47 protein-coding genes, 2 tRNA genes and 1 pseudogene (1 of these 50 running past the window's edge) are annotated in these 57,671 nt (G+C 69.8%); 32 read left to right on the forward strand and 18 right to left on the reverse strand.

The window, feature by feature from the left end; translation table 11 throughout:
- From sigM to AB0C12_RS11470, 5 genes are all read left to right on the forward strand, one after another.
- Positions 1-59 carry the 3' portion of an RNA polymerase sigma factor SigM gene (gene sigM / locus AB0C12_RS11450; RefSeq protein WP_360546653.1) on the forward strand. The gene continues 733 nt to the left of window position 1, outside the view, so only the last 59 of its 792 coding nucleotides appear in the window; its start codon lies off the left edge, out of view; the stop codon is at positions 57-59.
- Positions 56-1,036 carry a hypothetical protein gene (locus tag AB0C12_RS11455; protein ID WP_360546655.1) on the forward strand — a complete coding sequence of 327 codons (981 nt, stop codon included), beginning with the start codon at positions 56-58 and terminating at the stop codon, positions 1,034-1,036. The genes sigM and AB0C12_RS11455 overlap by 4 nt, the downstream gene beginning before the upstream one ends.
- Before the next feature lie 145 nt (positions 1,037-1,181).
- The gene (gene trxB, locus AB0C12_RS11460) at positions 1,182-2,141 is read left to right on the forward strand and encodes a thioredoxin-disulfide reductase (protein ID WP_360546657.1); all 960 of its coding nucleotides are present in this window, start codon (positions 1,182-1,184) and stop codon (positions 2,139-2,141) included.
- Positions 2,142-2,157: 16 nt separating this feature from the next.
- Complete coding sequence (trxA, locus tag AB0C12_RS11465) at positions 2,158-2,481, forward strand: thioredoxin (protein ID WP_212987036.1); 324 nt, start codon at positions 2,158-2,160, stop codon at positions 2,479-2,481.
- A 134-nt stretch (positions 2,482-2,615) separates the two neighbouring features.
- The gene (locus tag AB0C12_RS11470; RefSeq protein WP_360546660.1) at positions 2,616-3,767 is read left to right on the forward strand and encodes an N-acetylmuramoyl-L-alanine amidase; all 1,152 of its coding nucleotides are present in this window, start codon (positions 2,616-2,618) and stop codon (positions 3,765-3,767) included.
- A gap of 4 nt (positions 3,768-3,771) precedes the next feature.
- Here the strand turns inward: AB0C12_RS11470 and AB0C12_RS11475 are convergent, their stop codons facing one another.
- Positions 3,772-4,437: a GNAT family N-acetyltransferase gene (locus AB0C12_RS11475; protein ID WP_360546662.1), complete on the reverse strand. Its 666-nt coding sequence runs from the start codon at positions 4,435-4,437 to the stop codon at positions 3,772-3,774.
- A 197-nt stretch (positions 4,438-4,634) separates the two neighbouring features.
- Here AB0C12_RS11475 and AB0C12_RS11480 point away from each other — a divergent pair, with 197 nt between their 5' ends.
- Positions 4,635-5,936, forward strand: a complete 1,302-nt coding sequence (locus AB0C12_RS11480; protein WP_360546664.1) for a PLP-dependent aminotransferase family protein — start codon at positions 4,635-4,637, stop codon at positions 5,934-5,936.
- Positions 5,933-6,907: a D-alanine--D-alanine ligase gene (locus AB0C12_RS11485; protein WP_360546666.1), complete on the forward strand. Its 975-nt coding sequence runs from the start codon at positions 5,933-5,935 to the stop codon at positions 6,905-6,907. Before AB0C12_RS11480 ends, AB0C12_RS11485 begins: the two co-directional genes overlap by 4 nt.
- Positions 6,908-9,847: 2,940 nt before the next feature.
- On the opposite strand, the pseudogene AB0C12_RS11490 reads toward AB0C12_RS11485, so the two are convergent.
- From AB0C12_RS11490 to rpmH, 9 genes and pseudogenes are all read right to left on the reverse strand, one after another.
- Positions 9,848-10,444, reverse strand: a pseudogene (locus tag AB0C12_RS11490) (hypothetical protein); the annotation flags it as partial.
- Between the two features lie 4,210 nt (positions 10,445-14,654).
- Positions 14,655-15,743, reverse strand: coding sequence for a ParB/RepB/Spo0J family partition protein (locus AB0C12_RS11495; RefSeq protein ID WP_360546668.1), 1,089 nt, complete (start codon positions 15,741-15,743; stop codon positions 14,655-14,657).
- Positions 15,740-17,005, reverse strand: a complete 1,266-nt coding sequence (locus tag AB0C12_RS11500) for a ParA family protein (protein WP_360546670.1) — start codon at positions 17,003-17,005, stop codon at positions 15,740-15,742. Before AB0C12_RS11500 ends, AB0C12_RS11495 begins: the two co-directional genes overlap by 4 nt.
- Positions 17,006-18,100: 1,095 nt before the next feature.
- Complete coding sequence (rsmG, locus tag AB0C12_RS11505; RefSeq protein WP_360546672.1) at positions 18,101-18,925, reverse strand: 16S rRNA (guanine(527)-N(7))-methyltransferase RsmG; 825 nt, start codon at positions 18,923-18,925, stop codon at positions 18,101-18,103.
- A 6-nt stretch (positions 18,926-18,931) separates the two neighbouring features.
- A complete protein-coding gene (locus tag AB0C12_RS11510) occupies positions 18,932-19,507 on the reverse strand; it encodes a R3H domain-containing nucleic acid-binding protein (protein ID WP_360546674.1) in 576 nt (191 codons plus the stop codon).
- A 163-nt stretch (positions 19,508-19,670) separates the two neighbouring features.
- Positions 19,671-20,714, reverse strand: coding sequence for a membrane protein insertase YidC (gene yidC, locus AB0C12_RS11515; RefSeq protein WP_360546676.1), 1,044 nt, complete (start codon positions 20,712-20,714; stop codon positions 19,671-19,673).
- A gap of 1 nt (position 20,715) precedes the next feature.
- A complete protein-coding gene (gene yidD, locus AB0C12_RS11520) occupies positions 20,716-20,985 on the reverse strand; it encodes a membrane protein insertion efficiency factor YidD (RefSeq protein ID WP_360546678.1) in 270 nt (89 codons plus the stop codon).
- Positions 20,982-21,338, reverse strand: a complete 357-nt coding sequence (gene rnpA, locus AB0C12_RS11525; RefSeq protein ID WP_360546680.1) for a ribonuclease P protein component — start codon at positions 21,336-21,338, stop codon at positions 20,982-20,984. The genes yidD and rnpA overlap by 4 nt, the downstream gene beginning before the upstream one ends.
- A 34-nt stretch (positions 21,339-21,372) precedes the next feature.
- Entirely contained in the window at positions 21,373-21,510 is a 138-nt protein-coding gene (gene rpmH, locus AB0C12_RS11530; protein WP_125812322.1) for a 50S ribosomal protein L34, read from the reverse strand.
- Positions 21,511-22,121: 611 nt separating this feature from the next.
- On the opposite strand from rpmH, the gene dnaA reads away from it, so the two are divergent.
- The 5 genes from dnaA (at position 22,122) to AB0C12_RS11555 (ending at position 30,653) form a co-directional block, all read left to right on the forward strand.
- Complete coding sequence (gene dnaA, locus AB0C12_RS11535) at positions 22,122-24,092, forward strand: chromosomal replication initiator protein DnaA (protein WP_360546683.1); 1,971 nt, start codon at positions 22,122-22,124, stop codon at positions 24,090-24,092.
- Between the two features lie 2,550 nt (positions 24,093-26,642).
- Entirely contained in the window at positions 26,643-27,776 is a 1,134-nt protein-coding gene (gene dnaN, locus AB0C12_RS11540) for a DNA polymerase III subunit beta (RefSeq protein WP_360546685.1), read from the forward strand.
- Between the two features lie 37 nt (positions 27,777-27,813).
- Positions 27,814-28,686, forward strand: a complete 873-nt coding sequence (gene gnd / locus AB0C12_RS11545; protein ID WP_360546687.1) for a phosphogluconate dehydrogenase (NAD(+)-dependent, decarboxylating) — start codon at positions 27,814-27,816, stop codon at positions 28,684-28,686.
- 82 nt (positions 28,687-28,768) lie between these two features.
- Positions 28,769-29,896 (forward strand): DNA replication/repair protein RecF, encoded by a 1,128-nt coding sequence (gene recF, locus AB0C12_RS11550; protein ID WP_360546689.1) that lies wholly within the window; start codon positions 28,769-28,771, stop codon positions 29,894-29,896.
- Positions 29,897-30,092: 196 nt separating this feature from the next.
- Positions 30,093-30,653, forward strand: a complete 561-nt coding sequence (locus AB0C12_RS11555; protein WP_360546691.1) for a DciA family protein — start codon at positions 30,093-30,095, stop codon at positions 30,651-30,653.
- A 13-nt stretch (positions 30,654-30,666) separates the two neighbouring features.
- Here the strand turns inward: AB0C12_RS11555 and AB0C12_RS11560 are convergent, their stop codons facing one another.
- A complete protein-coding gene (locus tag AB0C12_RS11560) occupies positions 30,667-31,233 on the reverse strand; it encodes a hypothetical protein (protein WP_360546693.1) in 567 nt (188 codons plus the stop codon).
- A 532-nt stretch (positions 31,234-31,765) separates the two neighbouring features.
- Between AB0C12_RS11560 and gyrB the strand changes: the two genes are divergently transcribed.
- From gyrB to AB0C12_RS11590, 6 genes are all read left to right on the forward strand, one after another.
- A complete protein-coding gene (gene gyrB / locus AB0C12_RS11565) occupies positions 31,766-33,718 on the forward strand; it encodes a DNA topoisomerase (ATP-hydrolyzing) subunit B (RefSeq protein ID WP_360546695.1) in 1,953 nt (650 codons plus the stop codon).
- 138 nt (positions 33,719-33,856) lie between these two features.
- On the forward strand, positions 33,857-36,367 hold the full coding sequence (gyrA, locus tag AB0C12_RS11570; RefSeq protein ID WP_360546697.1) for a DNA gyrase subunit A: 2,511 nt from the start codon (positions 33,857-33,859) through the stop codon (positions 36,365-36,367).
- A gap of 3 nt (positions 36,368-36,370) precedes the next feature.
- On the forward strand, positions 36,371-37,264 hold the full coding sequence (locus tag AB0C12_RS11575; RefSeq protein WP_360546699.1) for a DUF3566 domain-containing protein: 894 nt from the start codon (positions 36,371-36,373) through the stop codon (positions 37,262-37,264).
- 99 nt (positions 37,265-37,363) lie between these two features.
- A tRNA-Ile gene (locus AB0C12_RS11580) sits at positions 37,364-37,440 on the forward strand.
- A 38-nt stretch (positions 37,441-37,478) separates the two neighbouring features.
- On the forward strand, positions 37,479-37,607 hold the full coding sequence (locus tag AB0C12_RS11585) for a DLW-39 family protein (RefSeq protein ID WP_360546700.1): 129 nt from the start codon (positions 37,479-37,481) through the stop codon (positions 37,605-37,607).
- Between the two features lie 14 nt (positions 37,608-37,621).
- Positions 37,622-37,694: transfer RNA gene (locus AB0C12_RS11590), tRNA-Ala, on the forward strand.
- A gap of 187 nt (positions 37,695-37,881) precedes the next feature.
- Here the strand turns inward: AB0C12_RS11590 and AB0C12_RS11595 are convergent.
- Positions 37,882-38,199 carry a hypothetical protein gene (locus tag AB0C12_RS11595; RefSeq protein ID WP_360546702.1) on the reverse strand — a complete coding sequence of 106 codons (318 nt, stop codon included), beginning with the start codon at positions 38,197-38,199 and terminating at the stop codon, positions 37,882-37,884.
- 7 nt (positions 38,200-38,206) lie between these two features.
- A complete protein-coding gene (locus tag AB0C12_RS11600) occupies positions 38,207-38,704 on the reverse strand; it encodes a GNAT family N-acetyltransferase (RefSeq protein ID WP_360546704.1) in 498 nt (165 codons plus the stop codon).
- Between the two features lie 158 nt (positions 38,705-38,862).
- On the opposite strand from AB0C12_RS11600, the gene AB0C12_RS11605 reads away from it, so the two are divergent.
- From AB0C12_RS11605 to AB0C12_RS11615, 3 genes are all read left to right on the forward strand, one after another.
- Positions 38,863-39,399 carry a helix-turn-helix domain-containing protein gene (locus AB0C12_RS11605; protein ID WP_360547128.1) on the forward strand — a complete coding sequence of 179 codons (537 nt, stop codon included), beginning with the start codon at positions 38,863-38,865 and terminating at the stop codon, positions 39,397-39,399.
- Positions 39,400-39,488: 89 nt separating this feature from the next.
- Complete coding sequence (locus AB0C12_RS11610; protein WP_360546706.1) at positions 39,489-40,775, forward strand: cyclopropane-fatty-acyl-phospholipid synthase family protein; 1,287 nt, start codon at positions 39,489-39,491, stop codon at positions 40,773-40,775.
- Between the two features lie 140 nt (positions 40,776-40,915).
- Positions 40,916-41,311 (forward strand): NUDIX hydrolase, encoded by a 396-nt coding sequence (locus AB0C12_RS11615; protein ID WP_360546709.1) that lies wholly within the window; start codon positions 40,916-40,918, stop codon positions 41,309-41,311.
- 5 nt (positions 41,312-41,316) lie between these two features.
- Here AB0C12_RS11615 and AB0C12_RS11620 read toward each other — a convergent pair whose 3' ends face one another.
- The gene (locus AB0C12_RS11620; protein WP_360546711.1) at positions 41,317-41,733 is read right to left on the reverse strand and encodes a hypothetical protein; all 417 of its coding nucleotides are present in this window, start codon (positions 41,731-41,733) and stop codon (positions 41,317-41,319) included.
- An 81-nt stretch (positions 41,734-41,814) separates the two neighbouring features.
- Between AB0C12_RS11620 and AB0C12_RS11625 the strand changes: the two genes are divergently transcribed.
- Both AB0C12_RS11625 and AB0C12_RS11630 read left to right on the forward strand, forming a co-directional pair.
- The gene (locus AB0C12_RS11625; protein WP_360546714.1) at positions 41,815-42,375 is read left to right on the forward strand and encodes a YbaK/EbsC family protein; all 561 of its coding nucleotides are present in this window, start codon (positions 41,815-41,817) and stop codon (positions 42,373-42,375) included.
- Between the two features lie 98 nt (positions 42,376-42,473).
- Entirely contained in the window at positions 42,474-42,992 is a 519-nt protein-coding gene (locus AB0C12_RS11630) for a GNAT family N-acetyltransferase (protein ID WP_360547130.1), read from the forward strand.
- Positions 42,993-43,031: 39 nt separating this feature from the next.
- On the opposite strand, the gene AB0C12_RS11635 is transcribed toward AB0C12_RS11630, so the two are convergent.
- Genes AB0C12_RS11635 through AB0C12_RS11650 form a run of 4 tightly spaced genes read right to left on the reverse strand, consistent with a single transcriptional unit; the run spans position 43,032 to position 46,327 of the window.
- Positions 43,032-43,673: a DsbA family oxidoreductase gene (locus AB0C12_RS11635; protein ID WP_360546715.1), complete on the reverse strand. Its 642-nt coding sequence runs from the start codon at positions 43,671-43,673 to the stop codon at positions 43,032-43,034.
- A complete protein-coding gene (locus AB0C12_RS11640; protein ID WP_360546717.1) occupies positions 43,670-44,134 on the reverse strand; it encodes a SufE family protein in 465 nt (154 codons plus the stop codon). The genes AB0C12_RS11635 and AB0C12_RS11640 overlap by 4 nt, the downstream gene beginning before the upstream one ends.
- A 24-nt stretch (positions 44,135-44,158) precedes the next feature.
- Entirely contained in the window at positions 44,159-44,551 is a 393-nt protein-coding gene (locus AB0C12_RS11645; protein ID WP_360546719.1) for a CBS domain-containing protein, read from the reverse strand.
- Positions 44,552-44,602: 51 nt separating this feature from the next.
- Positions 44,603-46,327: a proline--tRNA ligase gene (locus AB0C12_RS11650; protein ID WP_360546721.1), complete on the reverse strand. Its 1,725-nt coding sequence runs from the start codon at positions 46,325-46,327 to the stop codon at positions 44,603-44,605.
- A gap of 130 nt (positions 46,328-46,457) precedes the next feature.
- Here AB0C12_RS11650 and AB0C12_RS11655 point away from each other — a divergent pair, with 130 nt between their 5' ends.
- The 9 genes from AB0C12_RS11655 to AB0C12_RS11695 all read left to right on the forward strand — a co-directional run bounded on the left by AB0C12_RS11655 (position 46,458) and on the right by AB0C12_RS11695 (position 57,617).
- Positions 46,458-47,231 (forward strand): SGNH/GDSL hydrolase family protein, encoded by a 774-nt coding sequence (locus tag AB0C12_RS11655; RefSeq protein WP_360546723.1) that lies wholly within the window; start codon positions 46,458-46,460, stop codon positions 47,229-47,231.
- Positions 47,232-47,236: 5 nt separating this feature from the next.
- Positions 47,237-48,136 carry a sulfurtransferase gene (locus AB0C12_RS11660; protein ID WP_360546725.1) on the forward strand — a complete coding sequence of 300 codons (900 nt, stop codon included), beginning with the start codon at positions 47,237-47,239 and terminating at the stop codon, positions 48,134-48,136.
- 36 nt (positions 48,137-48,172) lie between these two features.
- Positions 48,173-48,709 (forward strand): VanZ family protein, encoded by a 537-nt coding sequence (locus tag AB0C12_RS11665; RefSeq protein WP_360546727.1) that lies wholly within the window; start codon positions 48,173-48,175, stop codon positions 48,707-48,709.
- A 36-nt stretch (positions 48,710-48,745) separates the two neighbouring features.
- Positions 48,746-50,506 (forward strand): HSP90 family protein, encoded by a 1,761-nt coding sequence (locus AB0C12_RS11670; protein WP_360546729.1) that lies wholly within the window; start codon positions 48,746-48,748, stop codon positions 50,504-50,506.
- On the forward strand, positions 50,503-53,361 hold the full coding sequence (locus tag AB0C12_RS11675; RefSeq protein WP_360546731.1) for a tetratricopeptide repeat protein: 2,859 nt from the start codon (positions 50,503-50,505) through the stop codon (positions 53,359-53,361). The genes AB0C12_RS11670 and AB0C12_RS11675 overlap by 4 nt, the downstream gene beginning before the upstream one ends.
- Before the next feature lie 52 nt (positions 53,362-53,413).
- A complete protein-coding gene (locus tag AB0C12_RS11680; protein WP_360546734.1) occupies positions 53,414-54,016 on the forward strand; it encodes a helix-turn-helix domain-containing protein in 603 nt (200 codons plus the stop codon).
- A gap of 78 nt (positions 54,017-54,094) precedes the next feature.
- Positions 54,095-55,456 carry a biotin carboxylase N-terminal domain-containing protein gene (locus tag AB0C12_RS11685; RefSeq protein ID WP_360546736.1) on the forward strand — a complete coding sequence of 454 codons (1,362 nt, stop codon included), beginning with the start codon at positions 54,095-54,097 and terminating at the stop codon, positions 55,454-55,456.
- Between the two features lie 5 nt (positions 55,457-55,461).
- Entirely contained in the window at positions 55,462-56,340 is an 879-nt protein-coding gene (locus AB0C12_RS11690; protein ID WP_360546738.1) for a hydroxymethylglutaryl-CoA lyase, read from the forward strand.
- A gap of 176 nt (positions 56,341-56,516) precedes the next feature.
- Positions 56,517-57,617, forward strand: coding sequence for a hypothetical protein (locus AB0C12_RS11695; RefSeq protein WP_360546740.1), 1,101 nt, complete (start codon positions 56,517-56,519; stop codon positions 57,615-57,617).
- The last annotated feature ends 54 nt before the right edge of the window (positions 57,618-57,671 follow it).

Below are 57,671 nucleotides of genomic sequence, written 5' to 3' on the forward strand. Positions count from 1 at the left end.
CAGCGCCGCACCTTTCCGCGCGTGACGGGTCAGTCGCCGACAGAGGGGACCAGCAGTGACCGGGGCAGAGTTCAGCGAGGTCGATATCGACCTCCTCGCCGACTATGTCGGTGGCGCGCTGGACGGCACCCCCGACGAGGTCCTCGTCACCAATCTGATCGCTGAGAATCCGGCCTGGCGCGACGCCCACGCTCAGCTCTCCGGCGGGGTCGCCGCCGTGACGGGCCAACTGCGGGCGCTGGGTTCGGTCGCCGAGCCGATGCCCGCGGAGGTTCTCACCCGGATCGACTCCGCGTTGACCGCGGCCGCTGCCGACGAGAGCGGCGGCACAGTCACTTCGATCGCTGACTTTTCGTCTGGTGTCACGGCCGGTCGGGCCGCCATGGAGCCGGGCACCGATGGTGCTGCGCCTGATCGGCATCTGGTCGCCGTACCTTCGGGGTCTCGGGGTAGGCGGGCGCGGCGGCTGCGGTGGGCCGCGCCGGTCGGGATCGCCGCCGGGGTGCTCGCGTTCCTGGGTTTCGGTTTTCAGCAGTTGTCCGGCGCGGACAGCGCCGACACCTCGGCCGCCGGTTCCGCCGCGGAGGCGCCGCGGGCGAATTCGGGCCAGGAGCTCGGCGCGCCGGGTGCCGCACCCCAGATCCTCGAGTCCGGCACCGATTATCGTCGCGACACCCTGGGTTCGGCCGGCATGACGACGATGCTCGACCAGCCGCCGGCGCGGGACTCCAGCCCAGACGCTCGCAAGGCGTTGCCGGACGTCGGGACGTCGGCCGAGGCGGCGGCCGGGGCCGATCCGGCCTTCGCGCGCCTCCGGGCGCAGGAGGCGCTGCGTGCGTGCATCGAGGCGATCGCGGCCCAGCACGGCGTCGGTCCGATCACCCCGCAGACCATCGACTACGCCCGGTTCGACGGCCGCCCGGCCGTGATCGTGCAGTTCGTCGCCGACGGTGAGTCGTGGGTGTGGGCAGTGGGTCCGGCCTGCGGCACGCGCGGAGTCGGCGCGGACACCCGCGCTTCGGTGAAGGTAGGCTGAACGGACGTCGTCCCGCCCGGCGTGAGGTGGGTTACCTATGCCCTCCGGCACATGCCGTGACGCGCGGGAATGCGCCCTCATACGATGACGTTCCAGCATGCGATGTCGCCGGTGTCCCCGGCGAAACCAGACTGAGGAGTCGGCAGTGGACGAGGTCCGAAACCTGATCATCATCGGCTCGGGTCCGTCCGGTTACACCGCGGCGCTCTACGCGGCCCGGGCGAACCTCAAGCCCCTGGTCATCGAGGGTGTGCAGTCCGGTGGCGCGCTGATGACGACCACCGAGGTGGAGAACTTCCCGGGTCACCCGGACGGGATCATGGGTCCCGAGCTGATGGACAACATGCGTAAGCAGGCCGAGAAGTTCGGCGCCGAGTTCATCACCGACGACGTGACCCGCGTCGAGCTGGGTGACAAGCCGACCGCGGCGGGCACCGAGGGCCTCAAGACGGTCTGGGTGGGCGAGAAGGAATACTTCGCCCGCGCGGTGATCCTGTCGACCGGTTCCGCGTGGCGTCCGCTGGGTGTGCCCGGTGAGCAGGAGCTGCTCGGCCACGGTGTCTCGTCCTGTGCGACCTGTGACGGCTTCTTCTTCCGCAACCAGCACATCATCGTGGTCGGCGGCGGTGACTCCGCGATGGAGGAGGCGACTTTCCTCACCCGCTTCGCCGAGACCGTGACGATCGTGCACCGCCGGGACTCGTTCCGCGCCAGCAAGGTGATGGCGCTGCGCGCGCACAACAACCCGAAGATCAAGGTCGAGTGGAACAGCGTCGTCGAGGAGATCCTCGGTGACGACGGCAAGGTGGCCGGCGCCCGGCTGCGCAACGTGCAGACCGGCGAGACCAAGGTGCTCGACGTGACCGGCGTGTTCGTCGCGATCGGCCACGACCCGCGCAGCGAGCTGTTCAAGGGTCAGATCGAGATGGACGACGAGGGCTACGTCAAGGTCGACCACCCGAGCACCCGCACCAACATCCCAGGCGTGTTCGCCGCCGGCGACCTCGTCGACCACACCTACCGCCAGGCCATCACGGCCTCCGGCACCGGTTGCGCCGCCGCGCTCGACGCGGAACGCTTCATCGCCTCGTTCGTAGAGCTGTAATTCAGGAGGGTTTTCCGTGGGAGCAACCAAGGCCGTCACCGACGCCACGTTCGTGACGGACGTGCTGCAGTCCGACAAGCCGGTGCTGGTCGACTTCTGGGCGGAGTGGTGCGCACCGTGCAAGAAGGTCGACCCGCTGCTCGCCGAGATCGCCAACGAGATGGGCGACCGGGTCCAGATCGTCAAGGTCAACATCGACGAGAACCCGGAGACCGCCCGCGCCTACCGGGTGATGTCCGTCCCGACGCTGACCATGTTCAAGGGCGGCGAGGCGGTCAACTCCGTCGCCGGCGCCAAGCCCAAGGGCGCCCTGGTCAACTTCATCGAGTCGGCTCTCTGAGCCGTCTCACGACGCCCCGCATCCAGCTGGATGCGGGGCGTTGCCCGTTGCCGTGACTCCTCGCGAGCCGGTGCCCAGGAGTACGCTCCGTAAGTTGCCCTCTGCTCTTCCCCCCAGTCGTTAGGGAGCCGCGCGTGCGTTCGATCCGACGTGGAGACACCGGACCGGCCGTCGAGGAGATCCAGTCGATCCTGGTAGGCCTGGAGTTGCTGCCGGCGGTCGCCGACACCTTCGACGGGGCCACCGAGAACGCCGTACGGGCCTTCCAGCAGAGCCGCGGCATCGGCGTCGACGGGCTGGTCGGCCCCGAGACCTGGCAGGCCCTCGACGGCGCCCGCTGGAAGCTCGGCGCCCGCACCCTCTACCACTCGGTGCCGACGTCGCTGGTCGGCGAGGACGTCCGGGCGCTGCAGGAGCGGCTCCTGGAGATGGGCTTCGACAGCGGCCGCGCCGACGCCATCTACGGCCCGCGTACCGCCCGCGCCGTGGCCCAGTTCCAGCGTGAGGTCGGGCTCACCCCCGACGGCTCGTGCGGCCCGCAGACCATGAAGGCGCTGCGCCGGCTCGGCCGCAAGGTCGTCGGTGGCCGCCCGCAGTGGCTGCGTGAGGCCGAGGCGTTCCGCCAGTCCGGCTCCAGCCTGGTCGGCAAGACGATCGTGATCGACCCGGGCCACGGCGGCGCCGAGGACCTGGGCGTGGTCGTGCCGGACGGGCAGCTGCGGTGGACCGAGGCCGACCTGGTCTTCGACCTGGCCAACCGGCTCGAGGGCCGGCTGCTCGCCGCCGGCATGCGCGTGCACCTGACCCGCGGCCCGTCCCCGGTGCAGCCGATGACCGGCCAGGAGCGGGCGGCCCTGGCCAACAGCCTCGGCGCCGACCTGTTCATCTCGCTGCACCTGGACGGCCAGGAGAGCCCGGCCGCGGACGGCGTGGCGACGTACCACTACGGCACCGGCAACGGGCTCACCTCGACGGTGGGGGAGCGGCTGGCCAACCTGGTGCAGCGCGAGATCGTCGTGCGTACCGGCATGCGCGACTGCCGGATCCACGCCAAGACCTGGGAGCTGCTCCGGCTGACCCGGATGCCGGCCGTCCGGGTGGACCTGGGCTACCTGACCTCGCCGACCGACCGGGAACGGTTGGTCGACCCGGCCTTCCGCGAGCAGGTCGTCGAGGCGATCCTGGCCGCGGTCCAGCGCATGTACTTCCCCGTCGAGGCCGACGTGCCGACGGGCTCGATCGACGTGCGGCAGCTGCGGCTGGCCTTGGCGTCCCGCAACGCCTGACCGGTCAGTTCGGCGTCGAACGGGTGGCGGCCGCGGGCCGCACCGGCCGCAGCAGCGTCTCCGGGCTCATCGAGCCGAGCAGCTTCTCCAGCGCGTACTCGACGTCGGACTTCCACGACAGGGCCGTCCGCAGCTCCAGCCGCAACCGCGGATACCGGGGGTGCGGGCGGACGGTCTTGAAACCGACCGACAGGAAGAAGTCGACCGGGGCGACGCAGCCTTCCTCGCCGTCGCCCGCCTCACCGAACTTCGCGTCGCCGAAAGCCTCGATCGCCTTCACCCCGCGCTTGGTGAGGTCACGCGCGACTCCCTGGACGAGCATCCGGCCGAGGCCGCCGCCCGCGAACGCCGCCACCACGTGCGCGGTCATCAGCAGTGCGGCGTCCGCCGAGACCGGCGAGGTGGGAAAGGCCATGGACCGCGGCACGTACGCCGGCGGGGCGTACATGACGAAGCCGGCGGGCATCCCGTCGACGTATGCCAGTTTTCCGCAGCTCCCCCATTCGAGGAGGGTCTGCGACACCCAGGCCTCCTTCTCGAGGCCCGGATCCCCGGAAGCGCAGGCCCGCTCCGCGGAGACCGGATCGAGCTCCCAGTAGACGCACTGGCGGCACGGCCGGGGCAGATCCTCGAGCGTGTCGAGAGTCAGGTTGACCAGGCGTCGCGACATGCGGGACCCCTTGAGAATCGACAATTTTCCGGACTCGAAGCACGGTCCTGTTCACGTGCTCGTCCGCGCCCCCGCACGGATACTACGCCGCAATGGCCTTGAACGGGAGCGTAACGGTCGTTAACCGCGGGCGCCCCCATGCGTCGGACCTTTAGCATGGACGCCGATGTGACCAGCGATTTATCGAGGTGAGCCGCATGACCGGCACGACCCAGGACGACTACACAGATCGGTACGCGCGGCGGGTCCGCGGGATGACGACCTCCGAGATCCGCGCCCTGTTCGCCGTGGCGAGCCGGCCCGAGGTGGTCTCGCTGGCCGGTGGGTCGCCGTACATCGCGGCGCTGCCACTGGACGCGGTGGGCGAGATGATGGGCCGGCTCGCGAGCGAGCTCGGCCCGACCAGCCTGCAGTACGGCATCGGCCAGGGCACGATCGAGCTACGCGAACGCATCTGTGAGGTCATGAGCCTGTCCGGCATCGACGCGTCGGTCGGAGCGTCCCCGGACGACGTGGTCGTGACCGTCGGCGGCCAGCAGGGCCTCGACCTGGTGGCGCGGCTGTTCCTGGACCCGGGTGACATGGTGCTCGCCGAGGGGCCGACCTACGTCGGCGCACTCGGCGTGTTCCAGGCTGCCCAGGCACAGGTACGGCACGTGGCCATGGACGCCGACGGTCTGGTGCCGGCCGCGCTGGAACAGGCCATCGTCGAGGCCGGCGGGCGGGCGAAGTTCCTCTACACGATCCCGACGTACCAGAACCCGGCCGGTGTCACGCTCACCGACGCCCGCCGCGACGAGATCCTCGACATCTGCGAACGGCACGGGATGCTGGTGGTCGAGGACGACCCGTACGGGATGCTGAGTTTTGCGGGCGAGGCGCCGCGGCCCCTGCGGGCCCGCCGGCGCGAGGGCATCATCTACGTCAGCACGTTCTCCAAGACGTTCGCGCCCGGGCTGCGGGTGGGCTGGGTGCTGGCCCCTCATGCCGTACGGGAAAAGCTGGTGATGGCCAGCGAGGCGAACATCCTGTGCCCGAGCGCGTTCGCGCAGGGCGCCGTGACGCAGTATCTGTCGACCATGCCGTGGCGCGAGCAGATCAAGACCTACCGCGAGATCTACCGCGAGCGCCGCGACGCACTGCTCGACGCACTGCGTGACCTGATGCCCGCCGGCACGACGTGGACCCGGCCGGAGGGCGGCCTGTTCGTCTGGGCGACCCTGCCGGAAGGCCTCGACTCGAAGGCGATGATGCCGCGGGCGATCGCTGCCCGCGTCGCCTACGTGCCGGGCACGGGCTTCTACGCCGACGGCACCGGCGGCACCAACCTGCGCCTCAACTTCTCGTTCCCGCCCCCGGAACGCATCCGCGAGGGCGTGCGCCGGCTGGCCGGCGTGATGGAACAGGAGCTGGCGATGCGCGCGGTCTTCGGACCGACAACCCCATCGCGCCGTCGTGGCCACGCCGGCGCGGACACTCCCGGCCCGGACTTGGCATGATCAACACCATGGGTACGCCATCAGAAACGCACGTGCTGGTTTTGGCCGGCGGCCTGTCCTACGAACGCGACGTGTCACTGCGCTCGGGCCGCCGGGTGCTGGACGCCCTGCGCGCGGCCGGCCTGTCGGCTGAGATGCGTGACGCGGACGTGTCACTGCTGCCGACGCTGCGCGAAGACCCGCCGGACGCGGTCGTGATCGCGCTGCACGGAGCGACGGGGGAGGACGGGTCGCTGCGCGGGGTGCTGGATCTGTGCGGCATCCCGTACGTGGGTTGCGACGCGCGCGCGGCCCGGCTCGCCTGGGACAAGCCGACCGCCAAGTCGATGCTGCGCGAGGCGGGGATCCCCACGCCGGACTGGGTGGCGTTGCCGCACGACCGGTTCTCGGAGCTGGGTGCGGTGGCGGTGCTGGACCGGATCGCTGAGCGGCTCGGGCTGCCGTTGATGGTCAAGCCGGCGCAGGGCGGGTCGGGCCTGGGGGCAGCTGTGGTGCGAGAGGCTGCCGCGCTGCCGGCGGCGATGGTGGGGTGCTTCGCGTACGACTCGACGGCTCTGGTGGAGCGGTTCGTGCCAGGCACTGATGTGGCGGTGTCGGTGGTGGATCTGGGGTCCGGGCCGCAGGCTCTGCCGGCTGTGGAGATCGTCCCCCGGAACGGGGTGTATGACTACGCGGCTCGGTACACGGCTGGGCTGACTACTTGGCATGCTCCTGCCCGGTTGTCCGGTGCCGTGGCCGGGGCGGTTGCTGAGGCGGCGTTGGCGGCGCATGAGGCTTTGGGATTGCGGGATCTCTCCCGGGTGGATCTGATCGTGGATTCCGAGGGGCAGCCGCATGTGCTCGGGGTGAATGTGTCGCCGGGGATGACTGAGACCTCTTTGCTGCCGTTGGCTGTGCAGGCTGAGGGTTTGGACTTCGGAAAGATGCTGGCGGCTCTGGTCGGGCGGGCGGTGGCTCGGGGGGCTGCTTGATCTGTCTGTTCTTCTCAGGGTGGTCGTCCCGCGTGGGTGGGGGTGGCCACCCTGATCCTTTGGCTTGGTGCGGCTGGCTTTCGCCGTCCGGCCGCGGTGCTGGCCTTTCCGGGTTGTTGGCCCGCTGCCTTCGTCGTCTGCCTCATCAATCGACGGCGGAGGCGGGAGGGGTGTCATCCGCTGGGCGCGGGGTGGGGATTGCGTCGGTACTTGGAACGGGGGGTGGTCCTCACTCGATGTTGCGATGAGGCGGCGGCTGCCAGTGGTTGAGTCGGGGGCAAGGCGGCGACTGGCGTTGGACGCGGGGTCGGGGCAGGATCCGGTACTGGGCTCATAGCTGGAGCCGAGGCCATAGCTGAGAAACTCCGGCGGGCGTGGGCTGGGGGAGTGCTTGAGTCGGTGCCGATCTCGAACTTGAGGCGGGGGACGCGGATCCGGCCGAGCCTGGAGCTGGGCCCGCGTTGGGTCAGGCCAGGTGTGGCCACCTCATGAAGGACCGGGTGGACGCCCGAGTCCATGTCCGGTCTTTGGGCGAGGATCAGGTCGGCGGTAAGGCCCTTCAAGGACCGGGTCGGAGCGGGCGGCGAGCCCAAGGGGTGGAGATCCAGATATTGGGCCGCGACCGAGGGACCAGCCGGCGGTCGGGCTGCAGTCGGGCGTCGGCGTCGGCAGCTATGGACCATAGGTTGAGCGCGGGGTCCGCAGCCTAGGGCTGTGTCGGTGGCCGTAGCTGGCACAAGGGTCGGAGGCGCCTGAAGACGGCCGGCGGCGGGTCCCAGCCGAATTGCGGGGCCGACGCCAGCCGGGCCGGAGCCCGGAGCCGCAGGCCGGAGCCCGGGGTCGGAGCCGGAGCCCGGGGCCGGAGCCCGGGGCCGGAGCCCGGAGGCCGCGGGCCGGAGGCCGAGAAGTCGAACCGATACCGGGCCGAGGCGGTGTGGGCTGGTGGCCGGGGTCGGGCCGAATCCAGAGTGCGCGTATGCCTTGTTCCGGGCTAGCCCGCGGCCGGGCTGGGGTCGGGCCGAGGCGGCCCCTGGATGGAGTCGTGGCCTCGATGGCTCGATGCCAGGGTCGGATCAGACTGGAACCAAACTCAGATCGCAGTCGGTGGAGCCGGTGCCACGGCAGGCCACCCAGTAGCGTCTGCGAGACGGGGTCGAGACCCATCCGGTCGAGGGCCAGGGCCAGCACGGCAGGGGTTGGGGTGGTGCGGCCCGGGCTGGAGTGCCGCAGATGCATTCGGGCCGCGGTCGGGGTCTGAAGGTCCAGGTTCCGGTAGAAGTTGGCCCGGACTTCTGACCGAGCGCGAAGGGGGCCTAGTGCCGAGCCGGTGACGAAGGCTTCGGCAACTGGAGCCGGGGGACGAGCCGGGAGTTGCGCCAGCTTTGGCTGCGGTCCGGGTCCGGGTCCGGGCTGTGGCCGCAGCCGTTGCAGGGATCGGTGGCCGGTGCGCGCCGAGGACTCGGTCGTGGCCGGGGTCGGGGGCGCCGGACGGGGCGGCGCGTCAACCGGATCACAAGTCGGGATGACGGCCACGGCCGATTGTGAGAGGCCGGCGTTGATGCCCGGGCCGGCGTTGATGCCAAGGTGGCCGGCGTAAGGCCAAGGTGGCCGGCGTAAGGCCAGGGTTCGGACGCGGCCGTGGCCCGGCGGCAGCCGATTGGACCAAGACAACTTCGGGTCCCACGGCAGGGGTGACGCGGGTTCATTGGCCAGAGGCCAAGGGCGACGGCCAAGGGCAGGGCGAGTGACATCAGCCTGGCCTACACGCTGGCCATGGCGCGCTAGGCAGTTGGCTTGGGTGGGTTGGCGCGGTGCCCGAGACTGCCGGGAAGCGGCTACCCGGGGCGGACACTTGAGCTCCGACTGGCTGGGGCCTGCAGTCGGACAGCGCCACCCGGTTTTGTGGACCAGCCGGATCAGCAGTTCCGACAAGGGGCGCCTGTCGTTGGGTTGGACGCACGCTTCGAAGGCTGCGTCCGTCACGCCGGTCAGCGTTTGGCCTACCTAGCGCTCTCGGCCGCCGCCGGTGTGCGCTTGTTCCGCTCCGTAGCCTCGGCGATCTACAGCGACGTTCTGGGCAGCCAACGGGCTTGTCGCGGCGGTCGACGTTCGTCACGTGGTTGCTGGACTACGCCAGCCACGACGCACTGGCGAACCGGTCGCCCGGTGGCGACGGCACCGGACCGCTTGCGGGCAGACGTCGTGGCTGAGTCAGTGGGACGGGGCGGCCTGCGTCTTGGCGGGGTCGCCTGTTGCGGTTGCTGACTGCGGGGTTGCCGGGCGGCGGTCGGGGTGCGCCGGTGCTTCCGCGGTCTTCGCGTCGTACTGGGACGGGATTGCGGGGGCTGCGCTTGGTTCGGACTGCGTTGCTTGGCCGGCCCTGTCGTCGGTGTTGTTGGGGTCGAGGGTGGGGTTGCTCGTTGTCGGCGGGGCGGGGGTGCTTGCGGTTGTGGACGCTGTGCCCGTACCGGATGCGTCGGTCGATGGGGAGACGGCCGGGGCGGCCGAGGTCGGTGAGCTTGCGCTTGGAAGTTGCGGGGTTGGCTCGGGGGCGTTGGCGGTGGCTGGCGCGTTGGTGTTTGGTTCGTCGGCGGGAGTCGGCGTGGTGGCCTGGCGGATCGCGTAGGACGAGAGGTCGCGGGTCTCGGCGTTGACCGTAATTAGGTCGCTGCGGCTGGCCGTCTCGGACGCTGTGCCTTCGGGCTTCGGGTTGGCGGGGGCAGGTGCGGTGGTGGCCGGCGCCGGGTCCGGGGCCGTTGCTCCGTCGGATTCCGGGTGCGCGGAGCGCGAAGGCGCGGGCGCTGGGTCTTGAGATGTGGGCTCTTGGTTTTGCGGGGTTGCGTTGTTCCACGTGAAACCGGCGGACGGGGAGTCCGTGTGGGTTGGCGGCTGCCAGGTGTCGGGGGTGGCAGGCGTGTCCGGTGTGACTGTTGGTTCGTTGCCGAACGTGGACGGCGACTGCCAGTGGATGTGGGCAGGTTCGGCGATGGCGCGGCCGCCGAAGCCCGCGAGCCACTCCGCGACGAGGGCCAGGTTTTCGAGCCACTGCTCCTCGGGGATGACCGGCAGGATGTCGTCCCAGAGCGACAGGAACGTGCCGCGGAGCTGGAGCCGGCCGTAGGGCCGGGCCAGGAACCACATGTGCAGGTGCGCGGAGCCGTCGCCCCAACGGTTCACGTGGACGCGGGCGACGCCGTCGAGCGAGCGGATCGCTCGTTCCAGGCGGACCGTCATCACGCCGAGTTCCGCGGCCAGGAGGTTCGGCAGGTCGCCCATGTCGAGGTGTGAGCGGCACTCGAGGATCAAGACCATGGGAAGGCCGGTGGGCCGGTCCATGCCGCGGACGCGCCATCGCTCACTGACCCAGATGTACGCGTCGTCGGGGGTGTTGCAGGCGACGCAGTCTCCGGCGTCCTCGCCACTTCGCGGGGGCTCGACATCGACCGGCTCGGCAAGGGTCTTGACCCGCATGTCGCCTTCGAACGGGAAGGAAGGCCAGCGTGTGAAGTCGGGAAGTGGCGGGGGGTTCTGGGGCACGAGGGTGACCCTAGCCCAGCTCACCGGGCACTGTCCCGGGTCAATTTCCGGCGGACCCGCCGATGCTCCCTCACCCGTTCGGACAGTCCTCGGAACGTTGACGCCGGTCACCTTCGGTGGGCTCCGCGCTACGCCGGAAGTTATCCACAGAAGTTATCCACAGGCAGGTCGGTTTCACGTGAAACACGACGTAGAACGCGTTCACCCCCTGTGGATACAGCGGTGGAGAAGGTGTCATCCATCGGAGTTGTTTCACGTGAAACGGCCACGGGGAGGGCCATCAACAGTCTCTGCGCACAGGTTGTGGATACTGCTGGCTGCCGATCCGAGGTGGGCGGTTTCGCGCCGGGGCTTGGTGCATCGTGGGGCTTGGTTGGGCTTCGGATTGGACGTCTTCATGGCGGGGTTCGACGGGCACCGGAGGCTGGTTTCACGTGAAACAGGTCGGGTCAGATTGACCTGGTTGAGTTGGGCTCGTGGGCGGAGTCCTTGTCGGTCCGCGTCGTGGTGACGGGCGCCTTCTGGAGTCTGGCGCGGCTGCGAGGGGAGTCAGGTCTCCGTCGGTTTGCAGCGGGCGGAGATGCAACCGCCCGAGTCCGTTGGAGCTCAGATGCGTCGGCGGGACAGTGGCTTCATCAGCGGCACGATTCCCGTGTCCGTGTCCGTGTCCGTGTCCGTGTCCGTGTCCGTGTCCGTGTCAGTCTCAGTCTCAGTCTCAGTCTCAGTCTCAGTCTCAGTCTCAGTCTCAGTCTCAGTCTCAGTCTCTTCGATAAGGGTCCTGGCATGCCGACTGTTGATCCGCGTCGCTACTCGCTCGCCATGTCCGGGCCTTGGCGGCAAGGCCGGCAAGCTGGTGCCGGTGTGGTTGGGCCTCAGGACCGCTGACGCTGAGAACCTCGCTCAATTGGCATGGCTCGGGCCGGCAGGGTCTCGCCAGCGGTTGACGCTGGCGTAGCCGTCGAGTATGGATCTTGGGCTCGAAGACAGTCTTGGGCCTTATCGCTACTATCCCGTGCCACATCTTGGAGTCGGAGCGGCTGCCGCATCCAGCCGCGGCGGGATGCCTTGTCGTATTCCACCGCCGAGGTGAGGGCAGGTCCATGGCGATATAGCTGGGGTCGCGCCGCTGTAAGAACTTCAGACCGCGAGCTTGATCGGTAGTGCCGACGACTCAGCAGGAACAGCCCCGCAGCACCATGGGTGTCGCAAGGGTAAGGCTCGGGCGGCTAGGGCACGGCAAGTTGCGCTGTGGGCTGTCGCAGGGGGCTCGACTCAAGGCTGCGGGTGGGCCAGACCACCGCTACCGCGTTTCACGTGGAACGTCGTCTAGACCTGAGTGGGGACAACGGGCGGGATCGTGTTCAAGTGCGCTTCTGGTCCGTCACCCTCGCTGCTTGGTGAGCCATCCGCCTCGGCTCGCGCTTGCGCTGTCGTCTTCTAATCGCCAAGCTGATCAGCTGTCGGCACTACGGGTGGCAGCTTTGCTCGAACGTGGCGAGAGATTCTTGGATCGGGCAGCCTTGCCGGCGACCGAGCCTCGGTGATCGCTAGCCGCAGCCGCGACTCGATCACATCCCGGGTGTACGTGTCCGGCCGGCGCTGATGTCCGGGGGTGAGCCACCAGTTCGCTCGACCACCGCTTGCCGGCACGGACAGCAGCGCGGTGCGGCTAGTCGCGTCGCATGGGTGTGGCTGCGTCGTGGTGGTCGGCAGGGCAGCCGACCGAAGGCGACAGCAGCGCGCGGGAAGACCGCCGTTTCACGTGAAACGGCTCCGGGCTCCGGGCTCCGGGCTCCGGGCTCCGGGCTCCGGGCTCCGGGCTCCGGGCTCCGGGCTCCGGGCTCCGGGCTCCGAAGATGGTGACTCCGGCTTTGTTTCACGTGAAACTTGCGACGGCGCATGTCCATGGAGATGAGAGCGGCTGAACACCCTAGAACGACGACTTGGCTCCACGCCGGCCAGTAGCTCGGCCGCGGAAGACGGATCTGAGATACGACGCCCATGCTCAACCCAGAGACTTGTCCAAGGCCACCTCCAACGAGCACCGCAGCCCAGAGCCGACACGGAGGTCCCGCCGAGGGGCGACAGTCCGGTGATCACCGCCCTCTCTTGAGGAACCACCGCCAGTCAGCACCTTGCCGGTTTTGGCGCCGCTCGCATCGCCGTGGAAGCCTTTGGCCTGAGAGTCGGAGAGGGCCGACATACGGTTTCACGGGAAACATGACACCGATGCCCTCAGGTAGAAGTCGATCGGAACGCGGTTGCCTTTGTCATCGACCCGGCCGGGGCCGAAGGCGAGAACGGTGCCGTGCTCGCACGTCTGTCTGCCACTTGAGGCAGAGGCAAACGGACTGCCACCGGCTAACCAGGACGTCCATCAGCTGAGGCTTCCATTCTTCAGAAGAGCTTCCGTGGCCTTAAGCCAACCGCCAAGACCGCCAAGTGCGGGCGATACTCCGACAGGCCCGGCCGCGCGGTGACGATCTCCGACCTGGCGGAACCCGGAGACGACTTCACCACCCCGGCCAATACCGCGCAGCCCCCCGCAGATGCCACAGCTCCGCGTTGCCGCCCGCGACCGCGCAGGCAGCCAGTTGCCGCTAGCCCAACGGCGCTGAATTCCTGGGCACGAACCTCCCGCCGGCTCTCGTGGATCCAAGCGCATCACCGCTCACCCCGCGAGCTCAATACGAGCCGACTCCGATGGTCAAGACTATTCAGTCGACCATCAGACCCGCGAACCGTCGTATGCCGCGGCCAAAGCTGAACGGCGGCACGAGCCCAGTTCACAACGTCGGCTAGCCCACGGAAACTTGACCGGCCGAACGGCGCGTGACTAGTCGCCCCGCTTCAGTGAGCTCGAAGCGCCTCAGCCGTTTCACGTGAAACTCGCTTGGCATCAAGCCGGTTGAGCATCGTCGAGCCAACTGCGGCAAGCACCAACGGACTCAGACGCGGTGAATCCTGACCACGAAGGGCCCCTGCGCTCATCGCCAAGGGCATGGCCTGCGGCACTCGGGTTGTCTCACCCTTGAACCTCGAAAACGCCGACCACGCGGAGAGGGATTAGGGCTACCCAGCACTGAATCGCGGCGACCCAAACGCCGACTCCCTCCGCTTCGACTCAACTCAAGGCCACCGCCCTCCAGACGATGCGCGACACCTGGGCATAGTCAGACGCCTCCGTCATCAGCAGACCCTTGCTAGAGACCGAGACGTTGGCTCCATTCCTTACAGCATGGACGGGCAGAGCTGGTTAGCCCGCTCGAGTCGCGCCACCTCGCAATGCACGGCCGGCGGGTACCTGATCTTCAGCCATCACGTGACGCGCTGACTCAAGCATCCTGAGAGCACACCGTTTCTCACCACGGGCTCGACGATCCGCAAGGACGCAGCGGCGTGCCATGCGGGCAGATCCAGAGGTCGTACGGCGATGCACCATAGCCAACGCGCCGTCACCGAAGTCAGGCCACCAACTCACCGTCTTGCTCATCGCCGGGAGGCTCGAACCATGCCGTGGCATCAAGACAGAGATCACCACGGACCAACAACAGCACCAGGCGGTACGCAGAATCCAAGGCCCGCGAACAGAGAGCGTGCATCGACCATGCGCGACCAACGGTCGCCACGCCTAGCAGCGAGTGGGCCGCACTCAACGGCACGCTACTGATAGGCACCGCGGCTCAACCACAAAAGCGAGCGAACGCACGACGGTCTATCGCCGCGCCCTCCTCCAGAGCCAGGCGACACCGATGCCTTCTGCACGAAATGGGCTTGGCCGAAATAGCCCTCGATCCAACAAGCTACCGACCGCCGGGGTACTCGCACCGGCATGACTATCTTCGAGGGCACCGGCTACAAGAGAAGCCGACATGAACCAGCCATTTGAGCGCTGAGGTCAACTACAACCCCAAAACATGAGCTGAAATCATGATCGAGCGCCGATGAAGCCCGGCCCTCCAGCTGCAGCCCCAAAACAGGGCGAATTGGGCGTCAGATTTCGCCCATCTCGAAGATCCACGTCCATCCAAAACCTCAGGAGAATGGCTCTGACAGAACCGGATTCGTCCTCAAAGACCGCCCCACGGTCACCGAACGTGACGACTTCGCTCCACCGAAGCCAGGACATGAAGAAGGCACGTGATCCGCCAAAATCACGTGCCTTGCAATCCATAACCCATCACCGCCACCCAGCCGTGGCGGCAAACGATCAGTCAGACTCGGCGCCCTCTTCTTCCACGCCGATCATCCCCACGATCCGCTCCAGGTCATCAACCGTCGCGAACTCGATCGTGATCTTGCCCTTGTTCCGGCCGATGTCGACCTTCACCCGAGTGTCGAACCGGTCCGACAACCGGTCAGCCAGATCGTTCAGCGCCGGCGCATGCACCTTCGCCCGGCGTGTCGGGGCCGACTTCTTCGCCGGCCCGTCCGCGATCGCCAGCGATACCAGCTCCTCGGTCGCGCGGACCGAAAGCCCTTCCGCCACGATCCGGAGCGCCAGCTGCTCCTGCGCGTCGGAGTCCTCGAGCCCGAGCAACGCCCGAGCATGTCCCGCCGACAGCACCCCGGCCGCGACCCGGCGCTGCACCGGCGCCGGCAGGTTCAACAGCCTTATGGTGTTCGATATCTGCGGCCGGCTTCGACCGATGCGCCGAGCCAGCTCCTCATGCGTAGCGCCGAACTCCTCGAGCAGCTGCTGGTACGCAGCCGCCTCTTCGAGCGGGTTCAGGTTCGCCCGGTGGATGTTCTCCAGGAGAGCGTCTCGCAGCATCGCGTCATCGCGGGTGTCGCGGATGATCGCGGGGATCGTCTCCTTGCCGACGGCCTGGGCGGCACGCCAGCGCCGCTCACCCATGACGAGCTCGTATCGGCCGCCGCCGACGTCCCGTACCACGATCGGCTGGAGGAAGCCGACCTCCTGGATGGAGGTCTTCAGCTCCTCGAGCGCCTCCTCATCAAAGACGTGCCGCGGCTGCTTCGCGTTCGGCTCAATCGCAGTGACCGGGAGCTCCGCGAAGCGGGCGCCGGGCACCGGAGCAAGACCACTGTCGTCCTCGACGATCGGCGCAGGCGAAGCCGGCGCGGTGAACTGGGGCGGCGCAGTCGCCTCAGCAACCGGCGGCCCAGAAACCGGGGCCGAAGCCGGAGCTGGAGTCGAGGCCGGGGTCGGGTCCGGAACAGCAGCCGGGGGAGGCGGCGGCTCCTCAGTCGTCGTCGTGCCACCGGCCGCCGGGGGAGCGGTGGGAATCAATGCGCCGAGGCCACGCCCCAGGCCGCCCCGTGGACGGTTCTTCATGCCGCGCCTCCCGTGTTGACCCCGCGCATCGCGATTTCCAGAGCTGCCTCGAAGTAGCTCGTGGCGCCCCGCGAACCCGGATCGTAGGTCATCACGGACTGGCCGTAGCTCGGAGCCTCCGACACACGGACGTTGCGCGGAATCACGGCCTCGAGCACCTTCGAGCCGAAGTGGTTCCGCACGTCCTGCTCGACCGCGTCCGCCAGGCGGGTGCGGCGGTCGTACATCGTCAGCAGGATGGTGGAGACGTCGAGCGTCGGGTTGAGGTGCTGGCGCACCAGGTTGATGTTGTTGATGAGCTGGTTCAGGCCCTCCAGCGCGTAGTACTCGCACTGGATCGGAATGAGCACTTCCTGCGCCGCGCAGAGCGCGTTGACCGTCAGCAGGCCGAGCGACGGCGGGCAGTCGATGAAGACGTAGTCGAACTTCTCCGGGTGTCCGGCGATCGCGCGCTGCAGCCGGGATTCGCGCGCCACCACGGACACGAGTTCGATCTCGGCGCCGGCCAGGTCGATCGTGGCCGGCACGCAGTACAGATTCGGGATGCCCTCGACCGGCTGTGCCACCTCGGCGAGCGGCACGTTGTCGATCAGGCAGTCATAGACGTCGGGTACGCCGGCGTGGTGGGGGACGTTCAGGCCGGTGGACGCGTTGCCCTGGGGGTCGAGGTCAACCACCAGCACACGGTTGCCGTGCAGCGCCAGCGCGACCGCGAGGTTCACCGTCGTGGTCGTCTTGCCAACGCCACCCTTCTGGTTCGCGACGCAGAGCACCCGCGGATGGTCGGGGCGCGGCATGTGGATCTCGCCGCTCGGGTTGAGGATCTGCACAGCTCGCAACGCTTCCATGGCGAGGGGCGGATCGTCCTCATCCCGGTCCGGCGTTTCACGTGAAACATGCTCGTCTGCCGCCGCGCCGTCCGCGGACGGCTGCGTCGCCACGGCCGCCGGTGCAGCCGGCGCCGCAGAGACAGGAGCTGACGACGGTACGGTCGCAGAGCCCGAAACAGGCGCAGACGAAGGCCCCGACCGCGGCGCCGGAGCAGGGCGTCGAGGCTCCGACGCACTGACCTCAGGCTCCGTCACCGGGGTCCCGTACACCTGCCCGCCGTTCCCTGCACGTGGTTGCGGCACGCCTTGCTCCCCACTGTCGAAGCTCACACTCAAGCTTCCGCTTCGATCCGAGCCGGCGTGTGGATCGGTTTCACGTGAAACACGGTCCCAGCCTGGGGCACCGTCCGGGCCCCTGCCATACTCATGCACCGTTTTGTCCCTGCCTGCTTGGATTGGGTCGGCACCGCGAGCGTGCGGTCCGGCAGGAAGCGGCGGAGCGTCTGGCGCTCCCACCGTCCGGTCCACACTATCGACGCGCGGCCAGCCTACGGCCGCCGGGCGAGCGTCGCCACGGTTGTCCGCCTGATGAGTTGATCCCAACAGCCCATCGGACGCCTCGAAGACCATGAATCCGGGCACCAACCGCATCTTCACCCTGCCGTCGGCGGTCCCAGCACCATTCTCGTCCGATCCGAACGCTTCTATTACACCGCGTTCGCCCTCGGAGCGTCGTCCCCCAAGGGAGCGCACATAGTCCGCCGACGGTCCTGCGTGAGGCTCATCCAGAGCGCTTCCGCCCGCTTCCGACTCCCTTCTCCATCCAGGCGCCGACGGGGCATCACCCGTAGAGGAACGAACATCGGCCTCGCCAGCGCCTGGCTCAGAGGAAGGGCCCGCAGCTGACACGGGATAGCCAGGTGCCGAGCCAGAGCCGGCCAGGGAAGAGGCCGCCGAGCCAGAGCCGGTCACGGAAGAGCCCACCGAGCCAGAGCCGGTCACGGAAGAGCCCACCGAGCCAGAGCCGGTCACGGAAGAGGCCGCCGAGCCAGAGCCGGCCAGGGAAGAGGCCGCCGAGCCAGAGCCGGCCAGGGAAGAGGCCGCCGAGCCAGAGCCGGCCAGGGAAGAGGCCGCCGAGCGGGAACCGGTCATGGAAGGGCCCGCCGAGCGAACACCGGCCGGCAGATCAGAACCGGCCGGGGGAGTGACCGCTGCCGAATCCGAGTAAGTCACCGGGTGGGCACCAGGAGAGCATGGCCCTCCTCCGGCGTGCCGTTCCGAAGCGAAGTCCACACCCACCGAGGAACCGCCGGCGGATCGGGTGCCAACCCCCGAGGCCGAGCCACGACCAGCGACGAAGCCCGCGGAGGCGACACCACCCTGGTGCGAGCCAGCCCCCGCATCAATGCCGGCCGTCGAACCAGACCCATCGGCAGCGGGAGTACCAGCAACAGGCCGGCCCGTATCCGGGCCTCGCTGGGGTCGTGGGAGCTTTCCCGTTCGTTTCCGCACGCCCCGCCTGGCCATCTATCCCCTCCGCGATCTCCTTTTCCCGGAGCCGCGCCCACCGGCGGAGCGGCCCGGGTCGGCCGCCCTTCCGGACGGCCTCGGCCTTGGTGCCACGACGGCCCGCTCCCGCACGATCTCGACGACCGTGGTCGGCGGATCGATCACTCCGGCTCCGCAGAGCCGGACGACCGGGTCGCCACCACCGAGCCGGGTGATCGCCTCGTGGTGTTCTGCCACCTCTTCCGCGGCCGAAGCGCCCTTGAGCGCCAGGAGCCGGCCGCCGACGGCGGCGAGGGGCAGGCACCAACCGGCGAGCCGGTCCAGTGGCGCGACCGCGCGTGCGGTGACGATGTCGGCGGCGGCGGGGGGCCCACCGGCGACATCTTCAGCGCGGCCCCGGACGACTGTGACAGTCGTGTCGAGGCCGAGTGCGGTCACCGCTTCGGACAGGAAAGCGGTTCGTCGTGCCAGTGGCTCGACCAGCGTGATCGTGAGATCTGGCCTAGCCACTGCCAGCACGATACCGGGCAAACCGGCACCAGACCCGACGTCGGTCACTGAAGCACCTAACGGGATCATCTCGGACATAACGGCACAGTTGATCAGGTGCCGTTCCCAGACCCGCGGTGCCTCGCGGGGCCCGATCAGGCCCCGGACGACGCCGTCCGTGATCAGGAGTTCGGCATAGCGGGTAGCCAGGGGGAGCCGGTCACCGAAGGCGCGCTCGGCCGCCGCGGAGAAGGCCGGCGGAACGACAGGGGAGACGGCGGTGGGGGCAGACGACGACGGCCCGGGCACAGCGCCCGGGCCGTTGTCACCCGCGCCGGAGCGTGGGTCGGTCATGTCAGCTCAGTCAGCCGGACGGACCACGATGCGGCGGCTGGGCTCGACGCCCTCCGACTCGCTCTGCACGCCGGGGATCGCGTTGACCACGTCGTGCACACACTTGCGCTCGAAGGCCGACATCGGCTCCAGGCGTACGGGATCGCCGTGCTCTTTGACCTTTTCGACCGCGTTGCGGGCGACCGCCGTCAGTTCCTTACGCCGGGTCGCCCGGTAGCCGCCGATGTCCAGCAGCAGCCGGCTCGGCGAGCCGGTGGCCCGGAAGATCGCCAGGCGGGTGAGCTCCTGCAGCGCCTCGAGCGTCGCGCCACGCTGGCCCACGAGCGGCTGCAGCCGGCCGCCGACGACCTCGACCATCGGGCGGCCCGCCGACACGAGCTCGTCGATGTCACCGTCGTAGTCGAGGATGTCGAGCAGGCCCTCCACGTAGTCGGCGGCGATCTCGCTCTGCCGGAACAGGTCGGAGTCCGAGGTGACGGTCTCCGACTTCTTGGTCTCCTCGGTACCGGCGGACTCCGCGGCAGTGGCGGAAGCGGTCTCCTCGGTGGACTGCTCTGCGCTGGGAGTGCTGGTGTCGGTCACGGTCTCATCTCCGTACTCACTCGGGCCGGACCTGCTCGGTCCGCTGTTTCCCGCGCCGGTGCCGCCTGGGAACGATCAGGTCAGCGCCGGGCGCGAGGAGGTCTTTGTCGCCGCCCCGGCAGGGCCGCGCGCGGCCCGGGGCGTGGCCCGGGCCGCAGCTGCGTCATCCCTGTGGTTTGTTCGCGGGTCGCGCGCCCTTCTTGGGGTTCACCGGCTTGGCGCCGGGCTTCGGCGCGAGGGCCTTGGTGTCCACGACCGGGCCCTTCGGGTCCGGCTGGGCGGCCGGCTTGCGGCCGAACAGGCCACCGGTACGGCCGGACTGCACCGGGTTCTGCGGGCCCTTGGCGCCGGACTTGGCGTTGGCCGCACCGGCCGGACGGGTCGACGACGCGGCGGTCTTGCCGTTGGCCATCGGCGGCGGCGGGAACTTGCGGAGCACCCACTGCTGCTGGGCCAGGCTGAAGAGGTTGTTCGTGACCCAGTAGATGACCACGCCGATGGGGAACAGCGAGCCGGAGACGAGCAGCGACAGCGGGATGCCGTACAGCATCAGGCGCTGGATCATCTTCTGCTGAGGGTCCTCGGCCCAGCCGGTCTTGAGGATCATCTGGCGGCTGGTGAGGTACGTCGTCGCCATCATGATGAGGACCAGGACGGCAGCGATGACCTTGACCACGGTGCCGTTGGTCGCACCGAGCCGGGTCAGGTCCTCGGCGGAGGAGCCGAACTGGGCCGGCAGCGGCGCGGTGAACAGCGCCGAGTGGGTGGCCTCGCGGAACTGCTCGGCGGTCCAGCCGTACAGGGTGGGCTGGCCGTTGTCCGGGTTGAGCCGGCGCAGCACGTGGAACAGGCCCAGGAAGACGGGGATCTGCAGGAACATCGGGAGGCAGCCCATGAGCGGGTTGGCCTTCTCGACCTTGTACAGCTCCATCATTTCTTTCTGGAGCGTCTCCCGGTCGCCCTTGTGCTTCTCCTGCAGCTGCTTGACCTTGGGCTGCAACGCCTGCATGGCGCGCTGGGACTTGATCTGCTTGACGAAGACGGGGAAGAGGATCACCCGCAGCGTCACGACCAGGAAGACGATCGACAGGATCCAGGACCAGTTGGTGCCCAGCACCCTGCCGTCGGAGACGCCGATCGCGTCCCAGAGGTCATGCCAGCGAAGAAGGATCCACGAGATCGCGATGTAGATCCAGTCGAGACTCAATTCATGCTCCAGTCACATCAGCAGGACGGTGACGGATCGGGTCAGGCACCGGATCGAACCCGCCAGGGTGGAAGGGGTGGCAGCGCAACAGCCGCCAGATCGCCAGGGCGGTCCCTCGGGAAGCGCCGTGCACCGCGATTGCCTCCTGGGCGTACGCGCTGCACGAGGGGTAGAACCGACAGCGGGCCGGCAGTGCCGGGCTCAAGTAACGACGGTACGCGACGATCCCCCACGTCAGCACCCGGGCGACCGGCCCGCGTGGCGTGCTCATCGCCGCCGCCGGGGTGACCGGGCCGCGGCCAGGGCGCCATCGAGGTCGGTGCCCAGCGTCTCGAAGGACGCCGACGCCGAGGCGGGCAGTGCGCGAACCACCAGCAGAGTGCCGTCCGGCAGGTCGGCGAGGCGGGGCCGGACCAGGTGCCGCAGCCGCCGGCGGACCTTGTTACGGGTCACCGCGTTGCCCACGGACTTGGACACGACAAAGCCGGCGCGCGCCGTGGAGGCTTGCGCCGGCTCATCGATAAGAAGGTGGACGACCACCGTGCTGCGCCCGGCCCTGCGCCCACCGCGAACCGCTGCGGCGAAGTCAGTGCTGCGCCTCAGTCGTTGCGCCGCGGCCAGCACGACTACCTGGACATCCGGCCGGACCAGCGTCGGCTCAGGCCGACAGCTTGTCGCGGCCCTTGGCGCGGCGGGTGGAGAGGATGGCGCGGCCGGCACGGGTACGCATGCGCAGCCGGAAACCGTGGGTCTTCGCGCGACGGCGGTTGTTCGGCTGGTAAGTGCGCTTGCTCACGTCAAAACTCCGTCTTCGTAGGGCACCCACGAGACCGTAGGTGTCCAGGGGGCATCAAAGCTGCAAGACGCCACTTTAGCAGAGCGCGGCGGAGCAACCGCCCGACCCTACGCAGCACCCCCTGGGTGGTCAACCATCGTCGGGTCGGCACGCCGACAGATCACTTCCCGGTACGGGGCTTCGTCACGCACGCTGGTCCGTCTGCGCACGGAGTGAATCTTTTCGTGCCAGGTCTGCCCCGGGGTGGGTACCGGCGGTTGATGCGGGTGCCGCCGCGCTGTTAGCGTGCCCGTTTGCTGGTCTGCAGCGCTGACGCGTCGAGTCGGCCAAAACCGGACGAGCCGGTTAATCGTTCGCCAGGTGAGCCTGTTTTCCCGCGCCAGCACAGGCTCCGGGGGAGTCCGCCGACCAACCGGCCGGGGAGCGACCGCCGACGAGTGCACAGGTTGTGGATAACCTGTGGACAGCCGGTGGCGCCGTACGTGTTCAGCACGTTGGATGTGCTGGGTTGGGGGTAGCCGGTTCGTGGCCCGTACGGGTGACGACTGGCAAGGGCGGCGGAAGCCGGACAAGGCCACCGGGAGACCGGTGGCGATGGGGGTGGCGCGGCGGTGGCCGATACGGTCGACCTTGGCGGGGTGTGGACCGCTGCGACGGACGAGCTGGCGGACGAGATCGCGTCCGCTCAGCAGCGTGCGTACCTGCGGCTCACCCGGCTGCGCGCCATAGTCGAGGACACCGCGCTGCTGTCCGTGCCGGACACGTACACCCGGGATGTGATCGAGTCGCGGCTGCGGCTGGCGATCACCGAGGCTCTGTCGCGCCGGCTCGGCCGGCCGATCCAAGTGGCCGTGACGGTCCGCCCGCCCGAGGACGGCACCGGCCGCCCGGGCACGGTCTACGGCACGCCGCCTCCCGAGCCGCCGACCCAGGCGCCCGCCCATTACGCCGACCAGCAGCAGCACTACGCCGACCAGCAGCCGCCGCGCTACGCGGAGCAGCAGCCGCCGGCATACCCGGACCGCTATCCACAGCCGCCGTCCTTCGGTCACCAGGACAACTACGATCAGGGCTACGAGAAGTCGTACGAGCAGAACTACGAGCCGGCCGAGGGACCGACCGGTTCCGCCCAGGCACCGTTCCCGCGCGCCGTCCCGGCGGCCCGTGACTCCCGTGACGGTCAGGACGCCCTGTTCGCCGCGCCGCTGCCGATGCCGGTGCGCCCGGCGGAAGGCCCGAAGACGGTCGCCGAGGACCAGCAGGAGAAGCAGGCCCAGACCCGTACCGAAGCAGAGCCGCAGCGTCGCGAGGCCCCGCGCCAGATGCCGCACTTCGCCGAGGCGCCGAACGAGTCGACCGGCCGCCGGATCGCCACCGACCCGGCCCAGCTGCGCGACAACCAGCGCCGCCCGGACGAGCGCCCGACGATGCACGCCCAGGACCGCCGCGACGACACTCTGCAGATCAGGCAGCACAGCGGCGACAACGGCCCGGGCCGCGCGCCGATGGACATGCGCGGCCAGGACCGCGACCGCCGGCCGGGCGGCAATGACGGCAACCGCCTGAACCCGAAATACATGTTCGAGACGTTCGTCATCGGCTCGTCCAACAGGTTCGCCCACGCGGCGTCGGTCGCGGTCGCCGAATCCCCGGCCAAGGCATACAACCCGCTGTTCATCTACGGCAGTTCCGGGCTGGGCAAAACGCACCTGCTGCACGCGATCGGCCACTACGCGACGACCCTCGGTCACGCCCGCTCGGTGCGCTACGTCTCCACCGAGGAATTCACCAACGACTTCATCAATTCCCTGCGCGACGACAAGACACAGGCCTTCCAGCGCCGCTACCGCGACGTCGACATCCTGCTGATCGACGACATCCAGTTCCTGGAGAACCGCGAGCGCACCCAGGAAGAGTTCTTCCATACGTTCAACACGCTGCACAACGCGAACAAGCAGATCGTGATCAGCTCGGACCGCTCCCCGCGCCAGCTGGCCACCCTCGAGGACCGGATGCGCACCCGCTTCGAATGGGGCCTGCTCGCGGACATCCAGCCGCCGGACCTGGAGACCCGCATCGCGATCCTGCAGAAAAAGGCCGCGCAGGAACGCATGTACGCCCCGGACGACGTCCTGGAGTTCATCGCGTCCCGCGTCTCGAACTCGATCCGCGAACTCGAGGGCGCCCTCATCCGGGTGACCGCATTCGCCAGCCTGACCAGGTCGTCGGTCCAGCTCTCGCTGGCCGAGGAGGTCCTGCGCGACTTCATGCCCGACGGCGCCGGCCCGGAAATCACCGCCGACCAGATCATGGTGTCCACGGCGGACTACTTCGGCGTGAGCCTGGAAGACCTCCGCGGCCACTCAAGGTCCCGAGTGCTGGTCAACGCCCGCCAGGTAGCGATGTACCTCTGCCGCGAACTGACGGAACTGTCCCTGCCAAGAATCGGCCAGGCCTTCGGCGGCCGCGACCACACGACGGTGATGCACGCGGACCGAAAAATCCGCCAGCACATGGCCGAGCGGCGATCCCTCTACAACCAGATCGCCGAGCTGACCAACCGCATCAAACAAAACACCTAGTTCTTTTCCGGTACGCGCAGCGGCCCCCACAACCGCAACACCGGCTCAAGCGACCACAGCAATCAGCCAGGACCACCTCAAGCCCGGCGATCCCCCGCCGGGCTGAAGCGTCGCCGACCCCGAAGGCCGTCCACATAGCCACCGGTCACCGCCACTTCTCCGTCCGGCCGCGGTCAAGTAATCGCTGTGATGGATCGTCCGGCGGTTTGACCAGATCGCTGAGCGCATTTGGCGGACGAAGCGGGATCGTTCCGCGATGGTCGGGCGCCTCGACCATCGCGGCCGCAGGCAGGGGGCTGTGAGCCGGGTCCGAGTTCCTCGGCGGCCCCGGCCCTGTCGCCGGAGAGACCGTGCTCAGCGATCACAGCCCAGGCGGACTCGGTGTCGTCACCGACGAGGGCCTTCTACGCAGGCCAGCAGCCAGGTCAAGTCTGACAACGGCGCCGTGCCTAGGCCCCACAACTTTCACGTGCAGCCCCTCAGCTCCGACGAGTCGAAATCTCGCTACCGGCGGTAAAGGCCTTCCTTCAACTCGCCGAGCAAGCAGATCACCACCGCGGACGCTATCTCCTCACTGGGTGACGCCTTGGGCCGAAGAACGGAGGTCCCGTCGCCCCGCCAGCGAAACCCTCCTTACGAGAATCTCGTCCACTGCCGGGCGAACGCGCATGACTGCCCCGTCGCCCAGATTCGGTCACCCATCAGGCCCGCCTCGTCGACCGGCCACTTCCGGGCCGCCAAGCCAAGTCGGCAAGCCAAGTCGGCCGCATTCGGTCAGCAGGTCCGGCCACCCAGGTCCGGTAGGCCACGGCCGGACGCCCAGGTCCGGTAGGCCACGGCCGGACGCCCAGGTCCGGTAGGCCACGGCCGGACGCCCTGGTCCGGTCGGCCCGATCCGCCACGTTCGATCCTCCTGGTTCAGCCAGCCTGGTTCGGTGCGCCACGGTCGGTCCGTAAAGTCCGACCACCTCGGTCCCGATAGGCCACGACTGGCCGGCCACGTTCGCTCGCCCAGGTCCGATCGGCCGCGCCAGGCCGCCTGGTCTGATCGGCCTGGTCCGCCACGTTTGACCCTCCGGGCCTGGTCCGCCACGTTGGTCTGCCTGGCCCGATCCGCCAGGTCCGGTCGCCCCGGTCCCAGTAAGCCACGGCTCGCCGGCCACGTTCGCTCGCCCAGGTCCGATCGGCCGCGCCAGGCCGCCTGGTCCGGTCGGCCTGTCTGCCACGTTTGATCCCTAGCCCGGTCCGCCTGGCCCGGTCCGCCTGCCCGATCCACCCGGCCCGATCCACCCAGCCCGATCCGCCACGGTCGGTCCGCCACGGCCCGATCCGCCGCAGTCGGCGGCGGCCAGGTCCGGCCGTTCCCCATGAAGATCCCTCAGCCGCTGACCGAAGCCCCGCCCATGACCGAAGACTGGGGGAGCTCCCGATCGACGCCGTTCGCGCCGCCGGGCCGAAGCCGCACGGACTCGATCTACATCAAGATCGAGTCCGCTCCGTCCCAGCCGACAAAAGGTGGTCACCCGGCCGAGCGCAGTCCTGATCACCGTGGCGTGAAAATTCGTCGCCTCACCCGCCGACCATCGCGCGGCAGGCGCCGTCATCCCCACGCCAAGAACGCCTCGCCTTGCCCCCCCCCCTGAGGCCAAGCGACGATCAACAGACGACTCACCGCCCGCCCCGCGGACCACTCACCGCCCGCCCCGCGGACCACTCACCGCCCGCCCCGCGGACCACTCACCGCCCGCCCCGCGGACCACTCACCGCCCGCCCCGCGGGCGACGGAGCCCGCCACCGCGGGGCCTCACCCGATACCGATGAGGGCTCGGCCCGTCCCCAGGAAGACCCTTCGAAGAACCGACCCCGGCGTCGGATCGGTCGGCCTGTCCCCACCCCGTTCGTGTCAACGCCGCGACGAGACGGGATCGTGCCAACGTTATCCACAGCAGTTCACAGGCGTTCACAGGAAGTTATCCCCAGCGGTGGAAAACCTTCGGGGCCTTACCCCACAGATGTGGATGAGACCTGGGGAAATCGATGTGGACAGACACGCACGGTCACGGCTGTCCCCACAGGCTGTGGACGCGTGTGGATTTCCTGTTGAAGGTTCTGGGGACGACGAGCCGGTAGCGTTCCGGCGTTATCCCCAGGGCTGGGCACAAACCCGGTGGATAACCGGTGGACAGACGGTGGACAACGGTGGACAACCGGAGTCGGGTCGACGACTGTGGACGCAGACCGGGGTTTGTACCCTGGTTTCCCACATGTGAATCACCGGTGGATAACCCGCTGACCTGCGCAAACGGGAGTTCTCCACACTTTGCACAGGACCGATGAAGACGACTATGTCTTCTTCAGGGAAATCCAAAAAGCAATCATCAGCGTTGGGGAAGGTGTGGATGAGCCGCTCGGCCGTCCGAACCATCCCTGACTTACCCACAGCACCGGGGTCGGACGCACGCTGCGCCGACCCGCGCCATAGAGTTCAGTGGGCGCCATCAGCACATCCGATGCTGGTTCGTCGAGAAAGAGTGACGCGGAGGGCATGGCATGAAGTTCCGGGTGGAGCGAGACGCACTCGCCGACGCTGTGGCGTGGACGGCGAAGAGCCTGCCGAGCCGCCCGTCGGTGCCGGTGCTCGCCGGCGTCATGTTGCGGGTGACCGACGGCAGGTTGCACGTCTCCGGCTTCGACTACGAGGTCTCCAGTCAGGTGAGCGTGGAGGTGCAGGCCGACGCCGACGGCGCCGCCCTGGTCTCCGGCCGGCTGCTGGCTGAGATCACCAAGGCACTGCCGAACAAGCCGGCGGACATCGCCGCTGTCGGTGCGCATCTTGAGCTTGTCTGCGGCAGCGCGCGCTTCACGCTGCCGACGATGCCGGTCGAGGACTATCCGACCCTGCCGGAGATGCCGTCCAGCGCCGGCACGGTCGACGCGCAGACGTTCGCCTCGGCCGTCCAGCAGGTCGCCATCGCGGCCGGCCGTGACGAGACGCTGCCGATGATGACCGGCGTGCGGATCGAGCTGAACGGCACGTCGATGGCGATGCTGGCCACCGACCGCTACCGGCTCGCCATGCGGGAGCTGCAGTGGAGCCCCGACGACCCCGACATCAGCCTCAACGCGCTCGTCCCGGCGAAGACGCTGAACGACACCGCCAAGACGATGGGCCCGCTCGGCGGCGACGTCATCCTGGCGCTGGCCCAGGGCAACGCCGGGGAGGGCATGATCGGCTTCGCCGGCGGCACCCGGCGTACGACCAGCCGGCTGCTCGACGGCGCCAACTACCCGCCGGTCCGCTCGCTCTTCCCGGCCAGCCACAACGCCGAGGCCCGGGTCAGCGTCTCCGCGCTCGTCGAGGTGGTCCGCCGCGTCGCCCTGGTCGCCGAGCGCACCACCCCGGTCCTGCTCAGCTTCGGCGAGGACGGCCTGGTCGTCGAGGCCGGCGGCACGGAGGAGGCCCGGGCCAGCGAGGCCATGGAGGCCGCCTTCACCGGCGAACCGCTGACCATCGGCTTCAACCCGCAGTACCTGATCGACGGATTGCAGAACCTGGGGGCCCAGACCGCCGTACTCTCGTTCGTCGACGCGTTCAAGCCCGCTGTGATCTCCCCCGCGGCCGAAGACGGCGAAATCGTGCCGGGTTACCGCTATCTGATCATGCCGATCCGGGTAACCCGCTGATACTGGGCGGAAGAACCACTCATCTAGGGGGAACACCATGCAGCTCGGCCTTGTCGGTCTCGGCCGGATGGGCGGCAACATGCGCGGGCGGATCCGCTCCGCCGGGCACGAAGTCGTCGGCTACGACCGCAACCCGGACGTCTCCGACGTCGCCAGCATCGCCGAAATGGTCGAAAAGCTCGCCGCGCCGCGGGTGGTCTGGACGATGGTGCCGGCCGGTCACATCACCGAGAGCACGATCGACGAACTGGGCGGGCTGCTGTCCGCCGGGGACATCATCATCGACGGCGGGAACTCCAAGTTCACCGATGACCAGCCGCGGGCCGACCGGCTCGCGCCCAAGGGCATCGGCTACATGGACTGCGGCGTCTCCGGCGGCATCTGGGGCAACCAGAACGGCTACGCGCTGATGGTCGGCGGCTCCGAGGAGAACGTCGCCACCTGCATGCCGATCTTCGAGGCCCTCAAGCCCGGCGGCCCGTACGGCTTCGTGCACGCCGGCCCGGTCGGCGCCGGCCACTACACCAAGATGGTCCACAACGGCATCGAGTACGGCATGATGCAGGCCCTGGCCGAGGGCTGGGAGCTGCTCGAGGCCTCCGAGTACGTGGACAACGTGCCCGGCGCGATCAAGAGCTGGCGCGAGGGCAGCGTCGTCAAGTCCTGGCTGCTCGACCTGCTCGACCGGGCGCTGGACGGCGACCCCGAGCTGGCCAAGCTCAAGGGCTACGCCGAGGACACCGGCGAGGGCCGGTGGACCGTCGACGAGGCGGTCCGGCTGGCCGTCCCACTGCACGTCATCGCCGCTTCGCTGTTCACCCGTTTCGAGTCGCGGCAGACCGACTCGCCCGCCATGAAGGCCGTCGCCGCGCTGCGTCAGCAGTTCGGTGGCCACGCCGTCGTCGGCTGAGCGGTCCAAGCGGCTCAGCCGCACTGCAAAGGAGCTGAGCGGTCCAGGCGGCTTCGCCGCACTGCAAAGGACGATTAGTGAGATGTACGTACGCCGGGTCGAGTTGACCGACTTCCGTTCGTACGAGCGGGTGACGGTCGACTTCGACCCCGGCGTCGCGGTGCTCGTCGGCCAGAACGGCATGGGTAAGACCAACCTGATCGAAGCGCTGGGTTACGTGGCCACTCTGGACAGTCACCGGGTGGCCACCGACGCGCCGCTGGTCCGGGCGGGTGCCGGCTCGGCCGTGATCCGCAGCGAGATCGTCCACGATGGTCGCGAGCTGCTGGTCGAGCTGGAGATCGTGCCGGGCCGGGCAAACCGGGCCAGGCTCAACAGATCACCCGTACGCCGGTCCCGCGACGTGCTCGGCGCGCTGCGGATGGTGTTGTTCGCGCCGGAGGATCTTGAGCTGGTCCGCGGTGATCCGGCCGAGCGCCGGCGCTATCTCGATGATCTGCTGGTGGCCCGGCTGCCCCGCTTCGCCGGGGTCCGCGCCGACTACGACCGGGTGGTCAAGCAGCGCAACGCCCTGTTGCGCACGGCGTACCTGACGCGCAAGGTCGGCGGGACGCGCGGGCAGGATCTGTCGACTCTCGCCGTCTGGGACCAGCACCTGGCGCATCACGGGGCCGAGTTGCTGGCCGGCCGGCTGGAGCTGGTCGCGGCCCTCGGTCCACATCTGACCAAGGCCTACGACGCGGTGGCGGCCGGGCGGTCGACGGCCTCTATCGCGTACGCGTCGCGGCTCGGCGAATCGCCGGCGCCGGACCGCCCGCAGTTGGAGCAGGCACTGCTCGCCTCGCTCGCCGAGCGGCGGCAGAACGAGATCGAGCGCGGCGTCACCCTGGTCGGCCCGCACCGCGATGATCTTTCCCTCACCCTGGGCGAACTGCCGGCCAAGGGGTACGCGAGCCACGGCGAATCCTGGTCGTTCGCACTCGCCCTGCGGCTGGCCGCCTACGACCTGCTGCGCGCCGACGGGATCGAGCCGGTGCTGGTGCTCGACGACGTCTTTGCCGAGCTGGACTCGGGCCGGCGGGAGCGGCTGGCGGCGTTGGTGTCGGACGCGACGCAGTTGCTGGTGACGTGCGCGGTGCCGGAGGATGTCCCCGCGACCCTGCAGGGGGCCCGCTACGACGTCGGACCAGGAACGGTGACCCGTGTCTGAGGGAAGCCCGGAAAAGCCGCCAGCGGCTCCCAGGGCCGCCGCAAGGCGGGCAGCCGGCGGGAATGCCGCCGGTGGCGGCAGCGGCGCAGCAGACGCGACAGGCCGCGAGCCGGCATCAGGCGCCGGCGGTCGCGCCGCCTCAGGCACCGGCAGAACCGCCCGCGACCGGGCCGACAGTGCGTCCCCTGCTTCCGATGTGCAGACCGGGCCGGACGGCTCGGGAAGCGCACCAGGAGTCGCGGCGGACGGCGGGACAGCGGTCGGGCCGGAGCTGGCCCGCGCGGTTCTGGACGCCGCTCTCGCCCGGCGGCGAGCTGCTCAACAGGCGCCGCGACGCCGTACCGGAAACGACGAAGGCACCGGCCGCCGCCTGCGCGGCTATTCCGGCCCCGGGCCGGATCCGCGCGATCCGCAGCTCTTCGGCGTGATGCTCGAGCGGATCATGAAGCAGCGCGGCTGGCAGAAGCCGGCCGCCGAGGCCAAGGTCTTCGGCGCCTGGGAGAAGGTCGTCGGTCCGGACGTCGCCCAGCACAGCCGCCCGGTCAAGCTCGACGCCGGCGTGCTCACCGTGGAGGCGGAGTCGACCGCGTGGGCGACCCAACTCCGCCTGCTCGCGGCCAACCTCCTCAAGCGCATCGCCGCCGAGGTCGGCCACAACGTGGTCACCAAGCTCAACATCCACGGACCGGCGGCGCCGTCGTGGGCCAAGGGCCCGCGCCGGGTGCAGGGCCGCGGCCCGCGCGACACGTACGGCTGACAGTCCGGTCGGCTCAGTAGTCGGCGAAGACCGCGAAGCCCCGCTCGGCGCAGCGGCGGTAGAAGCCGGACAGGACCGCCAGCTCCGTACGGGCGAAGCTCCAGTGCGGTGCGTTGCCCGCCTCGTCCCGCAGCGCCGCCAGTCGCTGGTCCAGCCAGCGCAGCTGCTGCTCCGCGAGGCGTCCACCGGCCACTGCGGCCCGCATCACGTTCGCCACGCTGTCGAAGGTGACCAGGTCGCCGTACGGCTGGTGACCTTCCACGAAGCGCTCCAGCCCGCCGGCGATCCAGGCGCAGCCGTCCGGGTCGATGACCGGGTCCTCGTCCTCCGCGGCTGCATCGGTGGCGTAGAGGACACCCTCCAGCCCCAGCAGCAGGTCGACGAGCTCCGTGTAGGCAGTTGCCCGTACCGTGCCGGTCTTGGCGATGTGCAGCGCGAGTGCGCCGGTGGGCGCGGCGATGTCCGGCGCGTCCGCGACGGCGCCGAAGTCGACGAACTCCGCGGGGGCGACCGGGTCGTAGAACCGGTTCGTCCGCGGCCAGTGCACGGCGACGTTGTCCAGCCCCTTGTCCAGCGCCATGGCGGGCTCACCTCTCCTCGAACTGCCGGGCTGCGGACCCGTCCGGCCGTGTACCGGGCCGCGCGGGCGAGGTTACGACACCGTCGCCTGCTGTCGTCAGGCAGTGTCGCAGCGCGTGGCCCCACCCGCGCGGAGGCGCGCCTCGGGGTCCGGGCGTCGAACGGTTCGCCGTTGCGGGGAGCCCGCATTCCGTGTAGGGGGACTCGTGGGAGTGGCCCTGAATCGCGCTACGGCAATCTGAGGTACCCGGACGAGGGTGCCGGACCCTCTACAACTCGCTCCGACGGAGTAGAATCGACAGAGACCGGGAAAGTCCGCCCCGTGACGGCACTCCGTCACGCTACGCGATTTTTCCAGCCGATCACGATCCGCGGGTGACCGCGGCGACCGGCGCGCTCGGCTCCACCGGTGGTCCGCTTTCTTCCCGCGGCTCGTCGCCGGTGGCTCGCCCTGCCCGTCGGTGGCCGCCGGCCGCCCGCCAACCCCGTGACCAGCCCGCCTCGCGCGGGCCGGCGCGAGAAAGTGGCCGAGGGTGGCAGAGAACACGCAGGAATACGGTGCCGGTTCCATCACCGTGCTCGAAGGTCTCGAGGCGGTCCGCAAGCGCCCCGGTATGTACATCGGTTCCACGGGCGAGCGGGGCCTGCACCACCTGGTCTGGGAAGTTGTGGACAACGCCGTCGACGAGGCGCTCGCGGGCTACTGCGACACCATCGACGTCGTCCTGCTGCCGGACGGCGGCGTCTCCGTCACCGACAACGGCCGCGGTTTCCCGGTCGACCTGCACCCCAAGCTGAAGAAGCCCGGCGTCGAGGTCGCTCTGACGGTCCTGCACGCGGGTGGCAAGTTCGACGGCAAGGCGTACGCGGTCTCCGGCGGTCTGCACGGCGTCGGTGTCTCGGTCGTCAACGCCCTCTCCACCAAGATGTTCGTGGAGATCCACAAGTCGGGCAACGTCTACCGCCAGCACTACACCGCCTCCAAGCCCGGCCCGCTGGAGAAGGGTGAGACGACCGATCGGACCGGTTCGATGGTCCAGTTCTGGCCGGACCCGACGATCTTCGAGACCGTCGAGTTCGACTGGCAGACGATCTACCGCCGGATCCAGGAGTACGCCTTCCTCAACAAGGCCCTGACGATCAACCTGGTCGACCAGCGGCCGGAGCACCTCGACGAGGAGGGCAAGCCCCGCGAGGTCACCTTCATGTACGAGAACGGCATCGCCGACTTCGTGCGCCACCTCAACCAGACCAAGACCCCGATCCACAAGTCCGTGATCGAGTTCGAGGCCGAGGCGAACGACGAGGGCATGGCCCTCGAGATCGCCATGCAGTGGAACGAGTCGTACGGCGAGTCGGTCTACACCTTCGCCAACACGATCAACACCCACGAGGGCGGCACCCACGAGGAAGGCTTCCGGGCCGCGCTGACCAGCATCGTCAACCGGTACGGCGCGGAGAAGAAGTTCCTCAAGAGCGACGAGAAGCTCTCGGGTGAGGACATCCGCGAAGGGCTCGCCGCGATCATCTCGGTGAAACTGGCCAACCCGCAGTTCGAGGGTCAGACCAAGACCAAGCTCGGCAACACGGACATGAAGGGCTTCGTCCAGAAGGTCGCCAACGAGCAGATCGCCGACTGGTTCGACCGCAACCCGGCCGACGCCAAGCAGATCATCACCAAGGCCTCGCAGGCGGCCCGCGCCCGGATCGCCGCGCAGCAGGCCCGCAAGCTGGCCCGGCGCAAGTCGCTGCTGGAGTCCGGCTCGATGCCGGGCAAGCTGGCCGACTGCCAGTCGACCGACCCGCGGGTGTCCGAGCTGTTCATCGTCGAGGGTGACTCGGCCGGCGGCTCGGCCAAGCAGGGCCGCGACAGCCAGATCCAGGCGATCCTGCCGATCCGCGGCAAGATCCTCAACGTGGAGAAGGCCCGGATCGACCGGGTGCTGAAGAACAACGAGGTCCAGTCGCTGATCACGGCCCTGGGCACCGGCATCCACGAGGAGTTCGACGTCGCCAAGCTGCGCTACCACAAGGTGGTGCTGATGGCCGACGCCGACGTTGACGGCCAGCACATTCAGACGCTGCTGCTCACCCTGCTGTTCCGCTTCATGCGGCCGCTGGTCGAGCTCGGCCACGTCTACCTGGCCGCCCCGCCGCTCTACAAGATCAAGTGGAACAAGCGCGGCGACGACGCCCAGTACGCGTACTCCGACCGGGAGCGGGACGGCCTGATCGAGCTGCGCCAGCAGAAGAAGCCGAACGCCAAGCCGGATGACATCCAGCGGTTCAAGGGTCTCGGCGAGATGAACTTCCGCGAGCTGTGGGACACGACGATGGACCCGGGTTCCCGCACCCTGCGCCAGGTGACCCTGGACGACGCCGCAACCGCGGACGAGCTGTTCAGCGTCCTGATGGGTGAGGACGTCGAGGCGCGGCGCTCGTTCATCCAGCGCAACGCCAAGGACGTGCGGTTCCTCGACATCTGAGGTACGGGTGAGCGGCGTCACTCGACGCCGCTCACCTCGGGTTATGCACAGCGAATCACCGCTTTCCACAACGTTATCCACAGCGAAATGCGTAGCCTGACGCCGTTTGTCGGGTTTGACTGTTAGTAAGGGTTAACTGTGACGGATACTCCCGAGACCCCCGCCGAGGAACCCCAGGACGTGCCCGGCGGCGGAGTGAGCCAGCGGGTCGAGCCGGTCGGCCTCGAGGTCGAGATGCAGCGCTCGTACCTCGACTACGCGATGAGCGTCATCGTCGGGCGGGCGCTGCCGGACGTGCGGGACGGCCTCAAGCCGGTGCACCGCAAGATCCTGTACGCGATGTACGACGCCGGCTTCCGTCCCGACCGCGGCTACGTCAAGTGCGCCCGCGTCGTCGGCGACGTCATGGGTAACTACCACCCGCACGGTGACTCCTCGATCTACGACGCCCTGGTCCGGATGGGCCAGCCGTGGTCGCTGCGCTACCCGCTGATCGACGGCAACGGCAACTTCGGCTCGCCGGGCAACGACCCGCCGGCCGCCATGCGCTACACCGAGTCGAAGCTCTCGCCGCTGGCCATGGAGATGCTGCGGGACATCGACGAGGACACCGTCGACATGCAGGACAACTACGACGGGCGGGCCAAGGAGCCCACGATCCTGCCCGCGCGGTTCCCGAACCTGCTGGTCAACGGCTCCGAGGGCATCGCGGTCGGGATGGCCACCAAGATCCCGCCGCACAACCTGCGGGAGATCGCCGCCGCCGTCCAGTGGTACCTGGACAACCCGGAGGCCGACGAGGCCACCACGCTCGAGGCGATCCTGGGCATCGTCAAGGGACCCGACTTCCCGACCCGCGGCCTGATCGTCGGCCAGCAGGCGATCCAGGACGCCTACCGCACCGGTCGTGGCTCGATCCGGATGCGCGCGGTGGTCGAGGTCGAGGAGGACGCCCGGGGCCGGCCGTGCCTGGTCGTCACCGAGCTGCCGTACCAGGTGAACCCCGACAACCTGGCCGAACGGGTAGCCGAGCTGGTCAAGGAGGGCAAACTCACCGGAATCGCCGACATCCGCGACGAGTCGTCCGGGCGTACCGGAATGCGGTTGATCCTGGTCCTGAAGCGCGACGCCGTCGCCAAGGTCGTGCTGAACAACCTCTACAAGCACACCCAGCTGCAGGAGACCTTCGGCGCCAACATGCTGGCGCTGGTCGACGGGGTGCCGCGCACGCTCAACCTGGCCCAGTTCATCCGCCACTACGTCGATCACCAGATCGATGTCATCCGCCGGCGCACGGCCTACCGCCTGCGCAAGGCCGAGGAGCGCGCGCACATCCTGCGCGGCCTGGTCAAGGCGCTGGACATGCTCGACGAGGTGATCGCCCTGATCCGGCGCTCGCCCACGGTCGAGGACTCCCGCCAGGGCCTGATGCAGCTGCTCGACGTCGACGAGATCCAGGCCACCGCGATCCTGGACATGCAGCTGCGGCGCCTGGCGGCGCTGGAGCGGCAGAAGATCATCGACGAGCTGGCCCGGATCGAGATCGAGATCGCCGACCTCAAGGACATCCTGGCCAAGCCGGAGCGGCAGCGGGCGATCGTCTCCGAGGAGCTGGCCGAGATCGTGGCCCGCTTCGGCGACGACCGCAAGACCCAGATCATCCCGTTCGACGGCGAGGTCTCGATGGAAGACCTCATCGCGCGCGAGGACGTTGTGGTGACGATCACACGAACTGGCTACGCGAAGCGCACGAAGGTCGACCTGTACCGCTCGCAGAAGCGCGGCGGCAAGGGCGTGAGCGGCGCATCCTTGCGCCAGGACGACATCGTCAGCCACTTCTTCGTGATCTCCACGCACTCGTGGATCCTGTTCTTCACCAACAAGGGCCGGGTCTACCGCGCCAAGGCCTACGAGCTGCCCGAGGCGAATCGCGTGGCCAAGGGCCAGCACGTCGCCAACCTGCTCGCCTTCCTTCCGGACGAGCACATCGCGCAGGTCATCCAGATCCCGGACTACCAGGTCGAGCCGTACCTTGTGCTCGCCACCAAGAATGGCCTCGTGAAGAAGACCCGCCTCGAGGAATTTGACTCCAACCGCAGCGGTGGCATCATCGCCATCAACCTGCGGGAGGATGACGAATTGGTGGGCGCCACGCTGGCCGCGCCGGAGAACGACCTGCTCCTGGTCTCGAAGAAGGCTCAGGCCATCCGGTTCAACGCGACCGACGAGGCGCTGCGGCCGATGGGGCGGGCGACCTCGGGCGTGATCGGCATGCGCTTCAGCGAGGCGGACGAACTCCTCGCGATGGAGGTGGTTCGTGAGGGCATGGACGTTTTGGTCGCGACCAACGGCGGGTATGCGAAGCGGACGCCGATCGAGGAGTATCCGGTGCAGGGCCGGGGCGGCAAGGGCGTGCTGACGGCCAAGATCACGGAGCGTCGTGGCGGGCTCGTCGGAGCGCTCGTGATCGACCCGGAGGATGAACTATTTGCCATCACCAGCAATGGTGGTGTCATCCGGACTCCCGTGAAGCCTGTACGGCGCACGCGGGATCGGAACACAATGGGGGTCAAGCTGATGGACCTCCCAGAAGGTGTAACCATCGTGGCGCTTGCTCGCAATGCCGACGAGCCTGACGAACAGGACTAGTTGATGCCGGAGACACAGGCGAAGTCGGGGGGCCCGGGATCCTCGGCATCTCCGGTCGACGCGGAGCCGAAGAAGGACGGCGCCGCACCGACCGGACGCGAGGGAGCCGGCCGCGCGGCGGTACCCGCCGATGCCCCGTCCCAGCCGAAGTTCACCCGCGCGCCGGGCATGGCCCCGCCGCCGGGTGAGCCGCCCGCCGACAGTGACGGTCAGGCCGAGCAGAAGCGGCCACCGGCCGCCCCCGCGGGCCCTTCGGTCGCCAAGGGCTCGGCCACGGTGCCGATCGTCACCAAGGGCAAGAGCGGCGGGTCCGCAGCGCCCCAGAGCGCGCAGGCCGGGCGCACCGGGGTTCAGCCCCCGGCGAAGCCCGGTGCCGCGCCCCAGCGGCCCGCTGAGGCCCCCAAACGCCCCTCGGGCAACGCGGCCGCCAGCGGTTCCGCCGCTGTCGGGGCCGCCCGGGTCTCCGAGGCGGTCCGTTCCGCGCGCTCGACGGTGACGTCGGCCGCGGCGCGTGGCCCGCGCCGGGCCCGGCTGAACCTCAAGCGGATCGACCCCTGGTCCGTGATGAAGTTCGCCTTCGCCGTGTCCGTGGTCCTGTTCATCGTCGTGGTCGTGGCCACCTCGGTGCTGTACCTCTCGCTCGACGCCATGGGCGTCTGGCAGACGGTCAACAACAGCCTGCAGAGCCTGGTGAACACCACCGGCGGCGGCACCGAGGCCGCGACGGCCGGCGGCGGCTTCCGCATCACCGCCTGGGGCGTCATCGGCACGTCGATGCTGATCGGCGCGGTCAACGTGGTGCTCTTCACCGCACTGGCCACGCTGGGCGCGTTCATCTACAACGTGTGCGCCGACCTGGTCGGCGGCGTCGAGCTGACGCTCGCCGAGCGCGACTGATCCACCCCGATCGTGGTAGCGGCCGCCGTGTCCGGCACGGCGGCCGCCCCCAATTTTGGGTAGCGCCACGGGGTACGGTAATCTTCGTGTCGCTGTCACGGGGCTATAGCTCAGTCGGTTAGAGCGCAGAGCTGATAACTCTGAGGTCGCTGGTTCGATTCCAGCTAGCCCCACCAAGCACCACCTCCCGCCGCAGATGTAAGGGGATCCAGCCATGCTGAAGAAGCTCCTGATCGTTGCCGGCGTCGTCGGCGCGGCGGCCCTGGTCGTCAAGAGGGTCAAGGCCTCCAGCGACGAGCGCGCCCTCTGGCACGAGGCGACGACGGCGCCCGACCTGCGCTGAAGCCCCACCTACCGGGGGCCCTAGCTCAACTGGCAGAGCACCGCCTTTGCAAGGCGGGGGTTAGGGGTTCAAGTCCCCTGGGCTCCACAAAAACCGCCTCTCAGCCAGGCTCCGCCGACACGACGAAGCCCCGGCAAGCTTGAGCAAGTTCTTCGTCAGTGCTCGGCGGCATCTGATGACCAGCTCATTGACCCCAGCCTTCAGTAGGGCGATGGCGATCGCGCTACCTGCGCCCCCCGCTCCGGCAAGGAGCGTCCATCGGGCCTCCGGCAGATCACTGGAGCGGGGGCGGCCCTTCTGTACTCTGCCCGCGCTTTCGCCATCGGTGGTGGCGCCAGACGGCGGCTGTCACGGCCACGGCGAAGAGCAGCGCGGTGGTGCCCTTCCAGGCGCGCTCGAACCACCACCGGTTCTCACCGAATGCCGCGTCGCCGGCCATCATGAGCCAGATTCCCGGCCAGGCCCACTGCCAGCCGCGGGGCCGGGAGAAGGTGTCGGGCGGGTCGGAGAGGCCGACATGGACAGCGACCGCGGCGCCGCCGACCACGACGAGCGGAATTCCGAAGCGTCCGACGAGGTCCCATAGCGACACGGGGCGATCATGGCATCTCGTCTGCGTGCGTCGACAGAGCCGTTGGGGGAGATGCCGCCGGGATGTGGTCCATCGCGCCTTCGTTGAACGAAGGTGGTTCCCAGATGAGGATCTGGCGGTGGTGGCTGAAGCCGTTGCGCAGGTAGAAGTCGACTGCGCGGCGGCCTGAGTGGACGGTCACGTGCTCCAGTTCCCGGCGTACGGCCTCGGCCAGGATCGCGGCCATCAACGCAGCGCCGATGCCCTGGTTACGGTGTTCCGGGCGGACCATGACCGACTGGACGTCGCCGTACCAGCGGTCCTGGGACTCGTGACCGGGGACCCGTTCCGCGACGTGCAGCCAGGCGCTGCCGACCACGGACCCGTCGACCTCGGCGACGAACGGCAGGTGCGTCTCCGCATGGGCTGTCATCCAGCCGGCGAAGCCCGCGACTTTGTCCGGTCCGAGCTCTCGCAGCTCCGCCAGTGCCGCCACATCCGCCACGCTGCCTGTCCGCACGTTCACCCGGCGAACTTTACGGCGGCCGCGAGGCCCTGCCACGGATCCCCTCGGGACGCGTGGCGGTGCCCGATGATGATGGAGGCGGCTACCCCGTGAAAGAGTCAAGAGCCGTTCGGTTGTTGCGGTGGGTCGGGGCTCCCGGTCAATATCCACGTGTGACGATGCGCACACGGGAGTGGTTGACGACTGGCGAGGCGGCTGTGCTGCTGCGTTCGTCGCGGGCGCATGTGGTTGACCTCTGTCTGCGGGGGCTGCTGCCGTACGTGACGATCAGCTCGCGGCGGCGCATCCGCCGCTGCGATGTCGAGGCCCTGATTCAGCCGCGGATGGACCGGGACCAGCTCGAGACGCTGTGGCTGCACCGGGCCGTCGCCGGACGGCTGGTCCGCAATCCCCGGGCGGTGCTGGCCGCCGCCGCGATCAACCTGCGACGGCTGCGGCGGATCCATCCCGAGGGCCGGGCGTGGGAGTGGCTGGACCGGTGGGACGCCGTCCTGGACCAGGGGGTCGAGGCCGTGCTGGAGGCGCTGACCTCGTCGGCCGCCTACGCCGTCGAGCTCCGGGAGACGTCGCCGTTCGCCGGGATTCTGCCGGAGAGCGAACGGCGGGCGGTGGTGGCGGCGTTCGCCGAGACCCGCCGGGACCACGCCCGGTCGATGCCGCCGGAGAAGTTCGAACGGGTGCTGCGCAGCGTCTGACTGACTCGTGCGTCACAGCCTCTTCTGACCGGAGGTTGCCGGGTGAATAGTTAGCTCTACTAAGATTCTGTCGGCATCCGGGAGGTTCGATGCCTTCTTCCACCGCCGCCCAGCTGCGCGAACTGCTGAAAAACCTGCTGCAGTCGCCCTTGCCGGTCCGCCTCCGCGCCTGGGACGGCTCCGAGGCCGGCCCCACCGGTACGCCGATCCTGATCATCCGGAACAGACGGGCCCTCCGCCGGCTCATCTGGCGGCCCGATGAGCTCGGCCTGGCCCGGGCGTACGTGTCCGGCGACCTCGACGTGGAGGGTGACCTGTACGACGCCCTCGGCCGGCTCGCCGCGCTGATCTTCCGCGGTGCCGACGTCCACGGGTTGCCGAAACGTGCCGTCGCCGCTGAGCTCGTACGCCTGGGCCTGCTCGGACCGCAGCCCAAGCCGCCGCCGGAGGAGATCGCGATGCGCGGCTCGCGGCACAGCCGGGGCCGTGACCGTCAGGCGATCAGCCACCACTACGACGTCGGCAACGACTTCTACCGGCTCGTCCTCGGCGAGACGATGGTCTACTCCTGCGCCTACTGGACCAGCACGGACGCCGGCTACCAGCTGGCCGACGCGCAGCGCGACAAGCTCGACCTGATCTGCCGCAAGCTGGAGCTCAGACCGGGCATGCGGCTGCTGGACGTCGGCTGCGGCTGGGGTGGGCTCGCGCTGCACGCGGCCCGCGAGTACGGCGTCGACGTCGTCGGGATCACCCTGTCGGCGGAGCAGGCCGATCACGCCCGCAAGCAGGTGGCCGAGGCCGGGCTCACCGCGCACGTCGAGATCCGGATCCAGGACTACCGCGACGTCGACGACGGCTCGTTCGACGCCGTCTCCAGTGTGGGCATGGCCGAGCACGTCGGCACCGGCCCGTACGCCGAGTACGCCGCCATTCTGTTCCGGCAGCTCAAGCCGGGCGGACGGCTGCTCAATCACCAGATCGCGGCCCTGCACCCGGCACCCCCGGCCGAACGGAAACGGCGCTCCTTCATCGACGCCTACGTCTTCCCGGACGGTGAGCTGGCGCCGGTGGGGACGACGGTGTCGCTGCTGGAGGAGGCCGGCTTCGAGGTGCGGGACGTGCAGGCTCTGCGCGAGCACTACGCGCGGACGTTGCGGGCGTGGACGGCCAACCTGGAAGCGAACTGGTCGACGGCCGTACGGCTGGTGGGGGCGGGACGGGCCCGGGTCTGGCGGTTGTACATGGCGGCTTCGGCGATGTCGTTCGAGCAGGCGCGGATCGGGGTCAACCAGGTGCTGTGCGTACGGGCGCACCGCGACGGCACCAGCCACATGCCGCCGACCCGTCGGGAGTGGTCGGGTGCATCGATGTGACCGTTGCCACGGTCAAGTGGTGCCCGGCTCGGCCGGCCCTGAGAAAGCGCCGGTCGGAGCGGTCGACAGGGCCCGAAGACAGGCATCCTCGCCGGATGCCCGTGACCATGCGGCCACGGTCTGACAGTTAGCCTTCATTCGTGAGTGGACGGAAGCGAGCCGCGGCCATCATCGTGCGGGACGGCCGGGTATTGATGGTGCACGAGCGCAGCCTGCGGGACGGCAACCGGGAATGGTGGACGCTGCCCGGCGGCGGCATCGACCCCGGCGAGACCGCCGAGGATGCGGTACGCCGTGAGGTGCTCGAAGAGGTCGGCCTGGTGGTCAAGGAAGCGCGGTACCTGCTGGACACGCCGTACCCGTCGGGGATGACGTCGGTGTTCGCGGTGACCGTGGCGGACGGTGAGCCGCAGCTCGGGCCGCACGTCGGTGGTCCGCTGCCGGTCGGGCTCGACTGGGTGCCGCTGCCCGACGTACGCCCGGACGGGCCCGGCCTGCCGATCCCGCCGATGATCGTCGCGCTGCCGGTGGACTGACCCGGTTACTGGTCGGTGGGGGCAGCCGCGGCTTCGGGGGCCGGCGACGTGATCGTGCGGCGGCGTTCGAGGACGAAGTAGGTGCAGCTCAGCGCGTACCCCAGAGTCAGCAGGGCACCCACGGCCCGGACCATGATCGGTGCGACGGCCAGGAGTGTCATGCTCAGCGCGCCCACCGTCCAGCAAGCGAGCAACGCCGTGTTGATCGTGTCCTGGGCGGCCCAGCCGCCGGGGCCGCGGCGGCGCGCCTGCCGCTGGATCTCCGTCAGGAGCGCGTGGCCCATCCCGCAAGCGAGCAGGCCGAGCAGCACGGTGGAGAAGACCGAGTGGGCGCCGCCGGCGACTGCCGCGACGGCCGTGCCGCCGGCCAGCAGAGCGAGACCGCTGACGGTCCCGACCCGGGCGCTGCGTCTCTCCTCCACACCCACTGACAGTCGGCAAGATCTCGCCCGGCCTGAGGAGCGGGGTGACTTTCTGGTTATCCGAGGGCGGTTCGGGGGAGGATGTCCGACGTGATCGGAACCCTGAAGCTCGAACCCGCGATGTCCCGGCTCGACCTGCTCGCGGCGCCGGTCGCAGCCGCGCTGGAGGTGTGGCCGGCGGAGGCGCCCATCGACGGGGACCAGGTGCTGGTCGCGCCCATCGACGCGGACCTGGCCGACACGGCCGCCTTCTGCGAGGCGTACGGCGTGACGCTCGGGGAGTCGGCCAACTGCGTGATCGTGGCGGGCCGCCGCGGTGAGATCACCCGGTACGCGGCCTGCGTGGTCCTGGCCACCACCCGCGCCGACGTGAACGGCATCGTGCGCCGGCACCTGGATGTGCGCAAGGCGAGCTTCGCGCCGATGGACGACGCGGTGCGACTCACGGGCATGGAGTACGGGGGCATCACGCCGATCGGGCTGCCGCAGTCGTGGCCGGTGCTGGTCGACGCGCGGGTCGTCGCGACCCCGCACGTGATCATCGGGTCCGGGGTACGGCACAGCAAGATCGCGATCGCGGGGCCGGCGCTGGGGGCGCTGCCCGGTGCCGAGGTCATCGACGGGCTCGCTCGCGAGATCTGACCGGGGCGTGATTCCGGGGCGCAGGGTGGCCGACGCGGCTCGGCCGCAAAAGAATTGGGTGGACCGGCTGGTTCGGTCCTGGTTCGGTCGGAGGCGTGATGCAGATCCGGCCGACCCGGCCCGCCGACCTGACCGTCATCCAGCGGATCGAGCATGCAGCTGGTGAGCTCTTCCGCGCCATCGGCATGAGCGACATCGCCGACGACCCGGACCCCACCATCGAGGTCTTGACCGAATACCAGCGTGCCGGTCTCTCCTGGGTGGCTGTCGACGACACCGACCGCCCGATCGCCTTCATCCTGGTCAAGCGGGTCGACGGCAACGCGCACATCGAGCAGGTCAGCGTCCACCCCGACCAGGCCCACCAGCGGATCGGCCACGCCCTCATCGACCACGTCGAACGCTGGGCCGCCGGTCAGGGCCTACCCGCCCTCACCTTGACGACCTTCCGCGATGTGCAGTGGAACGGCCCGTACTACGAGCGGCTCGGCTTCACCGTGCTGCCGGGTGCCGAGCAAGGGCCCGGGCTGCGGGCGCTCATGATCGAGGAAGCCGAACACGGCCTGGACCCGGAGTACCGAATCGCCATGATCCGTCCCATCCACAACGATCAATAACGTTTCACGTGAAACAGTGAACGGTGAAGCGCGGACGGTTCATCGAGGGGAGTCGACGGCCTCTCGCCGGGCGATCTCCTCCAGTGCCGAAGTCAGGGCCGCCGGCTCCTGCGCGCCCTGGATGACGAACCGCCGGTCGACCACGTACGTCGGCACGCTGGTGATCCCCAGCTCGCGAGCCTCGGCCAGGTCGGCGTTCACCGCATCCGTGCCGGCCGGCGTGGCCAGGTAGGCGAACGCCGCCCGTGCGTCCAGCCCGATCGACCCGGCCAGCTGGGCCAGCACGGCGTGGGAGCCGAGGTCGGCCCCCTGTGCGAAGTGCGCGTGCTGCAGGGTCTCGATCATGTTGAGCTGCAGCTCCTGCGCGGCGGCCCAAGCCACCAGCCGGTGGGCGTCGAACGTGTTGGCCGCGACTGCCCGCTCGTAGTCGAGCGCCAGCCCCTCCCCGCGGACTATCTCCGTTACGTGCGCGATCATCTGGTCGACCTGCCGCGGGTTGCCGACCTTGACCGTCATCGCCTGCCAGATCGGTACCGGCACCGGGACCGGCGCGGGATCGAGCTGGTACGCCCGGAAGGTCATCGACGCGCCCCCGGCAAAGCCGAGCAGCACCGCCTCCAGCCGGCGCTTGCCCAGGTAGCACCAGGGGCAGACAAGGTCGTACCAGATCTCTATGTTCAAGATTCTTCGGTCCGGTCAAGGGCGGCGGTGGGGCGGTCGGATTGCTCGCGGATCTGGCGCTTGAGTCGCCCGAGGATCGCCGTGCCCCCGCGGATCCGCAACGGACTGATCGCCGTGGCCAGCCCCATCCGGTTGTAGAGGTCGTCCGGCACCGCCAGGATCTCGCTGGTCGACGCGTCCTCCAGGCCCTCGGCGAGGATGCCCGCGAAGGCCCGTGTCGTCGGCGCCTCGGGTGGGCAGTCGAAGTAGGTGCGGACCGTGTCGTCCGGCTGCACCTCGGCGCGGAGGAAGAACTGCGTCTGGCATTCCGGCACCTGCTCCATGCCCTCGTGGCCCTTGAGGGAGTCGGGCAGCGGGGGCACCGCGTCGGAGAACTCCAGCAGCATCTCCAGCACCACGTCGCGCGGGGCGGAGGCGAAGTCGTCCACGATCTCGGCCAGTTTGGCAGGCATGTCGCTCACGGATCCGACCTTACGTCGAGGGGGTCAGGCCGCGGCCGAGGTCGGCAGGAGGGCCAGATCACTGAGGCTGATGATGCCGACCACGTTGCGGTCCGCGTCGCAGACGAGCAGCCGGCGGACGCCGCGCTCGCGCATCGCCTGGACGGCCTCGTCCACCCCGGCCGACTGCTCGATCATGATCAGCTCATGGGTGGCGATCGAGGCCAGGGTCGTCGACTTCGGTGGCCGGCCGTCGGCGATGGCCCGGACCACGATGTCGCGATCGGTGACGAGCCCGGAGATGGTCGGGCCCGCGGTCACCACGACGTCGCCGATGGACTGGTCGCGCATCGCCTGCGCCGCCTCGTCCAGCATGGTGTCGCCCGGCAGGTAGACCACCCGCCTGGTCATGACCTCAGCGACCGTGGTCCTCGCCATGGGTGGTGACCTCCCCGTTCTCGTGTCACTCGTGTCCAGCCCGTACCCGTGCTATCCGATCGTTACACGCACCACGTCGGCGATCGGTACATCGAGTCGCTCGTCCGTGCGGCGGTCGCGGAACTCGGCGTACCCCTCGGCCAGCCGGCGGCCGACCACCACGATGCGCCGGATGCCGATCAGCTCGGCGTCGGTGAATTTCACGCCGGCCGAAAGCTGCGGCCGGTCGTCGACCAGCACCCGCAGACCCTGGGCGGCCAGGTCTGCGGCCAGGGTGAGGGCGGCGTCGATCTGACCGTCCTTGCCGGCCGCGATGACGTGCACGTCGGCCGGGGCGACCTCGTCCGGCCAGAGCAGGCCGCGGTCGTCGTGGTGCTGCTCGGCGACGGCGGCGACCGCCCGGGAGACCCCGATGCCGTAGCTGCCCATGGTCGGGCGCACCGGCTTGCCGTCCGCGCCGAGCACGTCGACCGAGAAGACGTCGGTGTAGCGGCGGCCGAGCTGGAAGATGTGCCCGATCTCGATGCCGCGCCGGATGGCCAGCTCGCCCTCGCCGCAGGCCGGGCAGCCGTCGCCGGCGCGGACCTCGGCCGCCTCGATCGTGCCGTCGGGGGTGAAGTCGCGGCCGGCGACGACCGAGGTCGCGTGCCGGCCCGGCTCGTTGGCGCCGGTGAGCCAGGCGGTGCCGGGCGCGATCCGGGGGTCGGCGAGAAAGCGCAGCTCGAGCCCCTGCGGGCCGATGTAACCTTTGACCAGGTCGGGCCGGGCGGCGAAGTCGTCGAACATGGTGGCGGTCGCCGGGCTCAGGGCCGCGTCCAGCCGCTTGAGGTCGAGCTCGCGGTCACCCGGCACGCCGACGACCAGCAGGCTGTCCTCCCGGCCGGGGTGGTGCACGGTGACGACCACGTTCTTGAGGGTGTCAGCCGCGGTCCAGTCGGTGCGGCCGTCGAGGGACTGCTTGTTGGCCAGCTCGACGAGCGCGGCGATCGTCGGAGTTTCCGGAGTGTCATGGACGGTCAGCGGGTGGTGCTCGCGCTCCGGGACAGCGGGGAGCGGGGTCACCACGGCCTCGGTGTTGGCCGCGTAGCCACAGGTGGTGCAGGCGACGAACGTGTCCTCGCCCACCTCGGATGTGGCCAGGAACTCCTCCGACGCCGAGCCGCCCATCGCCCCGGACATCGCCGACACGATGGTGTGATCGAGGCCCAGGCGGTCGAAGATGCGCTGGTACGCCGCGCGGTGCCGGGCGTACGACTCGGCCAGGCCGGCGTCGGACAGGTCGAACGAGTACGCGTCCTTCATCAGGAACTCGCGGCCGCGCAGCAGACCGGCGCGTGGGCGGGCCTCGTCGCGGAACTTGGTCTGGACCTGGAAGAGGATCAGCGGAAAGTCCCGGTAGGAGCTGGTCATGTCCTGCACCAGCAGGGCGAACATCTCCTCGTGGGTGGGCGCCAGCAGGAAGTCGGCGCCGCGGCGGTCCTTGAGGGTGAACAGGTCGTCGCCGTACTCGGTCCAGCGGCCGGTGACGTCGTACGGCTCGCGGGGGAGCAGGGCCGGAAAGGACACCTCCTGGCCGCCGATCGCTGCCATCTCCTCGCGGACGACCGCCGTGATCCGATCCAGCACCAGCTTGCCGAGCGGTAGCCACGTGTAGCCGCCCGGCGCCGAGCGCCGGATGTAACCGGCTCGCAGCAGCAGCCGGTGACTCGGCACCTCCGCCTCGGCCGGCTCCTCGCGCAAGGTCTTGAGCAGCATGGTGGACATCCGCAGCAGCATGCGACGAAGCCTAGAAGCCACCACCGACAGGAATCATCCGGTTATCCGGTGTCGCCAGCGTCACGCTGACGCGCGGCCGGGCCGGTGCAAAACTGGCTGAAGCGGCTCCACGGAACGGGGGAAACGGGCCATGAGCTGGAACAACTTCGTCGCGCTGGGCGACAGCTTCACCGAGGGCATGGACGATTCGTATCCGGACGGCACCTACCGCGGGTGGGCCGACCTGGTGGCCGCCCGGCTCGCCGTCGACGCCGGCCCCGGCTTCGGCTACGCCAATCTCGCCGTCCGCGGCAAGGTGCTCGACCAGGTCCTCGCCGAGCAGCTCGGCCCCACCCTGGAGATGCGGCCGAGCCTGGTGAGCTTCGCCGCCGGAGGCAACGACATCCTGCGCCGCCGGGTCGACGCGTACGGCCTGGTACACAAGATCGACCCGGCCATCGCGCAGCTGCGGGCCGCCGGTGCCGACGTGATCCTGTTCCGGTTCGCGGACGTCACTGCCCACCTGCCCGGCCAGCGGATCGTCGGGCCCCGGGCCGCCGCCCTCAACGACGGCGCCCGCGAGCTGGCCGACCGGCACGGCGCCATCCTGATCGACCTCTTCGCCGACGACGCCTTCCACAACCCGCTGCTGTGGAGCTCCGACCGCCTGCACCTGTCCGCGGCCGGGCACCGCCGGGTCGCCGCGCACGTGCTCGACGCCCTCGGTGTCGGTGTCGACGAGGAGTGGCTGCTCGTGCCGCCGATGCCGGCTCCCACCCCGTGGCTGCTGGCCCGCGGCGCCGACCTGCGCTGGGCCGGACAGCACCTCGCACCCTGGATCAAACGGCGGCTCGCCGGCGCCTCCTCCGGTGATCTCGTGACGGCGAAGCGTCCCGAGCTGCGTCCCATCGAAGCGATAGCGTGAGTGACATGTCAGTAGAGAACGATCCGGCGCCGGCCCTGCAGGCGTACGCCCACCCCGACAAGCTGGTCACCACCGAGTGGCTCGCCGCCCACCTGGACACCCCCGGACTCGTGGTCGTCGAGTCCGACGAGGACGTGCTGCTCTACGAGAGCGGCCACATCCCCGGCGCGGTCAAGGTCGACTGGCACCTCGAGCTCAACGACCAGCTCACCCGGGACTATCTCGACCCGGCCGCGTTCGCCGCGATGTGCGAGGCCAAGGGCATCGGCCGGGACGACACGATCGTGTTCTACGGCGACAACTTCAACTGGTGGGCGGCGTACGCCCTGTGGGTCTTCAGCCTGTTCGGGCACCGCGACGTGCGCCTGCTCGACGGCGGCCGGCAGAAGTGGGTGGCCGAGGGCCGCGAGCTGACCCGCGACCGCACCGAGCGAGCGCCGGCGACCTATCCGGTGCCGCAGCGCGAGGACGGTCCGCTGCGCGCGTTCCGGGACCAGGTCATGGCCCACATCTCCAGCGGGCGCCCGCTGGTCGACGTGCGCTCCCCGCAGGAATACACCGGCGAGCTGACCCACATGGCGGCGTACCCGCAGGAGGGCGCGCTGCGTGGCGGGCACATCCCCGGTGCGCTCAGCAAGCCGTGGAAGTCGGCGGCCAACGAGGACGGCACCTTCAAGCCGGCCGACGAGCTCACCAAGATCTACCGGGACGAGCTGGGGCTGGAGACCGGTGACGACGTGATCGCGTACTGCCGGATCGGCGAGCGGTCCAGCCACACCTGGTTCGTGCTGCACCACCTGCTCGGCTATCCGCAGGTCCGCAACTACGACGGCTCCTGGACCGAGTGGGGCAACCTGGTGCGCGCTCCCATCGCCAAGGGCGCCGAGCCGGGCGGTCTCTCCTGACGGTCGGCGTGGCGGGCGCCGCCTAGATTCGGCGACATGGGAGCAGCTTGGCGGGATCACAGCGCCACGATCATCGCCACGCTGCTGCTCCTGCCGCTGGCCGGCGTCGTCGCGTACCGGTGGCGGCGCCGGAGCCGGTCCCGGCGCGACGCTCTCGCCGAGGTCGGTCTGCTCTGCTGGACGCTGCCGTTCCTCGGCATGCTCTTCACCCCTCAGGCCACGCCGCGGTCGATCGACCTCGTGCCGCTGCACGACCTGCCGTCCTGGTTCTCCGGCGATCCGGGCACGGCGGTCGCGCAGTTCGCCGGCAACCTGGCCGTCCTGGCCGGGGTCGGTCTCTTCCTGCCGGTCCGGTTCGGCTGGGCCGCCTCGCTGCCGCGCATCCTGGCGATCGCCGCGGTCAGCGCGGTCGTGATCGAGGCCCTGCAGTGGGTGCTGGCCATCGGCCGGGTCTCCAGCGTGGACGACGTGATCGTCAACACGGCCGGTGCGGTGCTCGCGGCCGCCTGTTCGGGCCGGTGGTGGGTCACGGAAAAGGCGGACACCGAAGGTCAGATCGTGCCGGTACCCTGAGCGCCTCAGCGCCGACGGGGAGGGCGACGAACCGACGTGAGCAACACCTTTCAGGTCGATCTGCGGGGCATCGTCGACCTGCTCAGCCATCACCTCTATGCCAGCCCGCGGGTCTACGTGCGCGAGCTCCTGCAGAACGCGGTCGACGCGATCACCGCGGCGCGGCCGGACGGGACCGGTGCCACCGCGCGGATCAGCATCGAGTCCGCCGGCACGACCGGTGACGGCAGCCTGCGCATCGCCGACAACGGCATCGGTCTCACCGAGGCGCAGGTGCACGAGCTGCTGGCCACCATCGGCCGCAGCTCCAAGCGCGACGAGCTCGGCTTCGCCCGGCACGAGTTCCTCGGCCAGTTCGGCATCGGCCTGCTCTCCTGCTTCCTGGTCGCCGACGAGATCCGGGTGCACACCCGCCATGCCGACGCCCCGCCGGTGCTGTGGACCGGGTACGCCGACGGTCGCTACGACGTACGGCCCGGGCCGGAGCGGGAGCCCGGCACGTCGGTGACCCTGATCCCGCGCCGCGGTTCCGAGATGTTCCTGGCCGGCCCGACGGTCACTCAGCTCGCCACCCTCTACGGCTCGCTGCTGCCGGTCGACGTGACGGTGGACGGCACCACAGTCACCATCGGCGAGGTCCCCTGGGCCGCCGGTCGCCGGGCCGCGATCTCGTACGCGGAACGCACCCTCGGCTTCACCCCGTTCGACGTGATCGAGCTGGACGTGCCCGAGGCCGGGCTCACCGGCGCCGCGTTCGTGCTGCCCACCCCGGTCAATCCGGCCACCCGCGGCGGTCACCGGGTCTACCTCAAGCGCATGCTGCTGGCCGAGGCTGTCGAGGGCCTGCTGCCGGAGTGGGCCTTCTTCGCCCGCTGTGTGGTCGACAGCACCGAGCTGCGCCCGACCGCCAGCCGCGAGGCCCTCTACGACGACAGTCTGCTGGTCGCCACCCGTGAGGCCATCGCCGACCAGCTGCGCGGCTGGCTGGTCCGGCTCGCGTCGACCGACCCGCGCCGGCTGGCCGAGTTCCTGCGCATCCACCACCTCGGGGTCAAGGCGCTCGCCCTGCACGACGACGAGATGCTGCGCCTGGTCGAGCAGTGGTGGCCGATGGAGACCAACACCGGCCAGATGACCCTGGCCGAGTTCCGCACCCGGCACGGCCTCATCCGGTACGCGGCCACGACGGACGAGTTCCGCCAGTTGGCGGCCGTGGCCGCGGCCCAGGACGTGGGGCTGATCAACGGCGGCTACACCTACGACGCCGAGATCATCGAGCGGTTGCCGCAGCTCGACCGGGCCATCAAGGTCGAGCGGCTGGAGCCGACCGACCTGGCGACCCGCTTCGACGCCCTGGACGCCGCCACCGAGCTGCGGCTGCGCCCGTTCCTGTCGGCCGCCCAGCGCCGGCTCGACCGGCTGGGCTGCGAGGTGGTCGTGCGCACGTTCGAGCCGGCCAACCTGCCCGCGCTCTATCTGGTCAGCCGCGCGGCGCACTTCCACGAGGAGTTCACCGCCACCAGGGAGAAGGCCGACGAGCTGTGGGGCGGCGTGCTCGACGCGCTCGCCGACAGCGACCCGCCGGACCGCCCGCAGCTGGTCCTCAACCACCGCAATCCGCTGGTCCGCCGGGTCACCGCGATCGGGGACGCCGACCTGACCGCGCTGGCCGTCGAAGCCCTGTACGGCCAGGCTCTGCTGCTCGGCTACCACCCGATCCGGCCCGCTGACGCAGCCCTGCTCAACACGTCGTTCCTCGGCCTGCTGGGCCGGGCGGTCCCGGGGGAGACGTCGTGAGCCGGTCCGCCGAGGAGCTGTGGGGGCTGCTCCAGGAGGCCCACCGGATGCCGTACGGGGCCGCCCAGATCGCCGTCATCGAGCAGGTCATCCGGCACGCCGACGCGCTCGGCGACCGTGAGCTGGGCTATCAGGCGCGCATCCTGGCCACGACGGCGTACACGTACGGCGGTGAGGTCGCGAAGTCGTTCGTCACGTTCTCCTGGTGCCTGAGCGACTTCGACCGCGACCCGGCGCCCTTCCACGCCCGCACCGAGCAGGACCTGCTGTGGCATTTCAAATACATGGTGTCGGCGCTGACCAAGTTCCCCGAGGTGCCGCTGGCCCGCACGTACGCGGTGCTGGACGACATGGAACGCCGTTACCTGGAGGCCGGCCACAGCCTGCAGGCCGTCCACAAACACCGGTACGTGGTGGCCCGGCACGTCGGCCTGGAGGACGAGGCCGACCGGCTCTACGAGCGGTGGAACACGACGCCCCGCGACGATCTCTCCGACTGCGCCGGCTGTGACCCGTCGGCGCAGGTCACCTATCTCTCCAGCCGCGGCCGCGACGAGGAGGCGGTGGCTCTGGCCGAGCCGGTGCTGGCCGGGCGGCTGAGCTGCACCGAGCAGCCGCAGACCATCCTCAGCGGCCTGATGGTGCCGTATCTGCGCACCGGCCGGCTGGAGGAGGCCGCGGACGCCCACCGCCGGTCGTACAGGTTGATGCGCGGCAACCTCGCCGATCTGTGGGAGATCGGTGACCACATCGCGTTCTGCGCGCGGACCGGCAACGAGAACCGCGGGCTGGAGATCCTGCAACGGCACATCGACTGGCTGGAGCGGGCGCCGTCCCCGGCCGCGGGCATGAACTTCGCCGCGTCGTCGGCGCTGCTGCTGCGCCGGCTCGTCGCTCTGGGCCACGGCCAGACGATCGTGCACCGCCGGGAGAAGGACGACGTCACGGCCGGAGATCTCGCCGAGGAGCTGGCGGCGTTCGCCACCGCGCTGTCGCTGCGTTTCGACGCGCGCAACGGCACCACGGCGCAGAGCGGGCTGATCGCCGCGGAGATCGCCGCGCAGCCCTACGACGTGGTCCTGCCGTTGTCCGCGTCCGCCCGGCGACGTCCGGCCCCCGCACCGCAGCCGGTTGCCAAGCCCGCCCAGCCGGTCGAGATCCCGGCCGACGCCGATGCCGACACGTTGCTCGGCCTGGCCGAGGAGCACGAGCTGCAGGACCGCGACGACGAGGCCGACGCGGTCCTGGCCGTGTACGACGCCAAGTTCGGCGGCGAGGAAGTGGTGGCCGCCGCCGACGGTGATCCCGCAGTGATGCAGCGCGCGGCCCGCCGGGCGATGTTGCTCGGCAGCCAGCTGTGGCGCGCCGACGACCAGGACGGCACGGCGGTCGTGTGGCGCCGGGCGATCGACCTGTTCACCGCCGCGGGCTCGGAAGGCGACGCGTCGGTGGCCCGGGGCCGGCTCGGCGTCTCGGTGGCGCTGGCCGGGCGTCCCGACGAGGGCCGGACGCTGATCGAGCCGGACACCGCCTATCAGGAGGAGCACGGTGACGCCCGGCAGCGGGCGGCCGCCTGGTCCCGGCTGGCACTGATCAACCTGGTCCAGGACCGCCCCGAGGAGGCCAACGCCGCGCACGACCGGTCGGAGCAGGCCGCCGCGGAGACCGACGATCCGCGTCTGCGGGCCTTCTATCTGGCTCGGCGCGCTTCGAACCGGGCCGCCGCCGGTCGTCACGAGGAGGCCCTGGCAGCGGCGGCCGAGGCGCGCGCCTACTTCCAGGAGCACGGTCCGGCTCTGCGGCTGGCCGACGCCGCCGCCCTGTTCGGCCAGCTCACCTCCGATCCCGGAGAGGCCGCCGAGGCGTTCAGTGAGGTTCTGGCCGCGGGCGAGCCGGCCGCCGCCCTGACCGCGCGGCTCGGCCGGGGACGGGCTCTGGTCCACCTCGACCGGCCCAGTGAGGCGATCGACGATCTGGTCGAGGCCGTCGCGCTCTGCGCCGAGCAGGACCTGGACGAGGGCGGCGCCTTCATCCGGCAGGAGCTCGCGGACGCGTACCGGCAGGCCGGCCGGATCGTGGAGGCGGCCGAGGTCGCCGAGGAGGCCCTCGCGGGGCTCGAACGGCTCGGCCACGACGAGGCCGCGGACAACACCCGGTTCCTGCTGGCCGGGCTCTACCGCCAGCTCGGTGACAACACCGGCTCGCTCGCGCTCTACGAGGAGCTGGTCGGGCGGCTGGCCGACAATCCGGCCGGTCGTGGTCAGATCCGGGAGAACGCCGGGGACCTGTTGTTCCGGCTGGACCGTGACGCCGAGGCCGCGGAGTGGTTCGGTGCCGGGGCCGAGGATCTGCGGGTGGCCGGCGATCCGCTCGGTGAGTTGCGGTTGCTGCGCCGCCGGGTGATGGCTCTGCACTGGGCGGACGACGTGGCCGCGGCCGAGGAGACATACAGGCTGGCCCAGCGCAAGCACGCCGGCCTGCCCGCCGAGGTGGGCGAGGAGCCGGGCGCGGTGTGGGAGCGGGCGATGCTCGGCTTCGAGATGGCCCGGCTGCTGCTGGCCCGGGGCCGTGCGGCCGAAGCTGTGCCGTACGTCACCGATGCCCCGGAGCGGCTGCGGGAGGTGGGCTCGGCCGGCGAGGCCGACCAGGTCGCGACGCTGCTGGGTGAGGCGCTGCTGCGGGCCGGACACCCGCAGCAGGCCGAGGACCTGCTCTGGCCGGTGCTCGGGGAGATGGCCCAGGACGCGCCGCAACGGCAGGTCACGGCCCGGGTGCTGGCCGAGGCGCTGGAGGCCGGGGGCAACCTGGAGCAGGCCGCGCGGCTGCGTCGTACCGAAGGGGTGGAGGAGGACTAATCGGCTGAACGGCCGTTAAGGCTTCGGCTTGACAGCGGGTTAGAGTTGCCAGGTGACGGTAGATCAGCAGCAGCGTCCGGGCCCGCCGGCCCCCCGCCGGCGCTCGCGCCGGGACGAGATCCTCGAGATCGCGGTCGGCCTCTTCGCCGCACGCGGATATCACGGTGTTTCGATGGATGACATCGGCTCCGCGGCCGGCGTCACCGGCCCGGCGCTCTATCACCACTTCGCCGGTAAAGAGGCCATGCTGGTGGCCGCGCTCATCCCGGTCAGCGAAGGCCTGCTGCACGGCGGCCAGGAACGCGTCGGCCGGCACCCGCAGGACGCGCACGCCGCGCTCACCGACCTGATCGAGTTCCACGTGGAGTTCGCGCTGGCCAATCCCGCGGTCATCGCCCTGCACCTGCACGAGCTCGACCGCCTCCCCGAGGAGCCGCGCCGGCAGATCCGCCGTCTGCAGCGCCTGTACGTCGAGGAGTGGGTCACCGTGCTGGCCACGCTGCGCCCCGAGCTGGAGCCGGCGGAGGCCCGGGTGCTGGCCCACTCCGCGTTCGGCCTGATGAACTCGACGCCGTTCCTCGGTGGTGAGGTCGATCGCCGCCGCCGGGCCGTGCTGTTGCGCGAGGCGACGGTGCACGCCCTCATCGGCCGCTGACCCGAGGTCGCGGAAAGCCCGGCACTTGCGAGTGGCCGGCCGCCGAGACGGCCGGGAAGCACGAGGGAAAAGAGCGAGATGATCGAGTCGCTGCTCATCGCCAACCGGGGCGAGATCGCCCGCCGGATCATCCGGACCGCCCGGCGGCTGGGGATCCGGTCGATCGCGGTCTACTCGGAGGCGGACGCGGGGATGCCGTTCGTCACCGAGGCGGACGAGGCGGTGTGCGTGGGACCGGCCAACCCGGCCCAGAGCTACCGCAACACCGAGGCGATCCTGGAGGCCGCCAAGTCGACGGGGGCGCAGGCCGTGCACCCCGGCTACGGCTTCCTGAGCGAGAACGCCGAGTTCGCCCGTACGGTCGAGGCCAACGGCCTGGTGTGGGTCGGGCCGTCCGCGGACGCGATCACCGCGATGGGCGACAAGATCAACGCTCGCAACCTGATGGCGGCGGCCGGTGTCCCGGTCGCGCCGGGCACGCACGATCCGGCCGCGACCGTCGCGGCCGCGATCGAGGCGGCCGCCGAGATCGGCTACCCGGTGATGGTCAAGGCCGCCGCGGGCGGTGGCGGCATGGGCATGGCGGTCGCCGAGGACGAGGACGGCCTGCGCACCGAGTACGACAAGGTCCGCGCGTTCGCCGAGCGGATGTTCGGTGACGGCTCGGTGCTGATCGAGCGCTACTTCCCCCGGGTACGCCACGTCGAGGTGCAGATCCTGGGCCTGGCCGACGGCCGGGTGGTGGCCCTGAGCGAGCGCGAGTGCTCGGTGCAGCGCCGCAACCAGAAGCTCGTCGAGGAGGCCCCCTCCCCGGCGGTGTCACCGGAGCTGCGCGCACGTTTCCTGGCCGCCGCGGTCAAGGCGGGCGAGGCGGTCGGTTACCGCAACGCCGGCACGGTCGAATGCCTGCTCGACCCCACCACCGGTGAGTTCTTCTTCCTGGAGATGAACACCCGGCTCCAGGTCGAGCACCCGATCACCGAACTGATCCACGGCATCGACCTGGTCGAGGAGCAGCTGCGGATCGCGTCCGGGGCGGCGCCGACCTTCGACCCGGCGACCATCCACGCCACCACGGGCCACGCCATCGAGCTGCGGATCAACGCGGAGGACCCGAAGCGGTTCCTGCCGGGCCCGGGCCAGGTCACGACCTGGGTGGAGCCCACCGGCGACGGCGTGCGCGTCGACGCCGGCTACGGCCCGGCGACGACGGTCACGCCGTTCTACGACTCGCTGATGGCCAAGCTGATCGTGCTGGGCACCGACCGGGCGGACGCGCTGGCCAAGGCCCGGACCGCGGTGGCCGGCTTCGAGATCGCCGGCCCCAAGCACAACCTGCCGTTCTTCGCCGAGCTGCTGGAGAACGACGAGTTCCGGTCCGGCGACTACGACACCGGCATCGTCGCCCGGATGCGCCCGACCAAGGTCAAGAAGGGGTAGCGCTGATGGACACCGTCTCGATCCGCGAGGTCGCGCCGCGCGACGGCCTGCAGAACGAGGAGCCGATCCCGACCGACAACAAGGTCCGGCTCATCGACGCCCTCTCCGGCACCGGCGTGCGCCGGATCGAGGCGGTGTCCTTCGTGCACCCCAGAGCCATCCCGCAGATGGCCGACGCCGACGAGGTGTGGGCGCGGGCCTGGCACAACCCCGACGTCCGCTACTCCGCGCTGATCCCCAACACCCGCGGCGCCGAGCGGGCGATCGCGGCGGGCTTCCGCGAGATCGAGGTGGTGGTGTCGGCCAGCGACACCCACAACCGGCGCAACCTGAACCGCTCGACCGACGAGTCGCTCGACGACATCACCGGCCTCATCCCGCTGATCCACGCGGCCGGCGCGAAGCTCGAGGTCATCGTGGCCACCAGCTTCGGCTGCCCGTTCGAGGGCGACATCGATCCCAAGCGGGTGGCGTCCATCGTGGAGCGGGTCCGCGCCGACGGCGCCGACCGCATCGCATTCGGCGACACGACCGGCATGGCGACCCCGCGCCGGGTCCGTGACCTGCTCACCGAGGTACGCCCGGACCTGCTGCACTTCCACAACACCAGGGGTACGGGGCTGGCCAACGTGCTGACCGCCCTGGAACTGGGCATCACCGAGTTCGACGCGAGCGTGGGCGGGATCGGCGGCTGCCCGTACGCGCCGGGCGCCTCGGGCAACATCGCCACCGAGGAGCTCGTGCACATGCTCGAGGACATGGGCATCCGCACCGGAATCGACCTGGACAAGTTGATCGCGGTGGCCGAACTCGCCGAGGACCTGCTCGGTCGCACACTCCCGTCGGGTGTTCTTCGGGCCGGGCCGCGCACCAGATTGGTCTGATCCGAATTCTCTTTACCGTTCTTTCGCTTCCGGTGCGACGCGATCAATTTTCCGGAATGCCTGCGTGACCCTCGCTGTGCCGCTTCGTTACCAATACCGAGTGGCCGATATCGCCTTGTCCTTGCGGGCGGGCAGTCGGCCGGAGCAGTAACGAGCCGACGGACAGGGGCAGGACAATGACGGGACGGGTGGTCGAGCGCGATGCGCGTACGGCGTACCGCTCCGCGTCGGTCCGGCCCGCCGGTGTCTCCGCGCTCATGCCGCCCCACAGCCAGGGGGCGGAGCGGCGCAAGGAGCACCGCGCAGGACGCACCGGATCCCGGTGGGGCCTGCGTGCACTGGTCGTCGGCGGTCTGGCCGGCGCGGCCTGGCTGCTCACCGGCGCTGCCGCGCACGCCGCGGACCGTGATCCGGCGGGTGAGGGTCTGTCCCTCGGCCCGTCGCTGATCGGCTCTGTGGTGCACGGCGAGAGCCACAGCGTCCCGGTGGTGGACCGGGTCCTCAAGGCGGCTGTCAAGCCGCTGGAATCCGATCACCACCGACGTCTCGCCGCCGCGGTGGCGCTCCCGGGCCTCGTGGGAACGCCGGCCCCGGCCACGAAGAGCAGCAACGACGCGGATCCCGTCCTGGGCGGGGTCGACAGCGTCGTCCGGGGGTTGACCGCCCCACTTCGCCTTTCCGGTGAAGCGGTGGACACCCGGAAACTCGTCCCGGTCACCGATGTCCGGGAGCCCGAGCCGCCGCGGGCGGGGAGTGCGCCGGCGTTGCCGGTGCGGCACTCCGCGACGCGGGTGAACGGCTCCGAGGTCTCGGGGACAGACGTCTCCGAGGTGGACGCCGAACAGTCCGATGAGGACCTGGCCGGGTCCGGCGAGATCGTCGCCGACCAGGTCAGCACGATCGGCGAGGTCGTGGACAGGGACGAGGAGGTACCGGCGGCCGAGCGTCAGCCCGACCGGCGGGACCAGGTGGGAAAGACCGTCGCCCGGCAGCACACCTTCGCTGCCGACCGGCACCGGGCCGCCGCCACGGCGGCCGAGCCGGAGACGGTCAGCGACACACCCGGCGGTGACGGACCCGCGCCTCTGCGGGTGCACCTCGGGGCAGCGAACGGCGTTCCGGCCTCCGGGCCGTCAACTGCGACGGAGGGCGGCTCTGCGGCCTTCCTTCCGGCCAAGGTCGCGGACAGTACGGTGGCGTGCCACCGGCTGCCCATCGCGGCCGACGTCGAGGTCCGGCGCCATGACGCCGAGGCACCGACCGTCTCACCTGACTAGTACCGGCACCGGCCGGCATCTCCGTCACCCGCGGCACCTCAGCGGATGCGGTGT

It is taken from the genome of Actinoplanes sp. NPDC048967 (genome assembly GCF_040649415.1).
GTDB lineage: Bacteria > Actinomycetota > Actinomycetes > Mycobacteriales > Micromonosporaceae > Actinoplanes.

Coding starts and splice junctions, on each gene's coding strand:
- AB0C12_RS11475 (WP_360546662.1), bottom strand. CDS start 4,437: ATGTCGCGACGCCTGGTCAACCTGACTCTCGACACGCTCGAGGATCTG.
- AB0C12_RS11480 (WP_360546664.1), top strand. CDS start 4,635: ATGACCGGCACGACCCAGGACGACTACACAGATCGGTACGCGCGGCGG.
- AB0C12_RS11485 (WP_360546666.1), top strand. CDS start 5,933: ATGATCAACACCATGGGTACGCCATCAGAAACGCACGTGCTGGTTTTG.
- AB0C12_RS11495 (WP_360546668.1), bottom strand. CDS start 15,743: ATGAAGAACCGTCCACGGGGCGGCCTGGGGCGTGGCCTCGGCGCATTG.
- rsmG (WP_360546672.1), bottom strand. CDS start 18,925: ATGACCGACCCACGCTCCGGCGCGGGTGACAACGGCCCGGGCGCTGTG.
- yidD (WP_360546678.1), bottom strand. CDS start 20,985: ATGAGCACGCCACGCGGGCCGGTCGCCCGGGTGCTGACGTGGGGGATC.
- dnaN (WP_360546685.1), top strand. CDS start 26,643: ATGAAGTTCCGGGTGGAGCGAGACGCACTCGCCGACGCTGTGGCGTGG.
- gnd (WP_360546687.1), top strand. CDS start 27,814: ATGCAGCTCGGCCTTGTCGGTCTCGGCCGGATGGGCGGCAACATGCGC.
- recF (WP_360546689.1), top strand. CDS start 28,769: ATGTACGTACGCCGGGTCGAGTTGACCGACTTCCGTTCGTACGAGCGG.
- AB0C12_RS11560 (WP_360546693.1), bottom strand. CDS start 31,233: ATGGCGCTGGACAAGGGGCTGGACAACGTCGCCGTGCACTGGCCGCGG.
- AB0C12_RS11575 (WP_360546699.1), top strand. CDS start 36,371: ATGCCGGAGACACAGGCGAAGTCGGGGGGCCCGGGATCCTCGGCATCT.
- AB0C12_RS11585 (WP_360546700.1), top strand. CDS start 37,479: ATGCTGAAGAAGCTCCTGATCGTTGCCGGCGTCGTCGGCGCGGCGGCC.
- AB0C12_RS11605 (WP_360547128.1), top strand. CDS start 38,863: ATGCGCACACGGGAGTGGTTGACGACTGGCGAGGCGGCTGTGCTGCTG.
- AB0C12_RS11610 (WP_360546706.1), top strand. CDS start 39,489: ATGCCTTCTTCCACCGCCGCCCAGCTGCGCGAACTGCTGAAAAACCTG.
- AB0C12_RS11625 (WP_360546714.1), top strand. CDS start 41,815: ATGTCCGACGTGATCGGAACCCTGAAGCTCGAACCCGCGATGTCCCGG.
- AB0C12_RS11630 (WP_360547130.1), top strand. CDS start 42,474: ATGCAGATCCGGCCGACCCGGCCCGCCGACCTGACCGTCATCCAGCGG.
- AB0C12_RS11645 (WP_360546719.1), bottom strand. CDS start 44,551: ATGGCGAGGACCACGGTCGCTGAGGTCATGACCAGGCGGGTGGTCTAC.
- AB0C12_RS11650 (WP_360546721.1), bottom strand. CDS start 46,327: ATGCTGCTGCGGATGTCCACCATGCTGCTCAAGACCTTGCGCGAGGAG.
- AB0C12_RS11655 (WP_360546723.1), top strand. CDS start 46,458: ATGAGCTGGAACAACTTCGTCGCGCTGGGCGACAGCTTCACCGAGGGC.
- AB0C12_RS11660 (WP_360546725.1), top strand. CDS start 47,237: ATGTCAGTAGAGAACGATCCGGCGCCGGCCCTGCAGGCGTACGCCCAC.
- AB0C12_RS11665 (WP_360546727.1), top strand. CDS start 48,173: ATGGGAGCAGCTTGGCGGGATCACAGCGCCACGATCATCGCCACGCTG.
- AB0C12_RS11685 (WP_360546736.1), top strand. CDS start 54,095: ATGATCGAGTCGCTGCTCATCGCCAACCGGGGCGAGATCGCCCGCCGG.
- AB0C12_RS11690 (WP_360546738.1), top strand. CDS start 55,462: ATGGACACCGTCTCGATCCGCGAGGTCGCGCCGCGCGACGGCCTGCAG.
- AB0C12_RS11695 (WP_360546740.1), top strand. CDS start 56,517: ATGACGGGACGGGTGGTCGAGCGCGATGCGCGTACGGCGTACCGCTCC.